The organism is Streptomyces sp. NPDC057900, assembly GCF_042887885.1.
Classification (GTDB): Bacteria; Actinomycetota; Actinomycetes; order Streptomycetales; family Streptomycetaceae; genus Streptomyces.
Map to the genome: position 1 here is coordinate 166,275 of NZ_JBHVOI010000005.1, position 56,540 is coordinate 222,814.

General features: G+C 70.6%; 53 protein-coding genes and 1 pseudogene (2 of these 54 cut by a window edge). 24 read left to right on the plus strand and 30 right to left on the minus strand.

What is annotated here, in order from left to right; translation table 11 throughout:
- Positions 1-677: the 3' portion of an endonuclease/exonuclease/phosphatase family protein gene (locus tag ACFVQ0_RS20995; RefSeq protein WP_390090103.1), read on the plus strand. It extends 355 nt beyond the left edge of the window; the window shows 677 of its 1,032 coding nt (coding positions 356-1,032); its start codon lies off the left edge, out of view; its stop codon occupies positions 675-677.
- Between the two features lie 137 nt (positions 678-814).
- A complete protein-coding gene (locus ACFVQ0_RS21000; protein WP_390090105.1) occupies positions 815-2,074 on the plus strand; it encodes an MFS transporter in 1,260 nt (419 codons plus the stop codon).
- A 9-nt stretch (positions 2,075-2,083) separates the two neighbouring features.
- Here ACFVQ0_RS21000 and ACFVQ0_RS21005 read toward each other — a convergent pair whose 3' ends face one another.
- The 6 genes from ACFVQ0_RS21005 to ACFVQ0_RS21030 all read right to left on the minus strand — a co-directional run bounded on the left by ACFVQ0_RS21005 (position 2,084) and on the right by ACFVQ0_RS21030 (position 8,073).
- On the minus strand, positions 2,084-3,838 hold the full coding sequence (locus tag ACFVQ0_RS21005; protein ID WP_390090107.1) for an NAD+ synthase: 1,755 nt from the start codon (positions 3,836-3,838) through the stop codon (positions 2,084-2,086).
- A 91-nt stretch (positions 3,839-3,929) separates the two neighbouring features.
- Entirely contained in the window at positions 3,930-5,507 is a 1,578-nt protein-coding gene (locus ACFVQ0_RS21010; RefSeq protein WP_390090109.1) for a multicopper oxidase family protein, read from the minus strand.
- Between the two features lie 60 nt (positions 5,508-5,567).
- The gene (locus tag ACFVQ0_RS21015; RefSeq protein ID WP_390090111.1) at positions 5,568-6,008 is read right to left on the minus strand and encodes a DUF6153 family protein; all 441 of its coding nucleotides are present in this window, start codon (positions 6,006-6,008) and stop codon (positions 5,568-5,570) included.
- Between the two features lie 87 nt (positions 6,009-6,095).
- A complete protein-coding gene (locus ACFVQ0_RS21020; RefSeq protein ID WP_390090113.1) occupies positions 6,096-6,521 on the minus strand; it encodes a CBS domain-containing protein in 426 nt (141 codons plus the stop codon).
- A gap of 137 nt (positions 6,522-6,658) precedes the next feature.
- Positions 6,659-7,390, minus strand: a complete 732-nt coding sequence (locus tag ACFVQ0_RS21025) for a DUF305 domain-containing protein (protein ID WP_390090115.1) — start codon at positions 7,388-7,390, stop codon at positions 6,659-6,661.
- A complete protein-coding gene (locus tag ACFVQ0_RS21030; protein WP_390090117.1) occupies positions 7,387-8,073 on the minus strand; it encodes a DUF3105 domain-containing protein in 687 nt (228 codons plus the stop codon). The genes ACFVQ0_RS21025 and ACFVQ0_RS21030 overlap by 4 nt, the downstream gene beginning before the upstream one ends.
- A 244-nt stretch (positions 8,074-8,317) precedes the next feature.
- Between ACFVQ0_RS21030 and glnA the strand changes: the two genes are divergently transcribed.
- Positions 8,318-9,679: a type I glutamate--ammonia ligase gene (gene glnA / locus ACFVQ0_RS21035; protein ID WP_073735717.1), complete on the plus strand. Its 1,362-nt coding sequence runs from the start codon at positions 8,318-8,320 to the stop codon at positions 9,677-9,679.
- A gap of 77 nt (positions 9,680-9,756) precedes the next feature.
- Here glnA and ACFVQ0_RS21040 read toward each other — a convergent pair whose 3' ends face one another.
- The 13 genes from ACFVQ0_RS21040 to ACFVQ0_RS21100 all read right to left on the minus strand — a co-directional run bounded on the left by ACFVQ0_RS21040 (position 9,757) and on the right by ACFVQ0_RS21100 (position 17,901).
- Positions 9,757-11,022 (minus strand): tyrosine-type recombinase/integrase, encoded by a 1,266-nt coding sequence (locus tag ACFVQ0_RS21040; RefSeq protein WP_390090119.1) that lies wholly within the window; start codon positions 11,020-11,022, stop codon positions 9,757-9,759.
- Entirely contained in the window at positions 11,022-11,216 is a 195-nt protein-coding gene (locus ACFVQ0_RS21045; RefSeq protein ID WP_390090121.1) for a helix-turn-helix transcriptional regulator, read from the minus strand. Before ACFVQ0_RS21045 ends, ACFVQ0_RS21040 begins: the two co-directional genes overlap by 1 nt.
- On the minus strand, positions 11,213-12,622 hold the full coding sequence (gene repSA / locus ACFVQ0_RS21050) for a replication initiator protein RepSA (RefSeq protein WP_390090123.1): 1,410 nt from the start codon (positions 12,620-12,622) through the stop codon (positions 11,213-11,215). Before repSA ends, ACFVQ0_RS21045 begins: the two co-directional genes overlap by 4 nt.
- Positions 12,619-13,284, minus strand: coding sequence for an SAM-dependent methyltransferase (locus tag ACFVQ0_RS21055; protein WP_390090125.1), 666 nt, complete (start codon positions 13,282-13,284; stop codon positions 12,619-12,621). Before ACFVQ0_RS21055 ends, repSA begins: the two co-directional genes overlap by 4 nt.
- A complete protein-coding gene (locus ACFVQ0_RS21060; protein WP_390090127.1) occupies positions 13,281-13,481 on the minus strand; it encodes a hypothetical protein in 201 nt (66 codons plus the stop codon). The genes ACFVQ0_RS21055 and ACFVQ0_RS21060 overlap by 4 nt, the downstream gene beginning before the upstream one ends.
- Positions 13,482-13,486: 5 nt before the next feature.
- A complete protein-coding gene (locus ACFVQ0_RS21065) occupies positions 13,487-13,666 on the minus strand; it encodes a hypothetical protein (RefSeq protein WP_390090129.1) in 180 nt (59 codons plus the stop codon).
- A 90-nt stretch (positions 13,667-13,756) separates the two neighbouring features.
- Complete coding sequence (locus ACFVQ0_RS21070; RefSeq protein WP_390090131.1) at positions 13,757-14,041, minus strand: hypothetical protein; 285 nt, start codon at positions 14,039-14,041, stop codon at positions 13,757-13,759.
- A 14-nt stretch (positions 14,042-14,055) separates the two neighbouring features.
- Positions 14,056-14,244 carry a mobile element transfer protein gene (locus ACFVQ0_RS21075; RefSeq protein WP_327336842.1) on the minus strand — a complete coding sequence of 63 codons (189 nt, stop codon included), beginning with the start codon at positions 14,242-14,244 and terminating at the stop codon, positions 14,056-14,058.
- A gap of 20 nt (positions 14,245-14,264) precedes the next feature.
- Positions 14,265-14,945, minus strand: a complete 681-nt coding sequence (locus ACFVQ0_RS21080) for a DUF2637 domain-containing protein (protein WP_390090133.1) — start codon at positions 14,943-14,945, stop codon at positions 14,265-14,267.
- Positions 14,946-15,025: 80 nt separating this feature from the next.
- Positions 15,026-15,220, minus strand: coding sequence for a hypothetical protein (locus ACFVQ0_RS21085; protein WP_390090135.1), 195 nt, complete (start codon positions 15,218-15,220; stop codon positions 15,026-15,028).
- 81 nt (positions 15,221-15,301) lie between these two features.
- Positions 15,302-16,654 carry an FtsK/SpoIIIE domain-containing protein gene (locus ACFVQ0_RS21090; RefSeq protein WP_390090137.1) on the minus strand — a complete coding sequence of 451 codons (1,353 nt, stop codon included), beginning with the start codon at positions 16,652-16,654 and terminating at the stop codon, positions 15,302-15,304.
- Between the two features lie 2 nt (positions 16,655-16,656).
- Positions 16,657-16,986, minus strand: a complete 330-nt coding sequence (locus tag ACFVQ0_RS21095) for a hypothetical protein (RefSeq protein WP_327336846.1) — start codon at positions 16,984-16,986, stop codon at positions 16,657-16,659.
- Between the two features lie 135 nt (positions 16,987-17,121).
- Complete coding sequence (locus ACFVQ0_RS21100; RefSeq protein WP_390090140.1) at positions 17,122-17,901, minus strand: GntR family transcriptional regulator; 780 nt, start codon at positions 17,899-17,901, stop codon at positions 17,122-17,124.
- Positions 17,902-17,919: 18 nt separating this feature from the next.
- On the opposite strand from ACFVQ0_RS21100, the gene ACFVQ0_RS21105 reads away from it, so the two are divergent.
- On the plus strand, positions 17,920-18,384 hold the full coding sequence (locus ACFVQ0_RS21105; RefSeq protein ID WP_390090741.1) for an NUDIX domain-containing protein: 465 nt from the start codon (positions 17,920-17,922) through the stop codon (positions 18,382-18,384).
- A gap of 9 nt (positions 18,385-18,393) precedes the next feature.
- Here ACFVQ0_RS21105 and ACFVQ0_RS21110 read toward each other — a convergent pair whose 3' ends face one another.
- On the minus strand, positions 18,394-19,233 hold the full coding sequence (locus ACFVQ0_RS21110) for a nuclease-related domain-containing protein (RefSeq protein WP_390090142.1): 840 nt from the start codon (positions 19,231-19,233) through the stop codon (positions 18,394-18,396).
- Between the two features lie 673 nt (positions 19,234-19,906).
- On the opposite strand from ACFVQ0_RS21110, the gene ACFVQ0_RS21115 reads away from it, so the two are divergent.
- From ACFVQ0_RS21115 to ACFVQ0_RS21130, 4 genes and pseudogenes are all read left to right on the plus strand, one after another.
- Positions 19,907-20,146, plus strand: a complete 240-nt coding sequence (locus ACFVQ0_RS21115; protein WP_390090143.1) for a hypothetical protein — start codon at positions 19,907-19,909, stop codon at positions 20,144-20,146.
- 133 nt (positions 20,147-20,279) lie between these two features.
- Positions 20,280-20,366: pseudogene (locus ACFVQ0_RS21120) on the plus strand (glutamine synthetase); the annotation flags it as partial.
- A gap of 203 nt (positions 20,367-20,569) precedes the next feature.
- Complete coding sequence (locus ACFVQ0_RS21125) at positions 20,570-21,034, plus strand: hypothetical protein (RefSeq protein ID WP_390090145.1); 465 nt, start codon at positions 20,570-20,572, stop codon at positions 21,032-21,034.
- Between the two features lie 100 nt (positions 21,035-21,134).
- Positions 21,135-22,004, plus strand: coding sequence for an alpha/beta fold hydrolase (locus ACFVQ0_RS21130; RefSeq protein WP_390090146.1), 870 nt, complete (start codon positions 21,135-21,137; stop codon positions 22,002-22,004).
- Between the two features lie 28 nt (positions 22,005-22,032).
- Here the strand turns inward: ACFVQ0_RS21130 and ACFVQ0_RS21135 are convergent, their stop codons facing one another.
- On the minus strand, positions 22,033-22,971 hold the full coding sequence (locus ACFVQ0_RS21135) for a LysR family transcriptional regulator (protein WP_390090148.1): 939 nt from the start codon (positions 22,969-22,971) through the stop codon (positions 22,033-22,035).
- 103 nt (positions 22,972-23,074) lie between these two features.
- Here ACFVQ0_RS21135 and ACFVQ0_RS21140 point away from each other — a divergent pair, with 103 nt between their 5' ends.
- The 4 genes from ACFVQ0_RS21140 (at position 23,075) to ACFVQ0_RS21155 (ending at position 25,967) form a co-directional block, all read left to right on the plus strand.
- Entirely contained in the window at positions 23,075-23,299 is a 225-nt protein-coding gene (locus tag ACFVQ0_RS21140; protein ID WP_390090150.1) for a cold-shock protein, read from the plus strand.
- A 119-nt stretch (positions 23,300-23,418) separates the two neighbouring features.
- A complete protein-coding gene (locus ACFVQ0_RS21145) occupies positions 23,419-24,642 on the plus strand; it encodes an NADH:flavin oxidoreductase (protein ID WP_390090152.1) in 1,224 nt (407 codons plus the stop codon).
- A gap of 34 nt (positions 24,643-24,676) precedes the next feature.
- Positions 24,677-24,904, plus strand: a complete 228-nt coding sequence (locus ACFVQ0_RS21150; RefSeq protein WP_390090154.1) for a hypothetical protein — start codon at positions 24,677-24,679, stop codon at positions 24,902-24,904.
- Positions 24,905-25,169: 265 nt separating this feature from the next.
- Positions 25,170-25,967 carry a putative protein N(5)-glutamine methyltransferase gene (locus ACFVQ0_RS21155; RefSeq protein WP_390090156.1) on the plus strand — a complete coding sequence of 266 codons (798 nt, stop codon included), beginning with the start codon at positions 25,170-25,172 and terminating at the stop codon, positions 25,965-25,967.
- A 17-nt stretch (positions 25,968-25,984) separates the two neighbouring features.
- Here the strand turns inward: ACFVQ0_RS21155 and ACFVQ0_RS21160 are convergent, their stop codons facing one another.
- On the minus strand, positions 25,985-26,500 hold the full coding sequence (locus tag ACFVQ0_RS21160; protein WP_390090158.1) for a pyridoxamine 5'-phosphate oxidase family protein: 516 nt from the start codon (positions 26,498-26,500) through the stop codon (positions 25,985-25,987).
- A gap of 136 nt (positions 26,501-26,636) precedes the next feature.
- Between ACFVQ0_RS21160 and ACFVQ0_RS21165 the strand changes: the two genes are divergently transcribed.
- Positions 26,637-29,633, plus strand: a complete 2,997-nt coding sequence (locus tag ACFVQ0_RS21165) for a bifunctional [glutamine synthetase] adenylyltransferase/[glutamine synthetase]-adenylyl-L-tyrosine phosphorylase (protein ID WP_390090160.1) — start codon at positions 26,637-26,639, stop codon at positions 29,631-29,633.
- Between the two features lie 68 nt (positions 29,634-29,701).
- Here the strand turns inward: ACFVQ0_RS21165 and ACFVQ0_RS21170 are convergent, their stop codons facing one another.
- Together ACFVQ0_RS21170 and ACFVQ0_RS21175 are read right to left on the minus strand one after the other, a co-directional pair.
- Entirely contained in the window at positions 29,702-30,598 is an 897-nt protein-coding gene (locus ACFVQ0_RS21170; RefSeq protein ID WP_390090743.1) for a phosphatase PAP2 family protein, read from the minus strand.
- 135 nt (positions 30,599-30,733) lie between these two features.
- Complete coding sequence (locus ACFVQ0_RS21175) at positions 30,734-31,801, minus strand: LacI family DNA-binding transcriptional regulator (protein WP_024489926.1); 1,068 nt, start codon at positions 31,799-31,801, stop codon at positions 30,734-30,736.
- 393 nt (positions 31,802-32,194) lie between these two features.
- Between ACFVQ0_RS21175 and ACFVQ0_RS21180 the strand changes: the two genes are divergently transcribed.
- The 5 genes from ACFVQ0_RS21180 to ACFVQ0_RS21200 all read left to right on the plus strand — a co-directional run bounded on the left by ACFVQ0_RS21180 (position 32,195) and on the right by ACFVQ0_RS21200 (position 38,219).
- Positions 32,195-33,472, plus strand: a complete 1,278-nt coding sequence (locus ACFVQ0_RS21180) for an extracellular solute-binding protein (RefSeq protein WP_390090163.1) — start codon at positions 32,195-32,197, stop codon at positions 33,470-33,472.
- 21 nt (positions 33,473-33,493) lie between these two features.
- Positions 33,494-34,513: a carbohydrate ABC transporter permease gene (locus ACFVQ0_RS21185; protein ID WP_390090165.1), complete on the plus strand. Its 1,020-nt coding sequence runs from the start codon at positions 33,494-33,496 to the stop codon at positions 34,511-34,513.
- Positions 34,510-35,388 (plus strand): sugar ABC transporter permease, encoded by an 879-nt coding sequence (locus tag ACFVQ0_RS21190; RefSeq protein ID WP_390090167.1) that lies wholly within the window; start codon positions 34,510-34,512, stop codon positions 35,386-35,388. The genes ACFVQ0_RS21185 and ACFVQ0_RS21190 overlap by 4 nt, the downstream gene beginning before the upstream one ends.
- 99 nt (positions 35,389-35,487) lie before the next feature.
- Positions 35,488-37,164, plus strand: a complete 1,677-nt coding sequence (locus ACFVQ0_RS21195; RefSeq protein ID WP_390090169.1) for a glycoside hydrolase family 13 protein — start codon at positions 35,488-35,490, stop codon at positions 37,162-37,164.
- Complete coding sequence (locus ACFVQ0_RS21200; protein ID WP_390090171.1) at positions 37,149-38,219, plus strand: LacI family DNA-binding transcriptional regulator; 1,071 nt, start codon at positions 37,149-37,151, stop codon at positions 38,217-38,219. The genes ACFVQ0_RS21195 and ACFVQ0_RS21200 overlap by 16 nt, the downstream gene beginning before the upstream one ends.
- Positions 38,220-38,254: 35 nt before the next feature.
- Here the strand turns inward: ACFVQ0_RS21200 and ACFVQ0_RS21205 are convergent, their stop codons facing one another.
- Together ACFVQ0_RS21205 and ACFVQ0_RS21210 are read right to left on the minus strand one after the other, a co-directional pair.
- Positions 38,255-39,073, minus strand: a complete 819-nt coding sequence (locus tag ACFVQ0_RS21205) for a hypothetical protein (protein ID WP_390090745.1) — start codon at positions 39,071-39,073, stop codon at positions 38,255-38,257.
- A 175-nt stretch (positions 39,074-39,248) separates the two neighbouring features.
- Complete coding sequence (locus ACFVQ0_RS21210; protein WP_390090173.1) at positions 39,249-39,845, minus strand: NAD(P)H-dependent oxidoreductase; 597 nt, start codon at positions 39,843-39,845, stop codon at positions 39,249-39,251.
- Positions 39,846-40,353: 508 nt separating this feature from the next.
- On the opposite strand from ACFVQ0_RS21210, the gene ACFVQ0_RS21215 reads away from it, so the two are divergent.
- From ACFVQ0_RS21215 to ACFVQ0_RS21240, 6 genes are all read left to right on the plus strand, one after another.
- Positions 40,354-42,078 carry a carbohydrate-binding module family 20 domain-containing protein gene (locus tag ACFVQ0_RS21215; RefSeq protein WP_390090175.1) on the plus strand — a complete coding sequence of 575 codons (1,725 nt, stop codon included), beginning with the start codon at positions 40,354-40,356 and terminating at the stop codon, positions 42,076-42,078.
- 92 nt (positions 42,079-42,170) lie between these two features.
- Positions 42,171-47,483 carry a pullulanase-type alpha-1,6-glucosidase gene (gene pulA, locus ACFVQ0_RS21220; RefSeq protein WP_390090177.1) on the plus strand — a complete coding sequence of 1,771 codons (5,313 nt, stop codon included), beginning with the start codon at positions 42,171-42,173 and terminating at the stop codon, positions 47,481-47,483.
- Between the two features lie 195 nt (positions 47,484-47,678).
- Positions 47,679-49,715 (plus strand): ATP-binding protein, encoded by a 2,037-nt coding sequence (locus tag ACFVQ0_RS21225; RefSeq protein WP_390090179.1) that lies wholly within the window; start codon positions 47,679-47,681, stop codon positions 49,713-49,715.
- A gap of 78 nt (positions 49,716-49,793) precedes the next feature.
- Positions 49,794-50,867, plus strand: coding sequence for a trypsin-like serine peptidase (locus ACFVQ0_RS21230; RefSeq protein WP_390090181.1), 1,074 nt, complete (start codon positions 49,794-49,796; stop codon positions 50,865-50,867).
- Between the two features lie 210 nt (positions 50,868-51,077).
- Complete coding sequence (locus tag ACFVQ0_RS21235; protein ID WP_390090183.1) at positions 51,078-52,244, plus strand: alpha/beta hydrolase; 1,167 nt, start codon at positions 51,078-51,080, stop codon at positions 52,242-52,244.
- Between the two features lie 142 nt (positions 52,245-52,386).
- On the plus strand, positions 52,387-52,737 hold the full coding sequence (locus tag ACFVQ0_RS21240; RefSeq protein ID WP_390090185.1) for a 5-carboxymethyl-2-hydroxymuconate Delta-isomerase: 351 nt from the start codon (positions 52,387-52,389) through the stop codon (positions 52,735-52,737).
- 1 nt (position 52,738) lies between these two features.
- On the opposite strand, the gene ACFVQ0_RS21245 is transcribed toward ACFVQ0_RS21240, so the two are convergent.
- The 4 genes from ACFVQ0_RS21245 to ACFVQ0_RS21260 form a co-directional block, all read right to left on the minus strand.
- Entirely contained in the window at positions 52,739-53,461 is a 723-nt protein-coding gene (locus ACFVQ0_RS21245; protein ID WP_390090187.1) for a TetR/AcrR family transcriptional regulator, read from the minus strand.
- A gap of 37 nt (positions 53,462-53,498) precedes the next feature.
- On the minus strand, positions 53,499-54,587 hold the full coding sequence (locus ACFVQ0_RS21250; protein ID WP_390090189.1) for a PDR/VanB family oxidoreductase: 1,089 nt from the start codon (positions 54,585-54,587) through the stop codon (positions 53,499-53,501).
- Positions 54,588-54,589: 2 nt separating this feature from the next.
- On the minus strand, positions 54,590-55,495 hold the full coding sequence (locus ACFVQ0_RS21255) for a metal-dependent hydrolase (protein ID WP_390090190.1): 906 nt from the start codon (positions 55,493-55,495) through the stop codon (positions 54,590-54,592).
- A gap of 76 nt (positions 55,496-55,571) precedes the next feature.
- A protein-coding gene (locus ACFVQ0_RS21260) for a hypothetical protein (RefSeq protein WP_390090192.1) crosses the window boundary here: on the minus strand, positions 55,572-56,540 show its end. Its footprint extends 984 nt past the window's final position; the window shows 969 of its 1,953 coding nt (coding positions 985-1,953); its start codon lies off the right edge, out of view; the stop codon is at positions 55,572-55,574.

Sequence of the window (56,540 nt, forward strand, 5' to 3'; positions counted from 1 at the left end):
TCACCGACAAGTCGGGCGGCGGCGGCGACCTCACCGTCGCCACCCACAACGTCAACGCGGACAACGCCGACCCCGCGGGCACCGCCCAACAGGTGGCAGGCTCCGGGGCCGACGTCATCGCCCTCCAGGAACTGCCCGCCGGCAAGGTGAAGACCTACGAGTCGGCGCTCGCCGGGCGCTTCCCGTACCACTCGGTACAGGGGACCGTCGGCCTCTGGAGCAAGTACCCGATCAGCGACACCCACCCGGTGGACATCAAGATGGGCTGGGTCCGGGCCATGCGGACCACCGTCGCCACGCCCAAGGGCGACGTCGGCTTCGTCGTCGCGCACCTGCCCTCGGTCCGGGTCAAGCTGCACGCCGGATTCACCGCGAACCAGCGCGACCAGAGCGCGGACGCGCTCGGCGAGGCCATCGCGGACGAACGGCTCGACCGGGTCGTCCTGCTCGGAGACCTCAACGGCACCATGAACGACCGCTCGCTCAACGCGGTCACCTCCCAGATGCGCTCCACCCAGGGCGCGGCCGGTGACGGCTTCGGATTCAGCTGGCCCGCGTCGTTCCCGATGGCCCGGATCGACCAGATCATGGTGAAGGGCGTCGACCCGGTGTCGTCCTGGACGCTGCCCGCGACGGACAGCGACCACCTCCCGATCGCCGCCCGCGTCAAGCTCTGACGTCACGGTCCGTTTACCTCCCGGCATAAACCATCTGAGAGTATTTGTTCCGATCCGCTGGACAGGCTCCGAGCCGACCGGCGATGGAGCCGGCCCGCCGCCGCGTGCTCCGCCCCCCTTCGGAAAGGTCTCTCCTCATGCCCCTGGCTCTGCTCGCCCTCGCGGTGAGCGCCTTCGGCATCGGTACCACGGAGTTCGTGATGATGGGCCTGCTGCCCGATGTCGCGGACGACCTCGGCACCTCCGTCCCCACGGCGGGCTACCTCGTGTCCGCCTACGCGATCGGTGTGGTGCTCGGCGCCCCGCTGCTCACCGCCCTCGGCTCCCGCGTCCCGCGCAAGCGGATGCTCCTGCTGCTGATGGCGCTCTTCACCGTCGGCAACCTCGCCTCCGCGTTCGCCCCCGGCTTCGGCTGGCTGATCGCGGGCCGGATCCTGGCCGGGCTGCCGCACGGCGCCTTCTTCGGCGTCGGCGCGGTCGTCGCCGCGCGGCTGGTGGCCGACGGGCGCCGAGCGCGGGCCGTCGCGACGATGTTCCTCGGCCTGACCGTCGCCAACATCGTCGGAGTGCCCGCCGCCACGCTGCTCGGCCAGCACCTCGGCTGGCGCGCCACGTTCCTGGTGGTCGCGCTGATCGGGCTGGGCGCGATGGCCGCGCTCGCCCGGCTCGTCCCGCAGATCCCGGTCGAGGCCCACCAGGACGTCCGCCGCGAGCTGCGCGCCCTGGGCAACCGGCAGGTGCTGCTCGGACTGCTCACCGCCGTCTTCGGCTTCGCCGGGGTCTTCGCCGTGTACTCCTACCTCTCGGCGATGACGACGGAGGCGATGGGCTTCGGGGAGTCCTCCGTGACGCTGGTGCTGGCGCTCTTCGGCATCGGCATGACCCTGGGCGCGCTCGCCGCCGGACCGCTCACGGACCGGGCGCTGCGTCCCACGCTGTACGGATCGCTGGGCGCGCTCGCGGTCGTCCTGGTCGTCTTCCCGTTCGCCGCCCATGTGCGGTGGGCCGCGCTGGTGATGGTGGTGCTGCTGGGCGGGGTCGGCTTCATGACGACGACGCCGTTGCAGATGCTCGTCATGAACAAGGCCAAGGACGCCCCGACCCTGGCGTCCGCCTCCAACCACTCCGCGTTCAACCTGGCCAACGCGGGTGGCGCCTGGCTGGGCGGCGTGGCCATCGCGGCAGGCTGGGGCTGGACGTCCCCGGCCCTGGTCGGCGCGGTCCTCGCCGTGGCCGGCCTCGCGGTGGCGGTCACCGCGGGCGTACTGGACCGAGACCGGACCCCGTCGACAGTGGTGGCCAGGGCCAGGAACGCGCCGACGGCCGACGGGCAGAATCAAGCCCGTCCGGCGATTGAGGACGAACCCTCGGCCGGACGGGCCAGAAGCCGCGCGTAACCCCCGGCGTCAGCCGGACTCGCGCCACCGGTTCGTGATCGGCAGCCGCCGGTCCTTGCCGAAGCCCTTGGGCGAGATCTTCGTGCCCGGCGGATACTGCCGCCGCTTGTACTCCGCCGTGTCCACCATCCGCAGCGTCTTCGCGACCAGCGCCGCGTCGAACCCGGCCGCGACGATCGCGTCGAGCCCCTGGTCCCGGTCGACGTACAGCTCCAGGATCCGGTCCAGCACGTCGTAGTCAGGCAGCGAGTCCGTGTCGACCTGACCGGGCCGCAGCTCCGCGCTGGGCGGCTTGGTGATGGAGGCCTCCGGGATCGGCGGGGTCTGCCCGCGCTCCTCCGCGGCCCGGTTGCGCCACTTCGCCAGCCGGAAGATCGCCGTCTTGTAGACGTCCTTGATCGGCCCGTACGCGCCGACGGAGTCCCCGTACAGCGTCGAGTAGCCGACCGCCAGCTCCGACTTGTTGCCCGGAGCCAGGACGATCTGGCCCTCCTGGTTGGAGACGGCCATCAGCATCGTGCCGCGCAGCCGCGACTGGAGGTTCTCCTCCGCGAGACCGGTGAGCCCCAGCGAACCCATGTACGCGTCGAACATCGGCTCGATCGGCACGGTGCGGAAGTTCAGCCCGGTGCGCCGCGCCAGCTCGGCCGCGTCGCCCTTGGAGTGGTCGGAGGAGTACTTCGACGGCATCGAGATGCCGTAGACGTTCTCCGCCCCCAGCGCGTCGCAGGCGATCGCCGCGACCAGCGCCGAGTCGATCCCGCCGGAGAGCCCGATGAGCACGCTGCGGAAGCCGTTCTTCGCGGCGTAGGCGCGCAGGCCCACGACGAGCGCGGAGTACAGCTCCTCGTCGTCGTCGAGCCGGTCCGCGTAGCCTCCGGCCAGCTCCGTCTCGTACGGCGGCAGCGGCTTCTCGGAGAGGACCACGTGGTCGATGCGCAGCCCGTCGTTCACCACGCCGGAAGGCGCGTCGGCGGCGGCGGCCGGCAGATCGAGGTCGATGATCACGCTGCCCTCGGCGAACTGCGGCGCACGGGCGATGACCTCGCCCCGCTTGTCGACGACGATTGAGTCGCCGTCGAAGACCAGCTCGTCCTGGCCGCCGATCATCGCCAGGTAGGCCGTCGTGCAGTCGGCCTCCTGGGCCCGCTTGCGGACCAGTTCGAGCCGGGTGTCGTCCTTGTCCCGCTCGTAGGGCGAGGCGTTGATCGAGAGCAGCAGCCCGGCCCCGGCGGCCCGCGCGGCCGGCACCCGGCCGCCGTCCTGCCAGAGGTCCTCGCAGATGGCGAGCGCGACGTCGATCCCGTGCACCCGCACGACGGGCATCGAGTCGCCCGGCACGAAGTACCGGAACTCGTCGAAGACGCCGTAGTTGGGCAGGTGGTGCTTGGCGAAGTTCAGCGCGATCCCGCCGCGGTGCAGTACGGCGGCGGCGTTGCGCGGGGACCCGGCGGGCTGGCCGTAGCGCGGCGCGGCGAACTCGGAGCGGTCGAGGTATCCGACGACGACCGGCAGCTCCCCGAAGCCCTCCTCGTCGAGGCGGGCGGCGAGCGCGCGCAGCGCGTCCCGCGACGCCTCGACGAAGGAGGACCGCAGGGCCAGGTCCTCGACGGGGTAACCGGTCAGCACCATCTCGGGGAACGCCACCAGGTGGGCGCCCTGCTCGGCGGCGTGCCGGGTCCAGTGGAGGATCGCCTCGGCGTTGCCGGCGAGGTCACCGACGGTCGAGTCGATCTGATTCAGTGCGAGGCGTAGTTGAGGCACGCCGCCCAGTGTAATCGTCTGACTGACGCGATGTCCTGGCGGGCCGCGCGAAAGGCTGTGCGGCCCGCCGGGTGTCCCGCCTGGCGGCCGGTCAGCTCCGGTAGCCGACGACCGTCATCATGCCCGCCTCCGCGTGGTACAGGTTGTGGCAGTGGAGCATCCACAGCCCCGGGTTGTCCGCGTCGAGGTCGACCGTGAGCGTCTGCCGGGGGAGCACGATCGCGGTGTCCTTACGGGCCCCGGAGGCGTTCCCGGCCAGCGCGAAGGTGTGCCCGTGCAGATGGACGGGGTGCCACATCGAGGTCGCGTTGCGGAACTCCAGCCGGACCCGCTCCCCGGCCTTCACCGGATGCCGCTGGTCCGCGCTGTACGGCTTCCCGTCGAACGCCCAGTCGTACGCGGCCATGGAACCGGTCAGCCTGATCCGCGCCGTCCGGTCAGGCTCCTTGGCGGGCAGCGCCACGGACGCGTCCGGGACCAGCCGGTCGGCCGTCACCAGCTGGCCGTCCAGCTCCTTCGGCCGCACAGCGGCCGCCGGCGCCGCCCCGCCCCCGGTCCGCAGCAGCGCCATCGCGGAGACCTTCTTGCCCTCGGCCAGCGCGGTCAGCGGGAACACCCCGTCCCCGGCGGTCACCAGCACGTCGTACCGCTCACCCATGCCGAGCAGCAGGGCGTCCGTCGTGGTGTGCCGGACCGGGAAGCCGTCGGTGTGCGTGACCGTCATCCGGTGACCGCCGAGCGCGACGCGGAAGGCGGTGTCACCGCCCGCGTTGATGATCCGCAGCCGGATCCGGTCGCCGGGCCGCGCGCTGAAGGAGGCGGGGTCCTGCGGGGTACGGCCGTTGACCAGGTAGTACGGATAGCCGACATCGCCCGCGTCGCCGCCGAGCAGCTCGCTGGTGGCGCCCATCAGCATGCGCGAGGGCCCGGATCCGGCATCTGCGTCGGCACCGGCCGAGGGCATGTCCTCCATGGCGTGCCCGCCGTGCCCCTTGGTGAGTTCCTGGAGCACCGCGTCGGGGGTGGAGCCGTCCACCCCGTCGAGCCAGTCGTCCAGCACGACGACCCACTCCCTGTCGTACGCGAGCGGCTCCTTCGGGTCCTCGACGATCAGCGGCGCGTACAGCCCTCGGTCCAGCTGGACACCGGAGTGCGGGTGGAACCAGTACGTGCCGGGGTCCGGCACCGCGAACCGGTACGTGAAGTCCTTGCCCGGCTCGATCGCCCGCTGGGTCAGCCCGGGGACCCCGTCCATGTCGTTGCGCAGGGCGAGCCCGTGCCAGTGCAGGGAGGTCGGCCGCGGAAGGTGGTTGGCGAGGGTGAGGGCGAGCGTGTCGCCCGCGGTGACCCGCACCTCCTTGCCGGGCAGCCGGTCCCCGTAGGCCCAGGTGCTGACGGTGTGCCCGCCGCCCAGGTCGAGCCGGGACGGGGTGGCGGTGAGCGAGACCTCGCGTACGGGGCCGGAACCCCGGCGCTTCTCGGCCGCCGCGACCTCGGGGCCGTCGGGGGTCACGTAACCCTCGGGGGCGGCGGTGCCGGACGGGCCGCCGTGACGCATACCGGAGTGGTCCGGCGTACCGCCGCCGTCGGAGCAGGCGGCGAGAACTCCGGTACCTGCGAGGGCGATCGATGCGCCGAGCACGGCGCGTCGGGTGTGCTGAGCGGGCATGACTGAGTGCACCTCAATGATGTTGTCGGTGTGGTGAAGGGCGGACGGGGCGCGGTGCGCCTATATCCGCAGTACCGACAGATCGGTGAGGAGGGCCTTGCGCGGCCGTGGCGGGGGAGGGGGCCGCGGCGAGCGCGCCGAACGGGCCGCGCTGTTCCGCGGCAGGGAGCCCGCGGGCCGCCGGGCCACCACCAGCAGGGCGGTGAGCAGGGCGAGACCCCAGACGGACAGCACGGCGAGGCAGACGGCCATCGGGTCCATGCCCCGCATCGGCGCGGGACGGTCCGGGTGCCGGGCCTGAGCGTTCACCGCCCGGGTGTCCGCGTCGGCGGACACCGCACCGGCCATGGACATCGAGTGCGACGCGTGCGGGGACGCCGGGCCCGCACCCTGCCCGCCGTGCTCCGCCGGGTGACCGACGGTGTGCATGGTGAAGATCCCGAAGAGCAGCGCGGCGAACAGCAGCAGCTGCCCGTACCTCGCACTCCTCGTCCCGGACATGGCGGCCACCCTACCCCTACCGGGTATATAAACGACGGTGGCCCGCCACCCCGCGCGGCGGGGGACGGGCGCGCCGGGCCGGCCGGGTCAGTTGCGGGAGTAGACCTTCTCGGCCCAGCCGGCGATCTGGTCGTCGGAGAGGTGCTGCGCCAGATCGGCCTCGCTGATCATGCCGATCAGCCTCTTGTTCTCGACCACGGGGAGCCGCCGGATCCGGTGGTCCTGCATCTCGTGCAGCACGTCCTCCACCTCCGCGCCCGCGTCGATCCAGCGCGGCGTGCCCTGCGCGAGGTCGCCCGCGGTCACCTTCGACGGGTCCTTGCCCATCGCCACGCAGTCCACCACGATGTCGCGGTCCGTCAGGATGCCGATCATCCGGTCCTGATCGCCCTCGGCCGAGATGGGCAGCGCGCCGACCTTGTGCTCACGCATCAGCTGGGCGGCGCGGTCGAGGGTCTCGTGCGCCGGGATCCAGGTGATGCCGGTGTGCATGATTTCCTTGGCGGTGGTCATGGGGGTTCCTCCTGCGTGCCGGTGGGCACTGCTCTACGACCCCGAGCGAACCCATCGTGGGGGGCCCGTTCGGGGTACGCGAGCGCTGTCACCCATTCGGGTGCACTTGAGGCGCGAGGGAACCTTCACCGTGCCGGTCAGGCGCGGGGTGCGGCCCCGCGCGCGGCCAGCATCTGTGCCATCGCGTCCAGCTCGGACCGCTGGGCGTCGACCATGCCCTGGGCGAGCCGCTTCTCCGCCTTCACGGTGCACAGCTCCGCGCAGCCGCGCGCCATGTCGATCCCGCCCTTGTGGTGGTCCGTCATGAGCTGGAGGTAGAGGACCTCGGCATGTCTGCCACTGGCCTCGCGGAGCCGGCCGAGCTCGGTGCGGGTGGCCATGCCGGGCATCAGGGACCCGTCGTGGGCCTGGTAACCACCCCCGTGCCCCGACATCCCCTCCATCCCTTCCATGTCACCCATGCCGTGCCCCGCGTGCTGCCCGTCCATCCAGGCCATCGGCTCCTGCCCGGCGGACACCTTGGGCAGCTCCCACAGGTCGAGCCAGCCGAGCAGCATGCCCCGCTGGTTGGCCTGCGTGTTGGCGATGTCGTACGCGAACCGGCGCACGTCCTCGTCCCGCGTACGGTCCCGGACGATGAAGGACATCTCCACGGCCTGCTGGTGGTGGACCGCCATATCGCGGGCGAACCCGGCGTCCGCCGAATCCGTCGCGGGCGTGCGCGGGGCGGACCCGGCGGCGCTCGTGTGCTCGCCCGCCCCGTCGTCCCGTGCCGAGGCCACCGTCGCGGCGCCCGCGAACAGCACCGCGAGCGCCACGGCGGAACCGGCCACCCAACGGGTGCGCCGGGTGCGTCCCGTATCCGTCACGGGGCCTCCAGTCCGCCGGTGCACGACGCGCCCGGCTCGGGCATCTGCGGCCCCTGCACGTACGCGGAGAAGAACCGCGCCACCCGGGGGTCGTCGGCGCCGTCCACCGTGAGCTGTTTGCCCCAGGCACTCAGCATGATCGGGGCGGCCTGGTCCTCGTACGGGCTCATCAGGGAGTACGGGGTCTTCCCGACCCGCTCGGCGAGCTCGGCCACGTCCGAGGCCGGCGCCTTGTCCGTGTACGTCACCCACACCGAACCGTGCTCCAGCGAGTGCACGGCGTTCATGTCGGGGATCGCCTTCTTGTATACCTCCCCGTCGCAGTTCATCCAGACGGGGTTGTGGTCACCGCCGACCGGGGGCTTCATCGGGTACGTGACGGGCTTGGTGACGTGGTTGCGGGTCAGCTTCTTCGCGTCCCAGCTCTTCTCGCCCTCGATGCCGCTGCCGGCCGCGTCCTTCCCGTCCGCCCCGGGCCGCTCCGACGCCTTCGCGTCCGCGGACTTCTGGTCCGCGGACGCCTCGGACCTGTCCAGCAGCGTGTAGCTGCCGAAAGCGACGAGACCTGCGACGACGACGGCGCTGAGGCCTATGGCCACCACACGGTTGCGGCGGTCCCGCGTGCGGTCGGCGTTGCGCATCTGCTCTATGCGCGTCCTGCGGTCGTGGCTCTCGTGGCTCATGTCGTGGGTCCTTCTGCGAAGGGGCGATGAGGGTCTGGAACGGGTCGGGAATCCGGTGTGCGCAGGGCGGTTGCCGGACTGCCGCGTCCCGTGCACACCATGGCCGACGATCGTAGTGGGTGGCCGAGTGCTCCATCTCACGTCGTGTGCGTAATCTGGGTGAAATCCCGGGTCGTGATACTGGCAGTGTCTCCCCTACCCCGGGCGGTGGTGCACGGACCGTCTGAACTGCAAGGATGTGGCTATGGACAAGCAGCAGGAATTCGTCCTCAGGACACTTGAGGAGCGGGACATCCGGTTCGTCCGGCTGTGGTTCACCGACGTGCTCGGTTATCTCAAGTCCGTGGCCGTGGCCCCTGCCGAGCTTGAGCAGGCGTTCGACGAGGGGATCGGCTTCGACGGCTCGGCCATCGAGGGCTTCGCCCGGGTCTACGAGTCGGACATGATCGCCAAGCCGGACCCGGGCACGTTCCAGATCCTGCCCTGGCGCGCGGAGGCCCCCGGCACCGCCCGCATGTTCTGCGACATCCTGATGCCGGACGGCTCGCCGTCCTTCGCGGACCCGCGCTACGTGCTCAAGCGCATCCTGGCCAAGACCTCGGACCTGGGCTTCACCTTCTACACCCACCCGGAGATCGAGTTCTTCCTGCTGAAGGACAAGCCGGTGGACGGCAGCCGCCCCACCCCGGCGGACAGTTCCGGCTACTTCGACCACACCCCGCAGAACGTCGGGATGGATTTCCGCCGCCAGGCGATCACGATGCTCGAATCGATGGGCATCTCGGTCGAGTTCAGCCACCACGAGGGCGCTCCGGGCCAGCAGGAGATCGACCTCCGCTACGCGGACGCGCTGTCCACCGCCGACAACATCATGACGTTCCGTCTGGTCATGAAGCAGGTCGCACTGGAGCAGGGCGTGCAGGCGACGTTCATGCCGAAGCCGTTCTCCGAGTACCCCGGTTCCGGCATGCACACCCATCTCTCCCTCTTCGAGGGGGACCGCAACGCGTTCTACGAGTCCGGCGCCGAGTACCAGCTCTCCAAGGTCGGCCGCTCCTTCATCGCGGGCCTGCTCACCCACGCCGCGGAGATCTCCGCCGTGACCAACCAGTGGGTCAACTCCTACAAGCGCATCTGGGGCGGCTCCTCCCGCGCCGCGGGTGCCGGCGGCGAGGCCCCCTCGTACATCTGCTGGGGCCACAACAACCGCTCCGCCCTCATCCGCGTCCCGATGTACAAGCCCGGCAAGACGGGCTCGGCCCGCGTGGAGGTCCGCTCCATCGACTCCGGCGCCAACCCGTACCTGACGTACGCGGTCCTGCTGGCCGCCGGCCTCAAGGGCATCGAGGAGGGCTACGAACTCCCGGCGGGCGCCGACGACGACGTCTGGGCCCTGTCCGACGCCGAACGCCGCGCGATGGGAATCGAGCCGCTCCCGCAGAACCTGGGCGAGGCGATCTCGCTGATGGAGAAGAGCGAACTGGTCGCGGAGACGCTCGGCGAGCACGTCTTCGACTTCTTCCTCCGCAACAAGAAGCAGGAGTGGGAGGAGTACCGCAGCGAGGTCACCGCCTTCGAGCTGAAGAACCTGCTGCCGGTGCTGTAGGCGCAGGTCAGGCGCTCAGAGACCAGAAAGCGGGCGGGCCACCCGGTTCAACCGAGGTGACCCGCCCGCAGTCATGATCAGCCCTGGGCCGTCTGTGGGCCGTCAAGCCCGAACGGGCGGCCCAAGTACACCTTGTCCATGGCGATGCGGGCCCGTCCCTCGCTGCTCGGAAGCAGGTGGGTGTAGGTCCGCAGGGTGAACCCGGGATCGGTGTGTCCGAGGTACGTACTCAGCGCCTTGATGTTCTCTCCAGCGTCCAGGAGCACGGAGGCGTAGAAGTGCCTCAGTGCGTGCATCCCGTGCTCTCGTGCGGCCGTATGGCGCTTGCCCGGTTCGGCCGGCGGGATGACGTCGGCCGCGACCAGAGCGGACTTCCACAGCCGAGTGTTGAAGTCGGTACGCCGTACCGCGCCCTTCCCGTCCGGCCGGATGAAGAGAAGACGCTTCGTGACCGGCTTCCCGTCCGGGCGTGCCCACGGAAGGGTCACGGCCACGGGAGGGAAGTCTGCCAGGTGCTTCCTCAGCGCGTCGGCCACCTGAGGCGACAGGGGTACGTCCCGCACCTTCTGGCGCTTGGGCAAGGCGAACACCAACTCGCCGTTGATAAGCTTGACTTGGCGCCCGACGTGGACCCAGCCTGCGCCGAATCGGATCTCATCTTCCGCCAAGCCGAAGATCTCACCTTGGCGAAGCCCGCAACCCGCACCGAGATCGACCATGGCGCGGTACTGCTCAGGCAACGCGGCCTGCACGGCGAAGACTCGGTTCGCAGCCCAGGGCACGACCTGGTGCGGGTTCCGCGCCGGGGCCCGCACAGTGCTGGCGCTGCATGGGTTCTTGCGCATGTACTCGTCGTCCACGGCGGCGTTGAGGATCGCTGAGACGCTGGAGAAGATGACGCGCCGGTACGAGGTTGCCGGGATGGCACGCTCCAGCTCAGCCAGCCAATCGCGGATGTGCTCGGGCTTGAAGGAGCCGAGAGGCCGCGACCCGAGGTAGGGCAGCGCGTGCAACCGGATCTGCGAGTTCACCGACTCCCGAGACGCCGGGTCCGAGGTCTGTGCCTTGAGCCAGCGTTCGGCGTACTCCCGGAACGTGGTCTGCGCCAACTTCGGATCGACGTACTGCCCACTCTCCATGTCAGCAGCGGTCTTGATCAACCACGCTTCCGCCTTGCGCTTCTGCTTGTCGGGGAAGCTCTTGGACTTCTCGGTGCCGTCCGGGCCGATGTAGCGGGCGCGGTAGCGCAGGCCGATGCCGTGGCGGTCGGTCTTGACGCGTACGGGCTTGCCGGTCGGTCCGGGTTCGGTCTTGTACCAGCGGTCTTGGATGTGTCCGGCCATCAGGCAGCCCCTTCCAGGAGGGAAGCGACCCAGGCGCGGACATCCTCGGGGTCGTAGCGCAGGTGCCGGCCGACGCGGAAGCCGCGGGGCCCGGTCTCCTTGCGTCGCCACTGGTAGACCGTCTCGACCGGGACGCCCAGGAGGTCAGCCAGATCGACCGGCGTCAGATAGCGATCGGGGAGCACCCGCCTCATGCCCACACCTCCGATCCGTCGAGCGCTTCGAGTTCGGCGCGTGCTTCGCGGGCGGTGTCGCGGTTGTGTTGGATGTCGCGGTGGATGTTGGCGGCGAGCCAGGATTCGCCGGGGGTGTGGCCGTGGCCGGCGTAGGTCCAGTGCGCGAGGGTGAGCGTGGTCGCCTCGGGGTGGTCGTCCGGGTTCGGGAGGCCGAGGGCGGTGCGTTGTTGGGCGGCGCGGTAGTCGGCGCGGACCTGTCGGAGGGCTCCGAGCGTCGTGGAGTACTTGCGCGACTTGGTGGAGAAGTGACCCCGGAAGCCGAGCATGTGGGCCCAGTCGCGGAGCTTGCGATCGGGGTAGGCGTGGTGGAGGTCGAGGCATGCTTCGATCAGCCGGCGGGGGTGGTCCGGGATGCCGAGGAGGATCAGGGATTCCTTGTTGCCGATGCGGTGGTCCACGGTGCCGGTCGTCTCGGCCGCTTTCGTGGCGTACTTGGCGACGTAGGACGCCACGGCTTGTTCGGTGAGGTCTTCGCCGTTGCCGAACGCGCCGATGGGCTGGACGTCGAGCTGGGTGCCCCAGCGCAGCACCCACTCAGCGGGGAAGCCGGCTTCCTCGTTCGCGGGAACAGTGACCTCGACCCTGGCGGCGGCCGCGCGGATCGCGTCGTCGAGCAGGCCGAGGGTGGCCCAGGGCGGGGGCGGGGAGTCCGGGCCGTCTGGTCCGTCGAAGCGGATCACGGCGTGGAAGTGGACTGCGCCGCGCTTTTGGTACTCCGCGACCTTTCCGAAGGACAGCCGGGACTGTTCGCGGGCTGCTTTCTGGGTGAGTCCGGCGCGGCGGGCGATTTCGCGGCGGAGGTAGATCGTGAAGTAGCGCCACAGGTCGGAGGCGTGGTTGTTCCACAGCACCGCCCCGGCGTAGTCGTAGCGTGCCGGGTCGAGCGGTGTGCCGAGTTCGGGGGCGGTTTCCGGGTGGTGGGTGTCGCAGCGGCAGGGACGGTTTCCGGGCCGGTTGTGGACCGGGCCGAAGGACGGGGCGGTGAGGGTGGCGAAGACGCGGGGGTGGTCGCGGATGGTGTGGGGGGTGCCTTTGTCGGGGTTTCCGGTGAGTCCGGCGCGGATGAGGTGGTAGGTGTCGCCGGCGTAGGTCCAGGCGCAGGCGGGGCAGCGGGAGGCGCGGCGGTTGCCGCAGGCGATGCGTAACAGTCCGCCGGGCTCGGTGTCGGTCGTGTAGTGGTGCAGCAGGGTGCCGGTTGCCCGGTCGGTGGTCTTGGTGGCGCCGGTGAGGTGGATGGGCTGTGCGCATCCTCCGGTGCGGCGGATCTGTTCGTTCCAGCGGTCGAAGCCGGTGGATCCGGCCACCCTCAGCACGTCGGTGAGGGTGGCCGGGTCCAGGCCCGCCGCGGTGGCGGTGTCACTCACGCAGCCACCCCCAGCCGGGAGACCAGGAGGGCGGCGGCGATGTGCTGGGTGTAGGCCGGGGGGATGCATTCGCGGATGCCGTCCCGGTTCATCCAGCCGACGTCCATGTCGGTGCGGGCTTCCTGGACGCCGGAGAAGTTGCCGACGTAGTGCGCGAAGTGCCCGGCGGCGCGGGGGCGGCCCATCTTGGTCAGCGGTGCCCAGTGCGCGGGGTGCAGGGGCGGGGTGAAGGTGAAGCCGCCGCCGGTCTCGAAGAGGCGGTGGCGGTAGGTCCGCATCCCGAACGCAGCCGCGCACAAGGTCACCGGGTCACGCAGCTCCGAGGCCGCTTCTTCTACGTTCTCGATGGCCCAGGGGCGGCCGGTTGCTTCGAGGGCGGCGCGGGTGGGGGCGATGAGGTCGGGGTGTTCGCGGTGCTGGATCTTCTGGGCGCGGCTGTAGCGCTGACAGGGCGGGGAGGCGTGGATGAAGTCGAACTCGGCTCCGTGCTCGCGGACGTAGTCGAGCGCGTTGGCCTGGATGAAGCGGAAGGGGTAGCGGGGCTGCGGGGCGAGGTCGATGCCGGTGATGTCGAATCCGGCGCGGTGGTAGCCCATACCGGCTCCGCCCTGGCAGCAGAACAGGTCCAGCACGCGCAGTGTGCGGAGCGGGGTGGTGTTCATCGGTTGCCGCCGTTCTTGTTGTGGGCGGGGCCGTGGTTGGCGGTGTAGCCCTCGACCAGGGCGCGTACCTGGGCGTCACCCTTGGCGGTGGCCGAGGCGCCGCAGTGGCACACGGCAGATCCGGTGGCGGGGGCGTTCGGGGACGGCTTGCTGACGTGGAGCCCGGGGCGGTCCGGGGTGGGGGTCAGGTCAGTCACCGGGCTCACGCTCCGATCCGGGCGTGGGTGCGGGGGGTGGTGTGGCCGGTGCCGTTGCAGGGGTGGCAGGTCGCGGTGACCGTCTCGCGGTGGCCGGTGGGGGTGGTCTGGCCGGTGGTGATGGCGACGGTGGGGAAGCCGTCGCAGTGGGTGCAGATGGGCCGGGGCGGGGTGTGCTGGTGCATGATGGTGTTTCCCTTTCGGGTCTGCGTGATCTGGAAGGTGTTGAGGCGCCCGGGGCGGCGGAAACTTGGCGGTTGAGGCCGCCCCGGGGGCTACTTGCTGTGGTGCGAGGAGCGCTTGAGCGTGAGGCCGAGGCCACCGCTGGCGGAGAGAACCGCAACGGTCGCGGCGGCGAACACGTGGATCGTCACGGCGATCATCAAAATGATCAGAGCGATGCCGCCGGTCGTCGTGAGAGCGAGCAGGATGGGTCCGGTGTAGTTGCGGGGTGCGGTCCGGACGATGACGATCTGTTTCGGGTCGGTGCCGGCCGGGAGCTGTCCGAGCAGGTCCGCCGGGATGTGACCGGCGTTGAACTGGTCTTCGGGGTAGCGCACGAGGTCACCTCCGGTCAGGGGTTGCATCGGTGGGTACGGGCGGCGAGTTCGGCGGCGGCCCGGCCGTGGTAGTCGGCGGAGAAGTTGCAGCCGGGGGCGGTGCAGGCGGCGGTGTGCTTGGTGCGGCCCCGGCCGTCGTAGTGGGTGCCGACCTGGACGGGGCCGATACGGATCACGTCGGTGAAGCGGTTCGGACGCGCCATGGCGTGAACTTCCTTTCTTGTTAGGCGAGTTGGGCGGTAATGGCGTCGGCCAGCGGTGCGGGGACACCGAGGCGAGCACGCAGGGTCTCCGTGTCGATGTGGTTGCCGGTCGTGGCGTGGTGGGTGTGGGCGACCTTCCGGGCGTGATCGAGCAGTGCCGGCGGAACAGCCACCGCCGGACCAGACACCGCAACCGAAGCCGGGGCAGAGTCCGGAGCCGGTGCGGGGGTGAGTTCGGGGGCCGGTTCGGGGATGCGTTCCACCGTGACGTCCGGGACTGTTTCGGGCTCGGGAGCGGGCAGCGGTGCAGCCGTGGCCGGTTCGGGCTCGGCCGGGGTGGGTGCGGGGGTGTGGGCGAGGAGTGTTCCGCCGAGGAAGGCGAGGGCGGGCCAGCCGGCGACGAGGATGCGGAGCCAGGCCGGTGTGTTGCCGAGGTTGAGCATTCCGGCGGTCGCGATGTTCGCGCCGAGGGATGCGGTCAGGGCGATGACGAACCAGACCCAGGCCGGGCGGTTGCCTGCTGTGGCACGCATCCGGCGCCAGGCAGCGACCAGCAGCAGGTCCACGCTGATCGGGTAGGCCCACGCCTTCCAGCCGTCCTGTCCGGCCGCTTCGGCAAGGTCATGCAGGTGCGAGAACGACAGCGCGCCCGCGATGACGGCCTGGACCAGCACGGCGTCCATGCGGATGGTTCGGGACATCGGGGTTCACCTCCAATCTGGGGTGGTGCGGGGCCGGGCGGGATTCGGTGGTCACCGCCCAGCACCCGGAGCAGCCGGGGTCAGGCGTCCGGGTCGGTTCCGGAGCCGAGGCAGTTGAGGCAGAGCCCGTCCTGCTGTCCGACCGGGCGGCGCTTGCGACCGACACGGACCGTGGTGGGGACGTTTCCGGTCCCGCCACACGGCTTGCAGTCACCGGGCTCGACGGGGGCGGGGTTCGTCAGGAGGGGCTTGGTGGTCCGTTGGGTGGTGGCCATGGCGGTGGTTCCTTTCGGTTCCGGGCATGGGCGGGGTAGGGACCTGGCGCGAGAGGTCACGCCAACCGGGGGTGCGAGGTGTTACTCGGTGACCGGGACCGTGCTGACCAGCGGCGCAGCCGGGGCCGGGGTGGCACGGACGACCGGGCGGAACGGGGCCAGCGCCTCAATGTCCGGGGTCAGGTGCGCGTACTCGCGGCAGATCGCGACCGCGTCGGCGGCGGTCATCTCCGGGGTGCGGATACGGGACCAGCCCCCGGAGGAGTCGCCTGCTACCGCCACACCGGGGCGGTCCGGGGCGATCGTGGTCACGGCGACGACCGCGTCGGGGGCGATGTCGCCCAGGCCCATATCGGCGGTCTGTTTGTCGTTCACGCGGTGCACCACACGGCCGGTGAGCTGGGCGCGGAGCATGGTTGCGCCCTTGCCGAGTTCGGAGCCGAACCGCTGGCCGCAGATCTCCAGATAGATCCCGATCGCACGGGCCATCTGGGCCAGCCGGACCAGGCGCATCACCATCTGATCGCGCCGTTCCTCATCCTTCTTCGCTGCCGTCAGGAACAGTTCGGCCACTTCATCGACCAGGACCACCAGCGGCACCGGCCGCACCTTGGCGGGCAGATCCCACAGGTCCGAGACCCCGTGAGCGCTCAGAGTGTCGAAGCGGGCTTCCATCTCCCGCACGAGAACCTCAAGCAGGTTCGAGGCTTCGTCCGGGGTGGTGGCCAGGGCGGTGAGCCGAGGTGCGTAACCCCGTTGCTCCACACCGCGCTTGCAGTCGATCCCGATCAGGCCGACCGGGAGTTTCGCCAGTCCCGTGATCAGGTTGCGCTGATACATCGACTTGCCCGACTGATTCGCGCCCAGGGTCAGGCCGTGCGGGATCTTCTTGTAGTCCCGGACGAACGCCGTACCGTCCTCCCGCAACGCGACGGGCACCACCAACGGGCCCGAGGCGACCTTGCGGGGCAGGCGGCGCGGCATCTTCACCCGCCGCAGCACGTCGTACCCGGTCATCCGCAGTTCGACGAACCCGGGCTTCACCTCGACCACGTGGACGGAGTGGACACCCCAGGCGTGCCGCAGCCGCTCCGAAGCCGTCGCCACATCCGCAGGCTCCAGGCCGGCCGGAAGACGGAGAGTTGCCCGCATCCCGGTCGAGGAACCACGGACCCGGCGCACCTTCGGCGGAACCGGCTGCACATCCTGGCGACGGGCCACGTTACGGACCATGAACGCCCGCAGCCGGGACGGCTGAACCGTCAGCCCGCACACATCCATCGTCGAGCGGTACGTAGCCGCGAACCGGACCCGAGCCACCGGCAGACCCACCAGCGACCAGAACACCCGAGGCGCATGCCCCTTCGCGAATCCGAGGCCACCGACAGCCGATAAGGCCCCCGCCACCTCGATCACTCCGGAAAGGTTCGACATGATCAGGCACTCGCCGTGATCGCTACCGCGCGGAAGCTGATCCCGTGCCGGGTCTGACCGTTGAACGTGTTCTCCCAGTCCCGCGCCTTCAGCCCGATCACCGTGACCGGCGTCCCCGGAACCAGGCTCTCCGGGACACCCGTGCTCGGCACCGTCACCTGGTACAGGTTGCCCTCCCCTTCATCCGAGATCAGCAGACCCACCGTGGCGAGCGGGGCACCGGTCTCCCGGTCCATCGCCACCTCACCGGTCTGCTTACTCACGAGCTTCGGAGTCGGAGGCGTCGCGACGAACACGACAGCGGTCGAAACATCGATCTTGAACGACGGCATAGCAGTCTCCTGTAGAAGAGAGTGTCTCCTTCACTCATGTATATGAGTGATAGCTAGAAGAGTGCAGCACTCCTGTACATGAGTCAACCCGCCACGAGAAAGAATCTTGTGGCGGGCCAGCACGCTGACGGCTCGTCAGTCCCCTGCGGGGAAGCGGTAGTCCAATACGAACTGGTCAGCCGCCATGACCGTGTCGCACACCTCAACAACGCGTCCGGACTTTGTTGCCGCGTTTCGTACGAGATGGATCACGGGGGACCCAGGACTCAGGGCCAGCGCGGACACCTCAGCCTTGGTCGCCAGCCGTGCGCGTACGGTCTCGGTGAACTCCGCGAGGATGTGTCCGCGATCTTCGAGCCGCGCATAGATCCCGCCCCCGCCCGGGTTCTCGGCGAACATCTCCGGAATGTCCTTCACGACATTCCATGGGAGATACGAGGTGGCCTCCTCGGTGGGGACGCCGTCCCGGAAGTACCGGCGCTTTCGCGCGAGGACCTGAGTGCCGGCCGCGACGTCCAGCCGTTCCGCGATCTCCTGCGGTGCCTCAACCGGGCCGATGAAGAGGACGTTCACGGACGGCTTGCCGCCGGACTGCTCGGCTTCCGCGAGGTAGGCGGCCTTGCCTGCCTTCCGGTGAGACCGGCGGAAGCGGTCGGAAGATTTGCGCTGCACCGGAGGTCGGGACCGGACGAACGAGCCCCGTCCGTGATGCGTTTCGATCAACTGAGTCGTACGCAGCTCAGCGACTGCCTTGCGTACGGTCCCCGATGCCACGCCGTAGCGGCTCATGAGTTCCGTCTCGCTTGGCACAGCAGCCCCAGCAGCCAGAGCCCCCGACCGGATCTGAGCCGCAAGGTCATCCGCGATCTGGAGATACTTCGCCTTGGCCGAAGAGGCCACTTCACTACTCGCCATAGTCCTTCTCAGTCTCCTATTCTCATGTACATGAGTAACAGTCGCCACGAGACCCCGTCAACGCCGCTCCACTCCGTGTCCGTAGCTGGGGTGGTGGTCCGCGAGGACGGACGGGTGCTCACGATCAAGCGAGCCGACAATGGGACGTGGGAGCCGCCGGGGGGTGTGCTCGAACTGTCCGAGGCGCCGGAAGACGGCGTACGCCGCGAGGTCTACGAAGAGACCGGCATCAAGGTGCAGGTGGACCGCCTGACCGGGGTCTACAAGAACACAGCTCGGGGCATCGTTGCCCTGGTCTTCAGGTGTCGCGCCGAGGGCGGCCAGGAGCAGCTATCGGAGGAGTCCACAGCGGTCGAGTGGTTGACTCCGGACGAGGTGACCAACCGCATGGCCGAGGTCTATGCAGTCCGAGTAACCGATGCCCTGCTGAACGATGCTCCTCACGTGCGAGCCCACGATGGTCGGAAGCTCGCTAGCCGCTGAGAGTTCCACTCAGAACGCACCTGCCCAGGAACGTTGGTCCCGCGCCACGGCATAGACCGCTTCCACTTGCTCAGGCCGTAGGGCCCCAACCAGGGGTGCCAAGGCGGCGAGGGCTCGATCGTCAAGTGCCCGCACGTCGTGTAGCGAAGGCACCACAGTAAGGCCGGCCGGGCGGACGAAGACGAGCACTGGGTTCACCTCAACGGGGAAGCCGCATCCTCGTTCGAGCACGCCTTTCACGATCGCAGCTTCGCGCCGGCTGTTCCGGAGATATGGGCGCCCTTCTCCATGGTTGATCCGGACGGCATGGTCACCGACCCAAACTGACTTGTCTCGATGGTTCTTCGTGTTGATCGCGAAGACACCGCCGAGCCCTATGAGCAGGTGGTCGACATCCCAGGTCGGGGAGAGCGGTACAGAGTGCAGAGAGCGCCAGTTGTGCCGTGACAGGCGTGCCAGTTCACGACTGACGATGCGTTCGCCGCGTAGTCCGGCTTTCCAGGAATCAGCCTCAGTGGGGCGGCGCAGCATCCGCGCGAGACAGCGCTTCAGCAGGCCCGGTGAGACTTCTTCAATCTTCTCTCTTAGTGCGTCACCAGGGCGCCGTAAAGCCAAGTCGTGTTCGGGGGGAGGGGGAAGTCGCGTCGTCCCGACCCCGACGAGTGAAGGTGGTGAAGGGGGAATGTGCGGAGCCAGGACACGCAAGATCGACTGACGTAACTTCTCGTCCTTGACTTCGAGATGCCCAGTGTTCCGGTCGAACCATGCCACGGTCACACCATCAGACGTGTTCACGTAGAGCCGGTCCAGCCCATGGCGCTTCCACTTCGACACTCGCAACTCAGTCATGGCCGCCCCCAGCGTTCCCCTGCACCCGGTATCACCATGGGACCAGGAGCGAACTCACCTCACAAGGCCGCCTCATGCCCATGGTCCAGCGAGCTGTTACAGGTTTCTCTACCTCATCAAGTGCCCGCGCAAGGCGCGGGCTGGCCCCTTGTGCCCGGCCCTCTGTGCCTTCGGCACCCAGGCCGGGCCCATGGGGCCGCAGCGAACTACGGCCCCTGAGTCGAGAACCAAGCCCGCGGCTTCACAACGATGCCTCCGGCGGGGGCGCTCAGACTCCGGGATGGGAGGGGCGCCGTTCGCGAGTGCCGGCCGCAGCGTGGCGAGCGTTGTGGGCTCCCATCCCGTCCACCTTCGACCCAGGCAGAGCCGAGCAGTCGCGGCCCAGGGCGTCAAGGTCGTTCGTACAGTGGCGCGCTCCACCTTGACGCCCTGAACCACGACCGCTCCACGGTGTGTGGGTCGAAGGCGGACGGGATGGGAGCTGGGGCGAGTTGTGGGTTGAGGTCGGAACAGTCGCCGTTCTCGGCCTCGTGACCGCAGAGGAACAGATAGCCAGTCTCAGGGAGTTGGTGGCGGTCGTGTACGATCGCGGGTTAGGTAGGAAACGCCCGTAGCGCTTGCGAGACAACCTGGCAGGGCGTCGCAAGCGCTGAAGGACTAACCAGGAGTAGCCATGACGACGAACCGTCACCACCACGATCCCGATCCTGTATTACTAAGCAATACGTTTGAAGGTATCAAGGTGCCTACCCCAAGCACAACTATTGAGCCTTGGCAGACCGCTCAAGGCGCAGAAACTGAGCCTCAGGTGCGCAGGCGTGCCTGGGAGTTGGGCGCGTCTTTCATCCAAGCGGTAGCAGCTCTGATCGCCGCCCTGACCGGACTGTTGGCGCTGATCTCGACCATGCGCTGACGACTCCACGGGCCGTCTGTGGGCCGTCGAAGGGTGCTCGGCGTTGAACAACGTTGACAGCCATCGACGGCTCGGCCGCAGGTCAGGGGAGGTCCGAACAGTCTCACTGCACGTCAGGGAGCCATCGCCCCACTTCCTCCGCAACAAGAAGCAGGAGTGGGAGGAGTACCGCAGCGAGGTCACCGCCTTCGAGCTGAAGAACCTGCTGCCGGTGCTGTAGGCGTGGGCAGGCGGCGCCGCGGCGCCGCCACGTGACTTCGGGGCCGACGGTGCGACACCGTCGGCCCCGAAGCCGCTCCACGAGCCATGGGCCGTCGCCGGCGAGCTCGCCTGCCGCTGCGACCGGCCGCTTCCTGCCCTGCCGCGGCGGAGGCGTGGCTGTCTCCGGGGCTGGGCATCATCCATAGCGATGAGAGGGGTGCCGTGAGCGGGTACACGAGCGAGCGCGAGAAGACGATCGCGATCATCGGTCTTCGGATGGAAGAGTACGCATCCTTACGGTCCGAGGTGGTCCAGAGAATCGGAGCCCGACAGCAATTGGCCGGATACGCCGCTGCGGCCACCGTCATCGCGGCGACGCTCGGCAGTGGCCTCGGGCCCTGGCGCATCCTTGTGGTCGGGCTCGTGTTCCTGGTCGCCTACCTGTACCTGCGGGACAGCAATGACGGCATCCAGAGGCTCGGGACGCATCTGCGGGTCATTGAGAACGACGTGAACGACCTGGCTCGCAGCGTGTACGGGCGGGAGATTCTCACCTGGGAGTCCTGCAGGCAGACCGAGCGGAACGGCGAGAACAGGTTCTGGAGGGCCCTCGGGCGCCTCGGCGGCTGGCGCCTTGAGGCACCGCGCGCGACGGTACCCGAACCACGTGGAGAATCCGAAGGGTAGAACGACCCTCGAACTTCCCCTCTACGCAGGGGTTTTGCGTGTTCTCCTCTGCCCGGAGGAGTGCCCCGCCTGCTCGACGGCCGTGCCTATCATGCTGTTCATGAGCCAGTTGCTGAGCATCGAGGCCCCGGCCCACGCGCGCCCGGTGCGTCTTCGAACGGAGCGGGGTGTCTTCGCCGCCCTGGACGTCCCGCCTGCGGGGCACGCCCCTGTGCGGGGGACGGCCGTGCTCGTACCTGGCTTCATGGGCAGCAAGGAGGACTTCCTCCCCATGCTGCCGGCGCTCAGCGCCGACGGTGTACGTGTGCTGGCCGTGGACTACCGAGGTCAGTACGAGACCGGCGACGCCTCACCGGCGCCCTCGTACTCCCGGGACGACATGGCCGGCGATCTGGTTGCCGTCACCCGTTCCCTGGATACGGGCCCCGTGCATCTGCTGGGCCACTCCTACGGGGGGAGTCTCGTCCGCGCGGCGGTCATCGCGACTCAGGGAGATCCCTCACTCTGGGCGTCGGTCACTCTGATGAACTTCGGCCCCGGCGGCGTCTCTTCCTGGCAGCGGGAGCGCCTGAACATGCTGCTCTCCGTCATCGAATCGATGCCCTTGGCCAAGATCTGGCCGTTCGTGCGAAGCAAGGGCGAGTCCGTGCCCGAGGAGGTCGAACGCTTTCTGGAGCAGCGGTGGGTGAGCAACAGCCCGCGCCAGTTGGCGGCTGTCGCGCAGCACATGCTGGACGAGACGGACACAACGGCCGACCTCGCTCGGACGGCCGTTCCCGTGTCGGTGGTCTCCGGCACTCCCGACGAGACCTGGGACCCCGACGGCGTGGAGCGGATGGCCCGTCAGCTGGGGGCCACGTTCGTCCGGATCGAGGGCGGCGGGCATTCCCCCAATGTGCACAAGCCGGTCGAAGTGGCTTCCGCTCTCCTCGGTTTCTGGCTCACCCGGCACGACGTGGTAGCCGTCTGACGTCGGCGGGTTCCGGCGCCCCGCCGGTTCACCCCTGCGGCGTCGTTGCCCAGGCCGGGCGCCAGACCGGCCCCGGGAGCCCCGGCAGGCTGTCCAGGTGGGCGATGATTCCGCGGAGGCCGGGGTGGCGGTTCGTCGCGGGGACGATGAGCGACAGCGGGTACGCGAGGGCCGGGCCCACGACCGGGATGCGCCGCAGGTCGTACGCCGCCGGCCAGGTGTACCGGTCACGCGCCCCTACGAGGGTGGCCACCTGGGCGGATTCCGCGAGGGTGTCCAGCAGCACTTCGTCGCCGAAGTGCGGCCCGGCCGCGTCGATGCGCAGGCCGAAGTCGGTGGCGAGCTGGTCGTAGAAGTCCGACCACTCGCTCAGCGGCGCGATGCCCGGCACCCAGATCCGGTGGTCGCGCAACTGCGCCGGCGTCAGGCTGCGCGCGGCGGCGAGCGGGTGCTCCGGGCCGACGAGGAGTTCCAGCGGGGAGTCGAACGCGTGGATCATCCGCACGCCGGGCGGCAGTGCGCCCGGGTCCGTGACGGTACGGAAGGTGGCGTCGATATCGCCTGCCGCGACGGCGGCGGCCGCCACGCGCGGGTCGTTGACCCGGAGGGTCACCACGTCGAGGTCGGTACCGGGACGCGACCGCCAGTACTCGTGCAGCACGACGGCCTGCGCGCTCCGCAGGCCGAGGACGTCGATCCGCAGAGCCCGGGAGCCCGGCCTGACCGCGGCGACGGCGCGCTCGACAGCGGCCACGACACTCCGGGCGTGGGGGAGGAACGCCTGACCGTCGAGGGTCGGCTCCACCCCTCTGGGGGTGCGGGTGAACAGCCGGACCCCCAGCTCGCGCTCCAGGGCGGCGATCCGCTTGGAGACGGCCTGCTGGGTCACGCCCAGCTCGTCGGCCGCGTGCCGCAGTCGTCCCAGCTCGGCCGCCCTGACGAACGTGCGCAATGCCTCGGTGTCCACCGGTCCAGTCTAGGTCCGCACAACTGATGGTTGTGGCTGGTGAGAGCCCGGTTGTGGGAGTCCCGTACGGGCCCGCGCGGGCGGTGCCCATAGGATCCGGCCCATGGTGACCGCGACGGTTCGGGAGTGGCGCGACGAGGAAGGGTGGGGCGTGCTCGATTCGCCCGAGACCCCCGGCGGCTGCTTCGGCCACTACGCCGATATACAGCAGTCCGGATTCCGCACCCTGACGCCCGGACAACGGGTCGACCTCGTCTGGGAAGCGCCCGGTTTCAAGCAGGACGGATACGACTACCGCGCGGTGAGCATCGTGCCGAGGCCCGGCTGACGTCCACAGCCGTCAGCCGTCAGGCGCTGCATGGCCATCGGTGTCCACCGCGGGCGCGTGCGGGATCCGCTGCCGCAGCACTGCTGACTATTCGTCAGTTCTCTGCGATGCTGCGCGCCATGCCGGACGAATCGGGAGCAGCTAGGGTCGCGTCGGGCCGTGCGCCGGACGTGCTGGCACCGGCCAGGCTGGGGCCGCTGCGGCTGCGCAACCGGGTGATCAAGGCCGCGACCTTCGAGGGTGCCACCCCCGAGGCGCTGGTCACCGACGCGCTCATCGACTACCACCTGCGCCCCGCGGCGGGCGGCGTCGCCATGACGACCGTGGCCTACTGCGCGGTGTCCCCGGAGGGCCGCACCGAGCGCCGTCAGCTGTGGATGCGGCCCGAGGCGCTGCCGGGGCTGCGCAGGCTGACGGAGGCCGTGCACGGTACCGGGGCCGCGGTCAGCGCGCAGCTGGGCCACGCCGGTCCGGTGGCGGACGGGCGCTCCAACGGGCTGCCCAGCCTCGCCCCGATGGCCGGCTTCAACCCGCTCAGCATGCGGCGTAACAGGGCGGCCACCGCCGACGACATCGCCCGTGTCGTCGCCGCCCACGCCGAGGCGGCCCTGCTCGCGGCCGAGGCCGGGTTCGACGCCGTGGAGATCCACCTCGGCCACAACTACCTGGCCAGCGCCTTCCTCAGCCCCCGGCTCAACCGCCGTACCGATGCCTTCGGCGGCTCCTTGCGTGCCCGCGCGGCCGTGGCGCTGGGCATCACCCGGGCGGTACGCGACGCGCTGGGCGACCGTCTCGCCATCACCGCCAAGCTCAACATGAAGGACGGCGCGCCCGGCGGGCTCACCGTGGACGACAGCCTCCAGGTCGCCCGCTGGCTGGAGGAGGACGGCTCGGTGGACGCACTCGAACTGACGGCGGGCAGCTCCCTGTTGAACCCGATGTACCTCTTCCGGGGCGACGCCCCCGTCACCGAGTTCGCGGCGAACTTCCCGCTCCCGCAGCGCCTCGCGATCCGGGCGCTGGGCCGCGGCTTCTTCCGTACCTACCCGTACCGGTCGCTGTATCTGTTCGACGCCGCCCGGCAGTTCCGGGCCGGACTCCGGCTGCCGCTGATCCTGCTCGGCGGGGTCACCGACCGGCAGGGCATGGACCGCGCCATGGCGGAGGGCTTCGACTTCGTCGCTATGGCTCGCGCCCTGCTCCGCGAACCCGACCTGCTGCACCGCATCGGGCGCGACCCCGCGACCCGCTCCGAGTGCATTCACTGCAACCGCTGCATGCCCACGATCTACACCGGGACCCACTGTCCGCTCATCGGTGGACGGCACGCGCCCGATCACTGACAATGGCAGCGGAGCCGCAGTGGACGGGGGAGCCATGGCTGAGGTTGTCGCAGTGCTCGGCGTGCTGTTCGCCGTGGTCGTCTTCCTGATCGTGAAACTGACGCTGCGAAGCAGGCGCGGCCAGACGGACAACTTCGACGGGCAGCAGATCGAGCGGGAGCACAGCGCGGAGGCGCGGAACATCCGGGCGGCCAACACGTCGGTCGCCGTGCACAACCGGTTCATCGACGGCGGCAACGACTGGCGCCCCCGAAAGCGCTGACCCCGAAAGCGCTGACCCCGGACCCGCGGCGGGACGGCACGCGCCGGACCCCGCTGGGGTAGGGTGACGTTCCCCCGCACGGGGACGTACGCAGGATTTCCCCGCAAGGGGCGTACCGCAGGATCCCCGCACGGGGACGGACCGGAGGAGGTGGGACCCATCACCGCTGTATCAGGCTGGGTGCTCGCCCCTCGTCAACGCGTGGTCGACCGGACGTAACCGACCGCGGAGCACCCATCGGCGTTTTCCCGAAAGGCTCCGCTCCATGCCGGTCCCGCTGTCCCCGCTTGCCCGTTCCTCCCTGGTCACCACACTCCGCACGGCCGGCTGCGTCTTCGCGGAGGACGAGGCGGAGCTGATCGCCTCCACCGCCGCCGACCCCGCCGCACTCAACGCCATGGTGGAGCGGCGCGTCGCCGGTCTTCCGCTGGAACACGTCCTGGGCTGGGCCGAGTTCAGCGGGCTGCGGATCGCCGTGGACCCGGGGGTCTTCGTCCCACGCCGCCGCACCGAGTTCCTGATCCGGCAGGCCGTGGCGCTCGCCCCGCGACCCGCCGTGGCCGTCGACCTCTGCTGCGGCACGGGCGCGCTCGGCGCCGCGCTCGCCGCGGCGCTGGAGGGGATCGAGCTGCACGCCTCCGATGTCGAACCCGCCGCCGTGCGCTGCGCCCGGCGCAACGTCGGTGAGCTGGGCCGGGTCTACCAGGGTGATCTCTTCGCCCCGCTGCCCGAGTCGCTGCGCGGGCGCGTCGACGTACTGCTCGCCAACGTGCCGTACGTACCGACCGGCGATGTCGCACTGCTTCCCGCGGAGGCGCGGGTGCACGAGCCACTGGTGGCGCTGGACGGCGGCGGCGACGGTCTCGACGTCATGCGCCGGGTGGCCGCGGAGGCACCCCGGTGGCTCGCGCCGGGCGGCAGCCTGCTGGTCGAGACGAGCGAACGGCAGGCCGCCCTCGCGGAGGAGACCGTCGGCGGCAGCGGACTGATCCCGCGCGTGGTGACCTGCGACGAGCTGTACGCCACCGTCGTGATCGGGACCATGCCCGCCCGGCCCCGGTAGCCGAGCCCCCCGACGGCTCAGGCGAAACGCCACCGGGTCTGGCTGAACCGCTCGCCCTTGCCGAAGCCGAAGACCGTGCGCGGGGAGACCGCGAACACCTCGGCCCGGTTGCCCTGGGAGCCCACGAACATGCCGTCCGCGACGTCGAAGTGCCAGAACTCCCCGTACTTCGCCTCCCAGGCCTGGGCGAGAGCGGTCAGCAGGGCCGCGTCCGTCACCCGGTCCGCCCGGCCCTCCACCACCACGTCGAAGCCCTCGGTCCAGGCGTTGTTGCCGGTCGTGAGGACCACTTCGGGGTTGGCCGCCAGATTGCGGCCCTTGCGTTCCTCGGCGCCGGTGGAGAAGTACAGCGCCCCCTGCCACCAGACCCCGATCAACGGGGTGACGTGCGGGCGGCCGTCGGGACGGACCGTCGTCAGCCAGTACAGCTCGGCCCCGGACAGCAGTTCCCGCGCGTCGGCCCAGTGGGCGGGCTCTGCGCCGGAACTGCTGTAGCGGGGGTCCAGCTCGGCTTGCGGTTCGGCTGCGGACATGACCGGGCCTCCAGGAGAGTGCTGAACGGGACATGCTGGTGAAGTACAGACTGTGCGACCCCTCCGTATTCATCGGTGCGGGACTAGGCTCGTAAGACTGGAACGTGATCGGGCGGCGAGCAGGAGAGAGCACGGAATGACGACGTTGCCGGGGCGCAGGAGCAGTACGTTCACCCGATTGCTGCGGCACGGATTCACCGACCCGTCCGGCGCGGAGCGGCTGCTCGACCTGCCGGACCTGACCTCCGTACGCTCCGACCCCGTTCTCCTCGAAGCGCTCGGGGCCACCGCCGACCCCGATCTCGCGCTGCGCGGCGTCGTACGGCTCGTGGAGGCGGAGGAGGCGGACGAGCGGCAGATCCTGCTGGACACCCTCGTCACCGCCAAACCGCTGCGGGACCGGCTGCTCGGGGTGCTGGGGGCGTCGGAGGCGCTCGGCGACCACCTGGCCCGGCACCCGCGCGACTGGCAGGCCCTCGTCACGTACGAGGCCACCGACCTGCATCCCGGAGTGGCCGAGTTCGAGCACGAGCTGGCCGGCGCCGACGACCAGGACGCCCTGCGCGTCGCCTACCGCCGGTGCCTGCTGTCGATAGCGGCCAGGGACGTGTGCGGCACCACGGATGTCGCGGAGACCGCCGCCGAGCTCGCGGACCTGGCCACCGCGACCCTGCGGGCCGCCCTCGCGATCGCCCGTACGGCCGCGCCGGAGGACGCCGCGCAGTGCCGCCTCGCCGTCATCGCGATGGGCAAGTGCGGGGGCCACGAACTGAACTACGTCTCCGACGTGGACGTCATCTTCGTGGCGGAACCCGCCGACGGCGCGGAGGAGAGCGCCGCCATCCCGGCCGCCACCCGGCTGGCCGCGCACATGATGCGGATCTGCTCCGACACCACCGTCGAGGGCACCATCTGGCCGGTGGACGCCAACCTGCGCCCGGAGGGCCGTAACGGGCCCCTGGTGCGCACCCTGTCCTCGCACCTCGCCTACTACCAGCGCTGGGCCAAGACCTGGGAGTTCCAGGCGCTCCTCAAGGCCCGGCCGGTGGCCGGGGACCCCGCGCTGGGCGCCGAGTACGTCGACGCCGTCTCGCCGCTCGTCTGGCAGGCCGCCGACCGGGAGAACTTCGTCCCCGACGTGCAGAAGATGCGCCGCCGGGTCATCGACACGATCCCCGTCGACCGGGTCGACCGCGAGATCAAGCTCGGGCCGGGCGGACTGCGGGACGTCGAGTTCGCCGTACAGCTGCTCCAGCTCGTCCACGGCCGCAACGACACCACGCTGCGCAGCGGCTCCACCCTGGAGGCCCTGGGCGCGCTCGCCCGGGGCGGTTACGTCGGCCGGGTGGACGCCGCGCAGCTGGACGACGCCTACCGCTTCCTGCGCACGATGGAGCACCGCATCCAGCTCTACCGGCTGCGCCGCACCCACCTGGTCCCGGAGGACGAACCGGACCTGCGGCGCCTCGCCCGCTCGCTGGGCATGCGCGTGGACCCCGTCACCGAGCTCAACCAGGCCTGGAAGCGGCACGCCTCCGTGGTGCGCCGGCTGCACGAGAAGCTGTTCTACCGGCCGCTGCTCGACGCGGTCGCCCAGCTCGCCCCCGGTGAGTCCCGGCTCAGCACGAAGGCCGCCGCGCACCGGCTCGAAGCCCTCGGCTACGAGGACCCGGCGGCCGCGCTGCGCCACCTGGAGGCGCTGTCGTCCGGCGTCTCGCGCAAGGCCGCCATCCAGCGCACCCTGCTGCCCGTGCTGCTCGGCTGGTTCGCGGACTCCGCCGACCCGGACGCCGGACTGCTCGGCTTCCGCAAGGTGTCCGACGCGCTGGGCAAGACCCCGTGGTACCTGCGCCTCCTGCGCGACGAGGGCGCGGCGGCGGAGAACCTCGCCCGGGTCCTCTCGGCCGGCCGGCTCGCCCCCGACCTGCTGCTCCGCGCCCCGGAGGCGGTGACCATCCTCGGCGACCCGCAGGGGCTGAAGCCGCGCGGCCGGGACGCCCTGGAGCAGGAGGTGCTGGCAGCGGTGGGCCGTTCGGACGGCGCGGAATCCGCGGTGGCGGTGGTGCGCGGGGTGCGGCGCCGCGAACTGTTCCGGACCACCTCCGCGGACCTCATCAGCTCCTACGGCACCGAGGACAGCCCCGCGGAACAGGACCCGGGCGCGCTCGTCGACCGCGTCGGCACCGCCGTCACCGACCTCAACGCCGTCACCATCGCCGGGGCCCTGCGCGCCGCCGTACGCGCCGAATGGGGCGACACGCTCCCCACCCGGTTCGCCGTGATCGGCATGGGCCGCTTCGGCGGACAGGAGCTGGGCTACGGCTCCGACGCGGACGTCCTGTTCGTCCACGCGCCGCGCGAGGGCGTCGACGAGCAGGAGGCGTCCAGGGCCGCGAACCGGGTGGTGGCCGAGATGCGCAGGCTGCTCCAGCTGCCCACCGCGGACCCGCCGCTGATCATCGACGCCGATCTGCGCCCCGAGGGCAAGAGCGGACCGCTGGTCCGCACCCTGAAGTCGTACGAGGCGTACTACCGGCGCTGGTCGCTGGTCTGGGAGAGCCAGGCGCTGCTGCGGGCCCAGCCGATGGCAGGCGACGCGGATCTGGGCCGCGACTTCATCGAGCTCATCGATCCGCTGCGCTACCCGGCGGAGGGGCTGGGGGAGGACGCGGTCCGCGAGATCCGGCGGCTCAAGGCCCGGATGGAGTCCGAGCGGCTGCCGCGCGGGGCGGACCCGACGCTCCACACCAAGCTGGGCCGGGGCGGGCTGAGCGATGTCGAGTGGACGGTCCAGCTGCTGCAGATGCAGCACGGCTGGGCCGAGCCGGGGCTGCGGACCACCCGGACCCGTGAGGCGCTGGCCGCGGCCGGCGCGGCGGAGCTGCTCTCCGCGGAGGACGCGCAGACCCTGGACGAGGCGTGGGTGCTGGCGACCCGGGTCCGCAACGCGGTGATGCTGGTACGGGGCAGGCCGGGCGACACGTTCCCGTCCAACCCCCGGGAGCTGACCGCGGTGGGGCGTTACCTGGGGTACGAGCCCGGCCACGTCGGCGACATGCTGGAGGACTACCGGCGGATCACCCGGCGGGCGCGGGCGGTGGTGGACGAGCGGTTCTACGGGGCGGCGGTGTGACGCGGTGCGCCGTGGGTTCCGGGGCGGAGCCCGGAAACCCGGGCGCGCCCGCACCTGTCCCACGGCCCTCAGTTCCGGCCCACCGCGGCCTTCGCCCGGTGGACCGACAGCGCGGACAGCCGGGCGCGCCCGGCGTCCCTCGGCGGAATCCGCCTCGGCAGATGGTGCGGAAGCGCTCCGTACCAGGCGTACGACACCGCGTAGCCGAAGGCCAGGCAGGCCATGCCGCCCACCGCGTCCAGCCAGAAGTGGTTCGCGGTCGACACGATCACCATCAGGGTGACCATCGGGTAGAGCAGGCCGAGGATCCTCGCCCAGGGCGCGGAGGCCAGGGCGAACACGGTCAGCCCGCACCACAGCGACCAGCCGATGTGCATCGACGGCATCGCCGCGTACTGGTTCGACATGTTCTTGAAGTTGCCCGAAGCCATCGAGCCCCAGGTCTGGTGGACCATGACCGTGTCGATGAACGTGCTGCCGTTCATCAGGCGGGGCGGCGCCAACGGGTACAGGTAGTAGCCGGCCAGCGCGGCGGCCGTGGTCGCGAACAGGGCCAGTCGGGCTGCCGCGTAGCGGCCCGGGTGGCGGCGGAACAGCCAGATGAGCACACCGATGGTGACGATGAAGTGCAGTGTCGCGTAGTAGTAGTTCATCGACACGATCAGCCATGTCACCGAGTTGACCGCGTGGTTGACCGACCGCTCCACGGCGATGCCCATGAACCGCTCGACCGACCAGATCCAGTCGGCGTTGGCCAGGGCCGCCGCCTTCTGCTCGGGGACGGCGTTGCGCACCAGCGAGTACAGCCAGTAACTGACCGCGATGAGCAGGATTTCGAACCAGAGACGTGGCCTCCGCGGGGACCGCGGACCACGCAGCCCGGCCAGGGTGCGATCGCGCAGTCTTCGCATCCGGTTCACGTCGCCGGGTTGCTTCGTGTTCGCCTCGGGAGCCGCCTCGTTCACGATGGGTGACGGGGTGGCCTCCGTACGGCCTTCCTGTCGTTTCACGCTCAATTCACCCATAGGCACAGAGTCTGCCAGATTCGCCCCCTCCGCCTGATGATCCTCCGGTCGGGAGCGGCCCGCACGTCCTGCGGACTACGGGTGTGCGTGGGATCCTTGGACGGGCGGGGCGGGCGATGCCGCGTCGGGACCGGGGCCGGCGGCCGTCGAGCCGCGCACGACCAGCTCGGGCATGAAGACGAACTCGCTGTGCGGGGCGGGTGTGCCGCCGATCTCCTCAAGGAGCGTACGGACCGCGGCCTGACCCATCGCCGTCACCGGCTGCCGGATCGTGGTCAGCGGCGGATCGGTGAACGCTATGAGCGGGGAGTCGTCGTAACCGACCACGGACAGATCGCGCGGCACGTCCCTGGAAAGCCTGCGAGCTGCGCGGATGGCGCCCAGCGCCATCATGTCGCTCGCGCACACCACCGCCGTGCAGCCCCGCTCCATCAGCGCGGAGGCGGCTGCCTGACCGCCCTCCAGGGTGTAAAGGGAGTGCTGGATCAGCCCCTCCACCTCGTCCGGAGTGAGGTTCAACTGCTCCCGCATCGTGGCGTGGAAGCCCTCGATCTTGCGGACCACCGGGACGAACCGCTTGGGCCCGACGGCCAGTCCGATCCGGGTGTGGCCCAGCGACACCAGGTGCGTCACCGCCAGCCGCATCGCGGCCCGGTCGTCCGGTGAGATGAACGGCGCCTGCACCTTGGGCGAGAAACCGTTAACCAGTACGAAGGGGACTCCCTGGGCGCGCAGTTGCTCGTAGCGCTGCATATCGGCCGAGGTGTCGGCGTGCAGCCCGGAGACGAAGATGATTCCCGAGACGCCGCGGTCGACCAGCATTTCGGTCAGCTCGTCCTCGGTGGAGCCGCCGGGGGTCTGGGTCGCCAGCACCGGGGTGTAGCCCTGCCGGGTCAGCGCCTGCCCGATGACCTGGGCGAGCGCCGGGAAGATGGGGTTCTCCAGCTCCGGCGTGATCAGGCCGACCAGACCCGCGCTGCGCCTGCGCAGCCGTACGGGCCGTTCGTAGCCCAGGACGTCGAGCGCGGCGAGGACGGATTCGCGGGTGGCAGCGGCAACCCCGGGCTTGCCGTTCAGTACACGGCTGACCGTCGCTTCGCTGACCCCCGCCTGAGTTGCGATATCGGCAAGCCGTGCGGTCATGGAACTGGACTGTACCGGGAGCGGGTCGGATTGCCCACCATGCACAGGAATCGGACGCCGACGCCCGCGGAAGCGGCCCGCGCCCCCGCCCCCGGCTGCTCGCGCAGCTCCTTCGGTCGGCCCCCTCGGCAATATCTTGCAAAGTCTTGCGGGGCCGGACTGCGGGCTGCGGTCAGATCGTCGCACTGCGGAATCATGGGTGGTGGCCTGCCCCTGTCAGGGCTCGGTGCTCCGCGTCAAGGGGCTTGACGGCAACCGTGAGGACACGCGAATGTAACGATCGCCGAAGCTTGCAGAAATCTTCCGCAAACTCTTTCGGCCTTCTTTCATCCTTGTTACGTTCACGTCGACCCGGCGCCGCGACGGAGCGGTACGGCAGTTGAAGGAGTTCAGATGCGACGTGGCATAACGGCCACCGCCCTGGTCGCGGCCCTGGCGCTCGCGGCGACCGCCTGCGGCAGCGACGACGACAGTTCCAACGGCACCTCCAAGAGCTCGGGCGAGCTCTCCGGCACCGTCACGTGGTGGGACACCTCCACCGCGGGCAGCGAGGACAAGGTCTTCAAGAAGATCGCGGAGGGCTTCGAGAAGGAGCACCCCAAGGTCGACGTCAAGTACGTCAACGTCCCCTTCGGTGACGCGCAGAACAAGTTCAAGAACGCCGCGCAGTCCGGCTCCGGCGCCCCCGACGTGATCCGCTCCGAGGTCGCGTGGACGCCCGAGTTCGCCGACCTCGGCTACCTCGCTCCGCTGGACGGCACCCCCGCGCTCCAGAAGGCGGACGACTTCCTGAAGCAGGCCGCCGCGTCCACCAAGTACAAGGACAAGACGTACGCGGTGCCGCAGGTCATCGACTCCATGGGCATCTTCTACAACAAGAAGATCTTCAAGGAGGCCGGCGTCCAGGTCCCCAAGACCGTCGACGAGCTGAAGACCGCGTCGAAGAAGATCAAGGACAAGACCGGCAAGACCGGCCTCTACCTGCGCGGCGACGACGCGTACTGGTTCCTGTCCTTCCTGTACGGCGAGGGCGGCGACATGGTCGACGCCTCCAACAAGTCCGTCACCATCGACAACCCGGCCGGCGTCAAGGCGATGAAGGTCGTCAAGGACCTCGTCGACTCCGGCGCCGCCAAGACCGACGCGACGGACGGCTGGGAGAACATGCAGTCGTCCTTCAAGGACGGCAAGGTCGCGATGATGATCAACGGCCCGTGGGCCGTCGCCGACACCTACACCGGCAAGGAGTTCGCGGACAAGGCCAACCTGGGCGTCGCCCCGGTCCCGGCCGGCTCCGCCGCGCAGGGCGCCCCGCAGGGCGGTCACAACCTCGCCGTCTACGCCGGTTCCAAGAACCTCGACGCCTCCTACGCCTTCGTCGACTACATGACCTCCGTCAAGACCCAGGCCCAGGTCACCAAGGAGCTCAACCTGCTGCCGACCCGCACCTCCGCCTACGCGCAGGAGAGCGTCGTCGACAACGAGATCGTCGGCTTCTTCAAGCCCGTCGTGGAGAGCGCCGTCGAGCGCCCCTGGATCCCGGAGACCGGCAGCCTCTTCGCGCCGCTGGTCACCGAGTACACGAAGGTCCTCACCGGACAGACCTCCCCGGAGAAGGCCGTCAAGACGACCGGCGACTCCTACCGCAAGCTCCTCAAGGGCTGGAAGTAACCCAGGAAGGCAGGCCGGCTGATGGCTGTCCACACCAGCCAGTCGGTGGCGAAGGCCGCGGGCGACGACATCGTCGCCCGCGGCCGGAGCCGCGGTACTGGCAACCCCACGCCCCCGGGCCGGATCCGGCGGGCGCTGTCGACCCACTGGTACGCCTGGACCATGGTCGCCCCGGTCGTCATCGTCATCGGCGTGATCATCGGGTATCCGCTGGTCCGTGGCATCTACCTGTCGATGACCGACGCCAACGAGCGCAACGTCGAGCGGTCCATCGGTGTCAACCACATCCCCGCGACGTACGAGTTCGTGGGCCTGGACAACTACACCGACGTACTGAAGGGCAGCGAGTTCCTCGGCACGCTCGGCTGGACCCTGGTGTGGACGGTCTCCTGTGTGGCCATCACCTTCGCCCTCGGCATGGGGCTCGCCAACATCCTCAACCGCCGGATCGCCGGGCGCTCCGCGTACCGGATGGCGCTCATCCTGCCCTGGGCCATCCCCGGCTTCGTCTCCGTCTTCGCCTGGCGCTTCCTCTACAACGAGGACCGCGGGCTGCTCAACAGGATCCTCTCCGGGAGCGGCTTCGACGGCATCCCGTGGCTCAACGACCCCACCTGGGCGAAACTCTCCGTCATCGCCGTCAACGTGTGGCTCGGCGTGCCCTTCATGATGGTCGCCCTCCTCGGCGGGCTCCAGTCCATCCCCAGCGAGCACTACGAGGCCGCCGAGATGGACGGCGCCACCGCCTGGCAGCGCTTCCGCCACATCACCCTGCCCGGACTGCGGCCGGTCTCCACCACCGTGATCCTGCTCTCCACCATCTGGACCTTCAACATGTTCCCGGTGATCTTCCTGCTGACCAGCGGCGGACCCGGTGACGCCACCCAGATCCTGGTGACGCAGGCGTACAAGTTCTCCTTCGAGATCAGCCCGCGCGACTTCGCGCTCTCCTCCACGTGGGGCGTGCTGATCCTCGTACTCCTGATGCTCTTCGCCGCTGTGTACCGGCGAGTCCTCCGCACCCAGGGAGATGACTGGTGACCACGGCACCCACCCCCGCCGCGCGGCACTCCGCGCCCAAGGTCCGGCTGCGCGGCGAGCGTTCGCCGCTGGCCTCCACCGCGCTGCACCTGACGCTGATCGTCGCGTCCGTGATCGCCGTCTTCCCCGTGCTGTGGGTCCTGCTCACCTCGCTGAAGCCCGCGCAGTTCGCGACGACCACGAGCTTCTTCAAAGACACGACGTTCGAGAACTACACGCACCTGCTCAAGGACACGAAGTTCCTGACCTGGTTCGGCAACTCGGTGGTCGTCGCGGGGCTCACCACACTCGTCGGCGTGATCGTCTCCGCCTCCACCGGCTACGCCGTCAGCCGGTTCCGCTTCCCCGGGAAGCGCGGACTGATGTGGACGCTGCTGATCACCCAGATGTTCCCGGTCGCCGTCCTCATCGTGCCGATCTACAACATCATGGCGACCATGGGCCTGCTCAACAAGCCCGCCGGTCTCGTCATCACCTACCTCACCATCTCGGTGCCGTTCTGCGCCTGGATGATGAAGGGCTTCTTCGACACCATCCCGCGCGAGATCGACGAGTCGGGGCAGGTCGACGGCCTCACCCCGTTCGGCACGTTCTGGCGGCTCATCCTCCCGCTGGCCAAGCCCGGACTCGCCGTCACCGCGTTCTACTCCTTCATCACAGCCTGGGGCGAAGTGGCGTACGCCTCCGCCTTCATGGTCGGGGAGGACAACCTCACCCTCGCGGGCGGACTCCAGCTGTTCGTCAACCGCTACGGGGCGCAGTGGGGCCCGATGACCGCAGCCTCCGTGCTCATCGCGATACCCGCGGCCCTGGTCTTCCTGTTCGCGCAGAAGCACCTCGTCACCGGCATGTCCGCCGGAGCCGTCAAGGGCTGAGGCAGCACGGCCGTACGACCCGCACGCACCAGTCACGGTGGCGCCGGCATCCCGACCCGGTCCCGGCGCCACTCCCCACCCAGACACCCCAGGGACGACATGACCCAGCACCTCGCTGCCCCCTCCACCGGCACGTCCGCCGACGCCCCGGGCCACCGCACCGGCTGGTGGCAGGACGCGGTGATCTACCAGGTCTATCCGCGCAGCTTCGCCGACGGCAACGGCGACGGAATGGGCGATCTCGCAGGCGTCACCGCCCGGCTCCCGTACCTCAGGGACCTCGGCGTCGACGCGGTGTGGCTCAGCCCCTTCTACGCCTCCCCGCAGGCCGACGCCGGGTACGACGTCGCCGACTACCGGGCCATCGACCCGATGTTCGGCACCCTGCTGGACGCCGACGCGCTGATCCGGGACGCCCATGACCTGGGCCTGCGGATCATCGTCGACCTGGTGCCCAACCACTCCTCCGACCGGCACGAGTGGTTCAGGCGCGCGCTCGCGGAGGGCCCCGGATCCGCCCTGCGCGACCGTTACCACTTCCGCCCCGGCAAGGGCGCGGACGGCGAACTCCCGCCCAACGACTGGGAGTCCATCTTCGGCGGACCGGCCTGGACCCGGACCACGGACCCGGACGGCACGCCCGGCGACTGGTACCTCCACCTCTTCGCGCCGGAGCAGCCCGACTTCAACTGGGAGCACCCGGCCGTCGCGGACGAGTTCCGCTCGATCCTGCGCTTCTGGCTCGACATGGGCGTCGACGGCTTCAGGGTCGACGTGGCGCACGGCCTCGTCAAGGCCGAGGGCCTGCCCGACCTGGGCACCCACGACCAGCTGAAGCTGCTGGGCAACGATGTCATGCCGTTCTTCGACCAGGACGGCGTGCACGAGGTCTACCGCAGCTGGCGCACCATCCTCGACGAGTACCCCGGCGACAGGATCGCCGTGGCCGAGGCCTGGACCCCCACCGTCGAGCGCACCGCCAACTACGTCCGCCCCGACGAGATGCACCAGGCCTTCAACTTCCAGTACCTCGCGACCGCGTGGGACGCCGCGGAGCTGCGCGCCGTCATCGACACCTCGCTGAACGCGATGCGCCCGGTCGGCGCCCCCACCACCTGGGTGCTCTCCAACCACGACGTCACCCGGCACGCCACCCGGTTCGCCAACCCGCCCGGCCTCGGCACCCAGATCCGTACCGCGGGCGACCGCGAACTGGGCCTGCGCCGGGCCCGCGCGGCCAGCCTGCTGATGCTGGCGCTGCCCGGCTCCGCCTACGTCTACCAGGGCGAGGAGCTCGGCCTGCCCGACGTCACGGACCTGCCGGACGAGGCCCGCCAGGACCCGTCGTTCTTCCGGGCCGAGGGCCAGGACGGCTTCCGCGACGGGTGCCGGGTGCCGATCCCGTGGACCCGCGAGGGCACCTCGTACGGCTTCGGCGCGGGCGGCAGCTGGCTGCCGCAGCCCGCGGGCTGGGGCGAGCTGAGCATCGAGGCCCAGACCGGCGAGGCCGGCTCCACCCTGGAGCTGTACCGGGCCGCGATCGCCGCCCGCCGGGCGCACCCCGGGCTCGGCGCGGGCACCGCGGTGGAGTGGCTGGACGCCCCCGAGGGGCTGCTGATCTTCGCCCGCCCCGGCTTCGTCTGCACCGTCAACACCACGGACACCGCCGTCCGCATCCCCGTACGCGGCACCGTCCTGCTGTCCAGCGCCCCGGTCACCACCGACGGCGCCGAGATCGAGCTGCCGGCCGACACCACGGTGTGGTGGACGGTGTGACCGTCCCCCCGCCCAGGGCCGGCAGCCCGCTGAGGCTCTCCGACATCGCCGGACAGGCCTCGGTCAGCGAGGCGACCGTCAGCCGGGTGCTCAACGGCAAGCCGGGCGTCGCGGACACCACGCGTCAGCGGGTGCTCGCGGCGCTCGACATCCTCGGCTACGAGCGCCCGGTACGGCTGCGGCAGCGCAGCGCCGGACTGATCGGACTGGTGACACCCGAACTCACCAACCCGATCTTCCCGGCGTTCGCGCAGTCCGTCGAACAGGTCCTGGCGGGCCACGGCTACACGCCGGTGCTCTGCACCCAGCTGCCCGGCGGCGCCACGGAGGACGAACTCGTCGAGCAGCTCGTCGAACGCGGTGTCGGCGGCATCGTCTTCCTGTCCGGACTGCACGCCGACACCTCGGCCGACCCGGCGCGCTACGCCGCGCTGACCGACCGGGGCGTCCCGTTCGTCCTGATCAACGGCTACAACGAACGGATCAGCGCCCCGTTCGTCTCGCCCGACGACACCGCCGCCGTCCGCATGGCCGTCGGCCACCTCGCCGAACTGGGCCACCGCAAGGTCGGCCTGGCGATCGGCCCGCAGCGCTACGTGCCCTCCCGCCGCAAACGCGACGGCTTCGTGGACGCGGCGGTCTCCCTCCTGGGCATGGACCGCTCGGAGGCCGAACGCCTGGTGTGCTCCACCCTGTTCAGCGTGGAGGGCGGCCAGGTGGCGGCCGGCGCCCTGCTCGACCGGGGCTGCACGGGCATCGTCTGCGGCAGCGACCTGATGGCACTCGGCGTGGTCCGCGCCGCCCGCGACCGCGGCCTCGCGGTGCCGCGCGACGTGTCCGTGGTCGGCTTCGACGACTCCCAGCTCATCGCGTTCACCGACCCGCCACTCACCACGGTCCGCCAGCCCGTCCAGGCAATGGCGGCGGCAGCGGTGGGCGCCCTCCTGGAGGAGATAGCCGGCAGCCCCGTCCAGCGCACGGAGTACGTGTTCCAGCCGGAGCTGGTGGTGCGGGGATCGACCGCGGCGGTGGTGTCGGGGGTGCGGGCGGGCTGACATCGGCGCCCGGCGCGGCCCCGGCCCCCCGCCCCTCAGCCCTCGCCGTCGCCCTTCTTGAAGAGCCGGACGGTGCTGAGGATCTTGCGGATGGTGGTGTCGGGGACCTCGTCGGGGACGCCGTGGGCGCCGACGTAGGTCCATGACACGAAGGCGCCCTTCGCGTTCTTGAAGGCGAAGGTCACCGCCTTGCCGTCGCCGTCGCACTTGCCCTTCGCGGGGGTGCCGGACGAGGTGACGGTCACGAGGCTGCCCTCGATGCCCGTCTTCGTGCGGTAGGACTCGGGCTCACCGATGGTCAGGCGGGTCCGGTCGGGCTGGGTGTAGGCGCCGTAGACCCAGTTGGTCGCGGTGTCCTTCGCGGCCTCCTCGGCGCTCTTCGAGCCCTTCTCCCCGGTGGTTCCCGTCGAGGCGAGCGGGGTGTCCTCCTCGGTGCCGCTCCTGTCGTCGTCGGACGTGCACCACTTCTCCTTGAGCACCGCCGGGGCCATCATCCCGACCAGCGGCTTCTCCTCGGGGTCGTCGTCCTTCGCGACGTAGCTGACCCAGCTCGCGGCCTTCCGGGCCCAGGAGGACGGCACGTCGAACGTGATGCCGCGCTGGGCGTTCACCACGGTGTTCCAGCCGGGGACGAGGGGGCCGTTGCCGCCGGTCGCCGTCCGGTCGGTGCTGCCGGGGCTCGCCGAGGCCGGTACCGCGGTTTTCGGGTCGGCCTTGTCGCTCCCGTCGCCTCCGCCGTCGCGGAGCACCAGGAAGCCGGTCACCGCGCATGCCGCGACGACCACGGCGGCCGCGGTCACGACGGCGACGGTGGTCCGGTTCCGGGAGTGGCGGGGCGGTTCGGGCGCGCTCATGCCGAGCGTGGGCGCGGCGTGCCAGTCGGGGTTCGGGCGGCCGGACTGCGTGGGACCCGAACCGCTGTACACGTTCGGTGAGTTCGGCTGATCGGGGGGCGACTGCTGTCCTGGCCACATGGGGGCCGAGTCTAAGGGGTGCCCCGCCCCGAGGCCGTGACGCCCGCCCCGCACGTCAGACCAGCAGCGCACGGGCGTGCTCGCGGGCCTCGCGCAGCCAGGACGAGCGGTCCTCGTCGGAGGAGTCGGTGACCGTCCGGAAGACGACCCGGCGCACGTCGGTAACTCCCACGTAGGGCAGGACACATGCCGACCAGATCCTGTCCAGCGGATCACCGAACTCGTCCGCCTCGCGCTCGGCGGGAGTGTCGGAGGTGTTCAGGACGAGGGCCCGGCCTGCCTTCAGCAGTGCCTGCGGCTCCCCGTCAGAGGTGCCCAGCTTGTAGGCGACGCCGGGCACCAGCACGCGCTGCACCCACCCGGTGAGAACGGCGGGCGGCATGCCCCACCAGTTGGGGTGGACGAACACCATGGCGTCGAGGGTGGCCACCTCCGCCCGGTGCGAGGCCAGTTGTGCGTCCGGGGTGTCCGCGGCGGACCGGACCGTCTCCGTCTCGTCGGCGGTCAGGCCGACCGCGAACCCCTCCGCGCAGAGATCGTGCGCCAGCACCTCGCTGCCCCGGTCGCGGAGCTCCCGCACCACGGCGTCGAACACCGCGTGGTTGAAGCTTCCCGGCCGTGGATGGGCGAGGTAGACCCCGGTACGTGACATGCCGTTTCCCCCAAGACGTCCTGCGTGGTCATCAGCCGCGGGAAGCGGAGCAGCCCCCCGCTCGGTGCCCATCATGACGGGTGAGGTGCCGCCGGGGGACAGGGGTCCGTCACGCACACGAGGGGCACCGGGAGTCGACCCGGGCGGGTCGGCGGGGAGTGTGACCCCCGGGTGCCCCTCGTACGTGACCGGTCCGGCCGGACGGGCGCGTGGGGCCCGGGGTAACGGGACCCCCGGCCGGCCGGACCGGAGTCGGGAGAAACGTAACAGGGCTGCAATGTTTTGCGTAAGACCTTGCAGGAAGAAATCTGCGGTATTTCGTGGATGTGAGCAGGGTGTGAGCGGGGTGTGTCCAAAGGGTTGACCGGGTCCCGGTGGGCTCGTACGGTCTCCCCGCGGCAAGGTTTGCATTCTTGCAGCAAGAACCTTCACGAGCCTTGAGGGCAGGGTGCGTTGCCGGACGAGGCTGAACCGTCACCCGCGTTTCCCCCACCGCAGGAGGAAAGACATGGCATGTAGACCCCTGTTGTCTGCAGCGCTCGCGCTGATCGCGGGCGCCGCCGCCCTCGTGGTCCCCGCCACGAACGCGCAGGCTTCCGCCCCGGGTTCCAAGGACGTCACCGCCGTTCTCTTCGAGTGGAAGTTCGACTCGGTCGCCAAGGCCTGTACGGACTCCCTCGGGCCGGCCGGCTACGGCTTCGTACAGGTCTCCCCGCCCCAGGAGCACATCCAGGGCGGGCAGTGGTGGACCTCGTACCAGCCGGTCAGCTACAAGATCGCCGGACGGCTCGGCGACCGCGCCTCCTTCGCCAACATGGTCGCCGCCTGCCACAGCGCGGGCGTCAAGGTGGTGGCCGACTCGGTCATCAACCACATGTCGGCCGGTTCCGGCACGGGTACCGGCGGGTCCTCGTACAGCAAGTACGACTATCCCGGCCTGTACTCGGTCAACGACATGAACGACTGCCAGTCCCAGATCAGCAACTACGGCGACCGCGCCAACGTCCAGAACTGCGAACTCGTCGGCCTGGCCGACCTGGACACCGGTGAGGAGTACGTACGCGGCAGGATCGCCGGATACCTCAACGACCTGCTCTCGCTCGGCGTCGACGGCTTCCGCATAGACGCCGCCAAGCACATCCCCGCCGGGGATCTCGCCAACATCAAATCCCGGCTGACCAACTCCGGCGTCTACTGGAAGCAGGAGGCGATATTCGGGGCCGGTGAGGCCGTCTCGCCCGACGAGTACGCCGGCACCGGGGACGTCCAGGAATTCCGGTACGCCCGCAGCCTCAAGCAGGTCTTCAACAACGAGAACCTCGCCAACCTCAAGAACTTCGGCGAGGGCTGGGGCTTCATGTCCTCGTCCAAGGCCGCGGTGTTCGTCGACAACCACGACACCGAGCGCAACGGCGAGACGCTGAACTACAAGGACGGTGCCAACTACACCCTCGCCAGCGTGTTCATGCTGGCCTGGCCCTACGGTTCGCCCGACGTCCACTCCGGCTACGAGTGGTCGGACAAGGACGCCGGTCCGCCCAACGGCGGCACGGTGAACGCCTGTTACAGCGACGGGTGGAAGTGCCAGCACGCCTGGCGCGAGATCGCCTCCATGGTCGGCTTCCGCAACACCGCCCGCGGTGAGGCCGTGACGAACTGGTGGGACAACGGCGGCGATCAGATCGCCTTCGGCCGGGGCTCCAAGGCGTACGTCGCGATCAACCACGAGGGCTCCCCGCTGAGCCGTACCTTCCAGAGCTCGCTGCCCGCCGGCGACTACTGCGACATCCAGTCCGGCAAGGGCGTCACGGTCGACGGCTCGGGCCGGTTCACCGCCACGCTCGGCGCCAACACGGCCCTCGCCCTCCAGACCGGCGCCCGCACCTGCTCCGGAGGCGGCACCGGTCCGACGGACCCGACCGACCCCGGTACGGGCACCTCGGGCGCCTCCTTCGGCGTCAACGCCACCACCCACCTCGGCCAGAACATCTACGTCACCGGCGACCAGCCCGCCCTCGGCAACTGGAACCCGGCCGCCGCGCCGAAGCTGGACCCCGCCACGTACCCCGTCTGGAAGCTCGACGTGAGCCTGCCCGCCGGTACGACGTTCGCGTACAAGTACGTCCGCAAGGACGCGAGCGGCAACGTCACCTGGGAGAGCGGCGCCAACCGCACCGCCACCGTGCCGGCCTCCGGAAAGGTCGCGCTGACCGCGGACGTCTGGCGCGGCTGACCTTCTTCCCCCTCCTGTTCGGGTGCCGCGTCCGGATCCGCCGGACGCGGCACCCGCAGCACCCTCGTCCCTCATACAAGGAGACCCCGCCCGTGTTCCGTTCCACCCTGAGACGGGGAGCCGTCGCCGCGTTGTGCACGGCGTTGCTCCCGCTCGTCCCGGCGGCCTCCGCGTCCGCCGCTCCCAGGCCGCCCGCCGCGCCCTCGGACGCGAAGCTGGCCGCCGAGCCGGCCCGGCACGACCTGACCCGCGAGCAGTTCTACTTCGTGATGCCCGACCGGTTCGCCAACGGCGACACCGGCAACGACCGGGGCGGGCTGACCGGTTCACGGCTGGAGACCGGGTACGACCCCACCGACAAGGGGTTCTACCAGGGCGGCGACCTCAAGGGGCTGACGAACAGGCTCGACTACATCAAGGGGCTCGGCACCACCGCCATCTGGCTCGCCCCCATCTTCAAGAACCGCCCCGTCCAGGGCACCGGCAAGGACGCCTCGGCCGGCTACCACGGCTACTGGATCACCGACTTCACCCAGGTCGACCCGCACTTCGGCACCAACGCCGACCTCACGAAGCTGATCGAACAGGCCCACCGCAAGGGCATGAAGGTCTTCTTCGACGTCATCACCAACCACACCGCCGACACCGTCGACTACGCAGAGAAGACCTACGGGTACCGGCCCAAGGGCGCCTATCCGTACCTCGACCGGACCGGCCGGCCCTTCGACGACGCCAAGGGCATGGCGAAGGTGGACGCCGACTCCTTCCCGTACAAGCCGGTCACCTCCGGCGGCAAGACGCCGGCCTGGCTCAACGATCCGACGATGTACCACAACCGGGGCGACTCGACCTACGCCGGCGAGTCCACCACGTACGGCGACTTCTCCGGGCTCGACGACCTGTGGACCGAGCGGCCCGAGGTTGTCGCCGGGATGGAGAAGATCTACGAGAAGTGGGTCCGCGACTTCGATATCGACGGTTTCCGCATCGACACCGTCAAACACGTCGACATGGACTTCTGGACCCAGTGGGCGACCGCGCTCGACACCTACGCGGCCAGGCACGGGCGCAAGGACTTCTTCATGTTCGGGGAGGTCTACTCCGCCGACACCGCGATCACGTCCCCCTACGTCACCCAGGGACGGCTGGACGCGACGCTCGACTTCCCGTTCCAGGAGGCGGCCCGCCAGTACGCCTCGCAGTCCGCCCCGGCCTCGAAGCTCGCCGCCGTCTTCGGTGACGACTACCGGTACACCACCGACAAGGCCAACGCCTACGAGCAGGTGACCTTCCTCGGCAACCACGACATGGGCCGCATCGGCACCTTCCTCAAGCAGGACAACCCGGAGGCCGGGGACGCGGAGCTGGTGAAGCGGGCCCGGCTGGCGAACGAGGTGATGTTCCTCAGCCGGGGCAACCCCGTCGTGTACTACGGCGACGAGCAGGGCTTCACGGGCGCCGGGGGCGACAAGGACGCCCGCCAGACCATGTTCGCCTCGAAGACCGCCGACTACCTCGACGACGACCAGCTGGGCACGGACCGGACGCACGCCTCCGACGCGTACGACACGAAGCACCCGCTCTACCGGTCGATCGCCGCCCTGTCCGAGCTGACCGCGAAGAACCCGGCGCTGCGCGACGGCGTCCAGACCGAGCGGTACGCGGAGGGCTCCGTCTACGCCTTCTCCCGTACGGACCCGGCGCGCGGCGACGAGTACGTCGTGGCCACCAACAACGGCACGGCCGCGAAGACCGTCGAGCTGCCCACCGAGTCCGCCCGGATGGACTTCCGTACCCTGTACGGCGGTTCCGGTACGGTCCGCAGCGGCGCCGACAAGAAGATCACCGTCACCGTCCCGGCCCTCTCCAGCATCGTGCTCCGCGCCGCGAAGCCGCTGGGCGCACCCGCCGCCAGGCCCACGATCTCCCTGAAGGCACCGGCCGCCGGAGCCACCGGCACCGTCGAGCTGACCGCCGACGTGGACGGCGGCTCCCTCGACCGGGTCGTCTTCGCCGCCCAGCAGGGCAACGGGAAGTGGACCACGCTCGGGTCCGCCGACCACGCCCCGTACAAGGTCACCCAGACCATCGGCAGCACGACAGCCGCCGGAACGCCCCTGCGGTACAAGGCCGTCGTCGTCGACCGCGCCGGCCGCACCGCGAGCGCCCTCGCCTCCACCACCGCCGGGCAGGCACCGCCGCCCGCGAAGCCCGTCGCCGTCGAACGCGACTACGCCGTCATCCACTACAAGCGCGCCGACGGCGACTACGACGGCTGGCAGGCCAGGTCCGGCGGGGCCACCGCGGACTTCGCCGGGCGCGACGCCTACGGCGCGTTCGCCTGGATCAAGGTGCCGGAGGGCGCCGACTCCGTCCCGTACACCGTCGAGAAGGCCGGGACCGCCGACGGGGCGGAGCGGACCGTAGAGCTCGCGAAGACCGGGCAGGTCTGGATCGCGCAGGGGGAGGACGGGCAGCGCGACACCGCGCCCGACGGCGCCTATCCCGCCCCGGACACCTCCAAGGCCGTCCTGCACTACTACCGGGCCGACGGCGACTACGACGGCTGGGGGCTGCACACCTGGACCGGAGCCGCGGAGCCCACCGACTGGGCCAAGCCGCTCCAGCCGGTGAAGAAGGACGCCTCGGGCCTCACCTTCGAGGTCCCGCTCACCGACGGCGCCACCTCGCTCAGCTACATCCTGCACCGGGGCGACGAGAAGGATCTGCCCAGCGACCAGTCACTCGACCTGGCCACCTACGGCCACGAGGTCTGGATGCTCGGTGGCGCGGCGGGATACCTGCTGCCGCAGACCGGCGGCGTCCCCGCGCCCGACCTCACCAAGGCCGAGGCGCAGTGGATCGACGCCGACACCGTCGTCTGGAAGGTGAAGGCCACCGAGGCCACCAGCCAGCAGCTCGTCTACGCGAAGGGCGGCGGGATCTCCGTCGTCGACGGCGCGCTCTCCGACGAGGGCCGGTGGCTGCGGCTCAGCCCGTCCGCGCTGAGTGACGCGCAGAAGGCGAAGTACCCGCACCTCAAGGACTACCCGGCGTTCACCGTGGACGCCCGCGACCGGGACCGGGTCCGTGACGCCCTGCGCGGCCAGCTGATCGCCACCCAGCGCGCCGCCAACGGCGCCCTGCTCGCCGCCACCGGGGTACAGAGCGCCGGCGTGCTCGACGACCTCTACGGGAAGCGGGCGAGCGGCGCCGCGCTCGGACCGGTCTTCCGGCACGGCACGCCCACCCTCTCCGTCTGGGCGCCCACCGCCCGTACCGTCTCCCTCGAACTCGACGGGAAGACCGTCCCGATGCGGCGCGACGACCGCACCGGCGTCTGGTCCGTCACCGGAAAGCGCGGCTGGAACGGCAAGCCCTACCGGTACGTCGTGGACGTCTGGGCGCCCACCGTCCAGAAGCAGGTCACCAACAAGGTCACCGACCCCTACTCCACCGCCCTGACCACCGACTCCGCCCGCAGCCTCGTCGTCGACCTCGACGACGCGAAGCTCGCGCCCAAGGGCTGGAGCACCCTGCGCAAGCCCGCCGCCGTGCCGCTGCGCGACGCCCAGATCCAGGAGCTCCAGATCCGCGACTTCTCGATCGCGGACCCCACCTCCAAGCATCCCGGCGAGTACCTCGCCTTCACCGACACCCGCTCCGACGGGATGAAGCACCTCAAGCGGCTCGCCGACTCCGGCACCAGCTACGTCCACCTGCTGCCCGCCTTCGACATCGGCACCATCCCCGAGCGGAAGAAGGACCAGCAGAAGCCGGCCTGCGAGCTGTCCGTCTACGCCCCCGACTCCACCGAACAGCAGGCCTGCGTGGCGAAGGCCGCCGCGAAGGACGGCTTCAACTGGGGCTACGACCCGCTGCACTACACCGTCCCGGAGGGGTCGTACGCCTCGGACCCGGACGGCACCCGGCGCACGGTCGAGTTCCGGCAGATGGTGCAGGGGCTCAACGGCGCCGGTCTGCGGACCGTCATGGACGTCGTCTACAACCACACCGTCGCCTCCGGGCAGGACGCCAAATCCGTCCTCGACCGGATCGTGCCCGGCTACTACCAGCGGCTCCTGGAGGACGGCGCCGTCGCCACCTCCACCTGCTGCGCCAACACCGCGCCCGAGAACACCATGATGGGCAGGCTCGTCGTCGACTCGATCGTCACCTGGGCCAAGGAGTACAAGGTCGACGGCTTCCGCTTCGACCTGATGGGACACCACCCCAAGGCCAACATCCTGGCCGTCCGCAAGGCGCTCGACGCGCTGACCGTGGCCAAGGACGGCGTCGACGGGAAGAAGATCATCCTGTACGGGGAGGGCTGGAACTTCGGTGAGATCGCCGACGACGCCCGCTTCGTCCAGGCCACCCAGAAGAACATGGCCGGCACCGGCATCGCCACCTTCTCCGACCGGGCCCGCGACGCCGTGCGCGGCGGCTCCCCGTTCGACGAGGACCCCGGCGTCCAGGGCTTCGCCACCGGCCTCTACACCGACCCCAACACCTCCACCCACAACGGTACGAAGGCCGAGCAGAAGGCCCGGCTGCTGCACTACCAGGACCTGATCAAGGTCGGGCTCACCGGCAGCCTCGCCGGCTACACCTTCACCGACAGCTCCGGCGCCGCCGTCAAGGGCTCCGACATCGACTACAACGGGGCCCCGGCCGGATACGCCGCCGCCCCCGGTGACGCGCTGGCCTACGCCGACGCCCACGACAACGAGACGCTCTACGACACCCTCGCCTTCAAGCTCCCGGCGGGCACCCCGGCCGCGGACCGGTCCAGGATGCAGGTCCTGGCCATGGCGACGGCCACCCTCTCGCAGGGCCCCTCGCTCTCCCAGGCGGGCACCGACCTGCTGCGCTCCAAGTCCTTGGACCGCAACTCCTTCGACAGCGGCGACTGGTTCAACGCCCTGCACTGGGACTGCCGCGCGGGCAACGGCTTCGGCCGGGGACTGCCGCCCGCAGCCGACAACGAGGCCAAGTGGCCGTACGCCAAGCCGCTGTTGACCAACCCCTCGGTCAGCCCCGGCTGCGCGCAGATCAACGGCGCCTCGGCCGCGTACCGGGACCTGCTCACCATCCGCGCCACCGAGAAGGACTTCGGCCTCTCCACCGCCGGGCAGGTGCAGTCCGCGCTCTCCTTCCCGCTCTCCGGCAGGAACGAGACCCCGGGAGTGATCACCATGCGGCTCGGGAAGCTGGTGGTCGTCCTCAACGCCACCCCCGGCACCACCACCCAGAAGGTGACCGCCCTCGCGGGCCGGAACTACGCCCTGCACCCCATCCAGGCCGCGGGCGCGGACCCTACCGTCAAGAAGGCGACCTACGGGCGGAGTTCGGGAAGTTTCACCGTTCCGGGACGCACAGTGGCGGTGTTCTCGGCACGCTGACCGGAACAGGTCTACCGTGAGGCCAGCCGCCGGGGAGAGTCGCAGCATCACCCTCCCGGGCGTCCCCTCCCCACTCCACCCCGGCCGGTCCCGGCCCCGAACCCGTACGTACCGGCAGTCGCGCCGACGGCCCCGGTGCCGTACCGGGCCCGGGGGCCGGGTACCGGCCTCTCCACCTGTTCAGCGACGGTGACGATGGTGAGCTACATCCCCGAGGAGACCACGAGCTTCGTCGGACGGAAGACGGAGCTGGGCCGGATCGAACACGCCCTCGCCACCCGCCGGCTGACCACGCTCACCGGCTCGGGCGGGGTCGGCAAGACCCGGCTCGCGGTCCGCGCGGCCGGCCGCGCGGAACCCCGATACCGCGATGGCGTCTGGTGGGCCGACCTCGCCCCGCTGCACGACGACGGACTGCTCCTGGCCACCGTCTCCGACGCGGTCGGGCTCAGCGACCACACCCTGCGGATGCCCATGGACGTGCTCTGCGAGTGGCTCGCGGACAAGCGGCTGCTGCTCGTCCTGGACTCCTGCGAACATCTGCGCCACGCCTGCGCCCACCTCCTCGGGGAGATCCTCACCACCTCACCCGGACTCACGGTGCTCGCCACCAGCAGACAGCCCCTCGGCATCAAGGGCGAGCAGCTCGTCGAGGTGGACCCGCTGCCCGTCGACGGCGCGGCGGACGCCCTCGCGCTGTTCAGGGCCCGGGTCGCGGCGATCGCCCCGGCCACCCGGTTCGACGAGCCGGGCACCGCAGAGGCGGCCGCCGAGATCTGCCGACGGCTGGAGGGCATCCCGCTCGCCATCGAACTCGCGGCGGCGGGCACCGGACGGCACACCGTCGAGCAGATCGCGCGGCGGATCGGCTCCCGCCTCGACCTGCTCGCCGACGAATCGGTCCGCCCGCAGCGCCACCGCACCCTGCGCACCACCATCGGCTGGAGCCACGAGCTGTGCACCCCGCTGGAACGGCTGCTCTGGGCACGGGCCACCGTGCTGCGCGGCGACTTCGACGAGGCGACCGCCCGCGAGGTCTGCGCCGGGGGACCGCTCACCGGGGACGGGGTGGCCACGGCGCTGCGCGGCCTGGTGGCCAAATCGGTCGTCGTGCGCGACGGCACCCGCCACCGGATGCTGGACACCATCCGCGAGTACGGCCGGATGTGGCTCGCCGAACTCGGGGAGGAGCGCGCCGCGGCTGACCGGCACGCCGCCTGCTTCCTGCAACTGGCCCGCAGCGCCCACGCGGGCTGGACCGGCGACGACCAGATCAGCTGGTACCACCGCATCGCCGACACCCACGCCGACCTGTGCGCGGCCCTGGACCACCTGCTCACCCACGACACCGCCGCCGCCCAGGAGATGGCCGGCCGGATCGGCTTCTTCTGGTGCTGCTGCGGCCACCTCCCGCAGACCCGCGACTACGCCCAGCGCGCCCTGGACGCCGGCCCGGCACAGGGCCCGCACCGCACCCGGGTCCTGTGGGTGCTCGGCATCTGCGTGATGCTCCAGGGCGACTACCCGGCGGCGGAGCGGATCGGCAAGGAATGCGTACGGGCGGCCGCGAAGGACGGGGCCGACGAGGGCGTCCTCGCCGCCGCGTACCTGCGCGGCCTCACCCACCTGATGGTCGGCCGGCCGGAACTGAGCCTGCGCGAGGTGGACCGGGTGCTGCACAGCACAGAGGCCGGCACCCCGCTCGAATCGACCTACCGGCTGCGCTGCCACCTGATCACCGTCTTCGCCCTCACCGGCCTCGGCAGGCTGGACGAGGCGGCCGAGGCCGCGGTCGTCCTGCGCGCGGCCTGCGAGGCCATGGACGAGTGCTGGACCCGCAGTTACGTCGACTACCAGCTCGCGTTGATCGCCCTGCTCCAGGGCCGGGCGGAGGCGGCCGCCGCGCACGCCCGGTCCATGCTCACCGGCAAGCACCGGCTCCGCGACAGCTTCGGCATCGCGCTCGGCCTGGACATCCTGGCCGCCGCGGTCGCCGCTCAGGGTGAGGGCGCCCACGCCGCCCGGGTGTACGGCACCGGGCAGCTCTACTGGCGGATGGTCGGCCACCCGCAGCGCGGCACCCCGGAGCTGGGCCCGCTGCGCGAGGCCTGCGAGCGCCAGGCCCGCGAGGCCGTCGGTGACGCCGCCTACCAGCGGGCCTTCGACCGGGGCCGGGCGGACAGCGCGGAAGCGGGCCTGGCGCTCGCCCTCCACGGGGAACTGCTCACTTAGAGGGCCCTCCAAGGGCCTGTACGGGCGGGAAACAGGAATCTGACAGCTTGCTGACATCCTCTCCCTACCCTCCACCCCATGCGATTCCTCCCCAGCCCGTTCCCCCGGCCGTCCCTCCGTCCGTCGCGGCGCATCACCGCGGTGGCAGCGGCGGCGGCAACCGTGGGCATGTCCTTGCTGGCCGTGGCCCCCGCTCACGCGGCGGAACACCCCGCGGCAGGCCCGGTGGCCACTCACCGGCAGGCGGTCACCGCGGCACAGCAGCGGTCGGTGCTCCAGTACTGGACGCCCGAGCGCATCGCCGCGCTCACCACGCCGACGTCCGGCAACCCGCCCGCCGGCGGCCCCGACGGCGCGCCCTGGACCACCGGGGGTGCGCTGCCGGGGACCGTCGGGCGGCTCTTCTTCACCGACCACGGCGAGGACAGCAGCTGCACCGCCACCGTGATCCGGAGCGCCAACCGAAGCACCGTGGTGACCGCGGGCCACTGCGTGAACAACACCGACCTGCTGGGCGAGAACAACCAGTGGGCGGCCAACGAGATGTTCGTGCCCGGCTACCACGACGGTCAGGCGCCCTACGGCAAGTTCGTCGGCCGCATGGGCGTCGTCGGCTCCACCTGGCTGGCCAACGACCAGCAGCACGCGCAGACGTACGACTCCTACGACCAGGCGTTCGTCGTGCTGAACACGGACGAGCGGGGGCGGCGGCTCCAGGACGCGGTCGGGACGGCGCAGAGGATCGGCTTCGACCGGCCCGGCGACGTGCCCAGCGACTCCTTCGGATACCCGCGCGCCAGCGCTGACCCGGCGCGCGAGGGCCTGCCCGAGTACACCGGTGAACGTCTCGCGTACTGCTCGGGGACGGCCAGGGAATACCCCGGCACGGTCGAGTTCCCCGAGCCGCCCGGCCTGTTCGGCCCGCCGTGCGTCATGGGCGGCGGCTCCAGCGGCGGACCGCGGATCACCGGCCTCAACCCGGTGACCGGTGTGGGCACCGTGGTCGGAGACAACACGCAGAGCGCGTTCTTCGAGACCGATGGCGCGCCCTGCGCCGATTCCTCCCACGACGGCTGCGTCCGCTACCTCGTCGGTCCGCAGTTCAGTACAGCGATCACCGAGCCGCTGTACGACCGGGCCCAGCGGGCCTGAGCGCCGCGCGGGCAGCCGCCCACCGCTCACAAGCCATCGCAACTACCGATATCTACGATCCGCATGGGTGAGGCCGATATGAAACGTGGACGCAAACGGCGTACGAGGTTCCTGCTTGCCGCGCCCCTGACCGCCTGTGCTGTGTGCTTCACCTCGACACAGGCGTTCGCCGCCGCCGACGGGGCCCGTACTCAGCCTGCGCGGCACGGGGTGAGCGAGGTGCGTTACAACCTGGGCGACAAGGCTTTCCCGCCGCCCGAGTCCTCCGGATACGTGGGCGACAACGAGCTGAACGGGGCCGTTTACTACCCCGACGACATCTCCACCGGCACCCACCCGCTGATCATGATCGAGCACGGATTCTGGGACACCTGCGCCGACGCCGAGGCCTCCAGGTCGCTCACCGCCGCGCAGGCCGCGCTGGCGGAGGACGAGCAGAGCGGTGACACGGCCGACGCGGCGAAGCAGGAGGCGATCATCGAGGCGGCCTCCGAGCGGCTGTCGGCATGGCCGTGCGCACCTGGGGTGCGGCAGATCCCCAGTTATCTCGGATACGACTACCTCGGCCGTGATCTGGCGAGCCGGGGGTTCGTCGTCGTCTCCGTCGGCGCGAACGGCATCAACTCGACGTCCCAAGGCCAGGCCGACACGGTCTATCAGGAGCGCGCGGCACTGATCAACGCCCAGCTGGGCATGTGGCGGAAGCTGTCGTCGACCGGCGAGGGCCCGCTGCGTGGCAGCTTCGTCGACGCCAGGTCCGGACGTCCCTCATCGGTGAACTTCAAGGACCATGTGGACATGCGGAACGTGGGGCTGGTGGGGCACTCCATGGGCGGCGGCGGAGTGATGCAGGAGATCGCCGACAGCAGCCGCGCCGGATGGCCCGAAGGCGTGTCCGTCAAAGCCGCGTTCGCTCTCGCGCCCACCGCCACCTGGGACGTCGAACCCATCACCAAGACGTCGTTCGCGGTGATGTGGGGCACGTGTGACCAGGTGAACACCGGAGAGTTCTTCGACTGGAACAAGGACGACAACAGCGCACCGATAGCCCAGTACACGGTGCGCGGCGGTGTCCACGACTTCTACAACAAGCAGTGGTCGCCCAGCAGCGGTCAGGTCAGCGCACATGACGACGCCGTTCCCGGCAGCAAGCCGGGCACCTGCGAGTCCCAGTTTCCCGGGGCCACCGCCCCCCGAACCGATCAGCAGGAACTCTCGGAGCAGCGGCAGCGCCGGATCACCAAGGAGTACGTGGGCGCCTACTTCGCTGCCCGCCTGCTCGGCCGGACGCGGTACGAGCCCTACCTGACCGGAGAGAAGCCGTTCCCCGGGACGGGCGGTGTCGTCAGCACCCGGTTCGACGGGGGCGTCGACTGAGCGCTTCGCGGACCTGGCCGGTGGCGGGAGGGAGTGAAGTCGGGCCGGCTGCCGTGATTCCCGCTTGTGCGCGTCCCCCGGGGCGGGAAAGGGTGGGGGCGTACCGCCTCTTCCCTCCCCGCCCCGCCCAGGAGCCCCTGTCATGCCGCAGATCACCGTCGACTACTCCGCCGAGCTCGACGACACCTTCGACCGGGCCGGTTTCACCGGCGCACTGCACCCGCTGATCGCCGAGACGGTCAGCACGAAGATCACCGCCTGCAAGACCCGCTTCCGCCGGATCGAGGAGACGGCGGTGGCGGACGCGCCCGAAGGTGACGCGCTCGTGCACATCGAGATCGCGCTGCTGGCCGGCCGCACCCCGGAGACCAAGGCCCGGCTCACCGAATCGGTACTGGAGCTGCTGGCCGCGCGCATCCGGCCGACCGAAGGACTGGCCCTGCACCTCTCGGCCGAGACCCGCGATCTCGACCCCTCCTACCGCAGCGCCTGACTCAGGGGAGCCGCTGCGGAGGCACGGCCGGTACGGCGGGCGCCAGCGCGGAGAGCCGCACCAGCAGGTCTCCGAACGGCCCGTCCGCCGGCTCCTGCGCGAGGACCCGCAGCACGATGCCCGCCATCTCCTCGTTGTACGCGGCGCTCACGGCGGTCAGCGCCGCGAAGTCGTGGACGAGCTGCAACTCCAGCTCGGCGCGCGGGATATGGCGTCCGTCCAGCCAGATCAGGGCCGTCGACTCCGCGAGCGAGACCCAGGACCTGACGGCCAACTCCAGCCGGGCCGGGGGCTCCTCGACCCCCAGATGGGCCAGGATCTGCTCGCAGGCCGCCTGCCGCACCCCGTCGATCATCGCGTTCGCCGTCGACGAGCCCACGGCCGGGCCGCCCCGCATCAGCGCGGCGAAGCCGGGGCCGTGCTCGTCGACGAAGTCGAAGAACCGCCCCATCACCCGCAACAGCCGTGCGCCCAGCGGGCCTTCGTGCGGCTCCAGGAACCGGGTCGCCAGCTCGTCGGCCGCCCGCCGCAGCGCCGCCTCGTACAGGCTCTGCTTGCCCGGGAAGTAGTGGTAGACCAGCGGCCGCGAGATCCCGGCGGCGGCGGCGATCTCGTCGATCGAGACCTCGTCGGGGGAGCGGTGGCTGAACAACTCCAGCGCGACACCGATCAACTGCTGTCTGCGCTCCTCGACGCCCATCCTGCGCCGCACCCCGGTCGTCATGGGGAACAGCGTACCGACCGGCAGGTCCGGCCTCCGCCTACAGGTCCAGTACCAGCCGCTCCCCCCGGCACCGGGACACGCAGAGCAGCATCGAGTCCGCCCGCTCCGCGTCGTCGAGCAGTTCGTCGCGGTGGTCCACCTCGCCCTCCAGGACGGGCTGTTGGCACGTACCGCAGAAGCCCTGCTCGCAGGAGTACGGGACGTGCGGCAGCTCCGCGCGGACGGCGGCCAGCGCCGACTGGCCCGACGCCACCCGGACCGTGCGGCCCGAGCGGCGCAGCTCCACCTCGAACGGGGCGGAGCCGGTGGCGTCCGGGGCGGCCGCGGTGAAGCGTTCCAGGTGCAGGGTGCAGCCGGGCGGGAGCGCGGCGGCGACCGCGTCCATCAGGGGCTGCGGACCGCAGCAGTGCACCGCCGTGTCCGGCGCCGCGTCCGCCAGCGCCGAGGAGACGTCGGGGTGGCCCGCCTCGTCCTGCGGTACGACGGTGACCCGGCCGCCGCCCGCGTCCAGCTCCGCGATCTCCGCCAGGAACGGCATGGTCGCCCGGCTGCGGCCGCCGTACAGCAGCCGCCAGTCGGCCCCGGCGGCTGCGAGCGCGCGGAGCATCGGCAGCACCGGCGTGATCCCGATGCCGCCCGCGACCAGCACGTACGCGGGGGCGTCCGCCAGCGGGAAGCGGTTGCGGGGACCTCTGACCTCGACCTCGTCGCCCTCGTGGAGCCGCTCGTGCACCTCCCTGGAGCCACCCCGGCCGTCCTCGTCGAGCCGGGTCGCGACGGTGTACGTGTCGACGTCGGCCGGGTCGCCGCACAGCGAGTACTGGCGGACCAGACCGGACGGCAGCACCAGGTCCAGATGGGCGCCGGGCTGCCAGCGCGGGAGTCCGGCGCCCTTCAGGCGGAGCAGTACGACCCCGTCCGCGGGAGTGGACCGTTCGACGACCGTCAGCCGCCTGCCGGTGGTCGAACGGCGCTGGGAGTGACCGGATATGGGCTCGTCGAGGGCCGGCAGCGGCCAGAGCGGGGACGTCTCTATGCGGCGGCGCATCGCCCGCTTGGCGAGCAGCGCGGCGGCGGCCACCACGACGACGGTGCGCGGCCGGGGGAGGGGCAGGGACAGGGGCATGGTCAGCCGGCTTCCGTCGTACGGGCCTCGGCCGCGACGGCGGCGGGCGAGCGGTTGAGGTAGTCGACGGCCTGCGCCGTACTGCCTTCCTGCGAGGGGTGGTAGGCGCGGCTCAGGTAGCGCGGTATGGATCGCAGCATCGAGGGTGTGCTGGGCAGGGTGCCGCGCCTGCCGCTGCGGTAGAACTGCCCGAACGACGCCTTGCCGTCCAGCAGGCTCGGGTCGTTCTCCATGAAGAAGCGGGCGCCGCGCTGCCAGAGGAAGGCCAGCGCGGAGAACGCCGTGGCCCAGGTCCGCACCCGCCGCCGGTAACCGCCGTCGACATGCATGAACACGTCGAAGGCGACCGAGCGGTGCTCGACCTCCTCCGCGCCGTGCCAGCGCAGCAGGTCCAGCATGGTGGGGTCGGCGCCGCGCCGGTCCAGCTCCTCCGCGTTCAGGACCCAGTCGCCGAGGAACGCGGTGTAGTGCTCGATGGCCGCTATCGTCGCCACCCGCTCCATCAGCCACCACTTGCGCGCCCGGCCCGGCGGCAGCGTCCGGTCCCCGAGCAGCTTCTCGAAGAGCCAGTCGACCTGGGCGGTGTACGGGGTCGGGTCGAGGCCCAGCTCCCTCAGGTGCGGGAGTACGTCGTCATGGGCCTGGGAGTGCATCGCCTCCTGCCCGATGAACCCGATGACGTCCTCGCGCAGCCGCTCGTCATGTATGTACGGAAGCACCTGGCGGTAGACGTGGATGAACCAGCGTTCCCCGGCCGGGAGCAGCAGATGGAGCACGTTGATGGTGTGCGTGGTGAACGGATCGCCCGGTACCCAGTGCAGGGGCGTCCGGTCCCAGGCGAAGGAGACCCGGCGGGCCTTGAGCGCGATCCGTTCCGACGCGACCGCCGCAGGCTGCGTGTTAGACATGTTGTCAATGTACTGAGCGGTAGGCCGGGGGAACAGGGGCCTGCGGCGAATTCCTGCGCCCGTTGCCGGCCGGTCCTCACCGTAGGGCCCCGACCCGACTGCCGTCTCTCAGCCGCCCGTTCAGCCGTGCCCGGTCACCCGCCCCGGCGGGCACCGCGAGCAGCCGCCCCCGCGCGCTCCCCGTCACCCCGCCCGAGGCACTCAGCGAGGTGAACTGCTCGCTGCCCGCCGCGAGTACGTACCACCGGCCGCCGCGCGACTTCCACAGCACGCCCGCCAGCGCCCTCGGGGTGCGCTTCCCGCACGCGGGCGAGTCCTCCGAGCGCGCCGCGACGGCCCCCGGCGGGCGGCTCCCCGGCGGCCGCGCCGAGGGCGCCTGGAACTGGGCGAGCACCCGGCTCCCGGTGCCCCGCCAGGTCTCCGCCCGGGTGCACAGCCACCGGGCGGAACCGCCCCCCTCGGGCAGCGGCTGCGTGGCGTACGTCCAGGAGTTGACCGAGCGCACACCGTGCGAGCGCACCGACGGGAGCAGACAGGCGGTGCGCGCCCAGCTCTCCAGCTCCGACCGCCCCGCCACGTCGTGCGGCTCCGCGGGCGGTCCCGAGGTCAGCCGGGCCGGGGCGAGTTCGCCGAGATCCGTCACCAGCCGGTCCGCCGTGCCGTCGGACAGCCCGACCGCGTCCCAGGACCGGCAGCCGCCCGTGGGCCCGGTACCGGCCACCGCGTCGGTCACCCCGTCCGGTGTGCGGTGCAGCGGGCGCGGCGCGCGGTCCGGGGCGAGCAGGTCCCGCAGCGACGCCTTCCGCACCCAGGGCGCCGTCAGATAGCGGACCCGGCCCGCCGCGCGGTCGACCACCAGGGCGCCGGCCGACGCCGCGTCCGCCCCGTCGACCCGGGCGAAGTCGAGCGCCGCGCCCTCGGACGGATCGGCGTTACGGGGCTCCGCGTACCGCACGACGCGCAGTCCGTCGTAGAACAGCACCACTGCGGAGGCGCCCACCTCGCCCGCGTACAGCAGCTGCGGGGCTCCCATCGGAGGGCCCAC

Bases quoted from the DNA above. Each gene is read 5' to 3' on its own strand.
- ACFVQ0_RS21000 (WP_390090105.1), top strand. From the start codon at position 815: ATGCCCCTGGCTCTGCTCGCCCTCGCGGTGAGCGCCTTCGGCATCGGT.
- ACFVQ0_RS21010 (WP_390090109.1), bottom strand. From the start codon at position 5,507: ATGCCCGCTCAGCACACCCGACGCGCCGTGCTCGGCGCATCGATCGCC.
- ACFVQ0_RS21015 (WP_390090111.1), bottom strand. From the start codon at position 6,008: ATGTCCGGGACGAGGAGTGCGAGGTACGGGCAGCTGCTGCTGTTCGCC.
- ACFVQ0_RS21020 (WP_390090113.1), bottom strand. From the start codon at position 6,521: ATGACCACCGCCAAGGAAATCATGCACACCGGCATCACCTGGATCCCG.
- ACFVQ0_RS21030 (WP_390090117.1), bottom strand. From the start codon at position 8,073: ATGAGCCACGAGAGCCACGACCGCAGGACGCGCATAGAGCAGATGCGC.
- glnA (WP_073735717.1), top strand. From the start codon at position 8,318: ATGGACAAGCAGCAGGAATTCGTCCTCAGGACACTTGAGGAGCGGGAC.
- ACFVQ0_RS21040 (WP_390090119.1), bottom strand. From the start codon at position 11,022: ATGGCCGGACACATCCAAGACCGCTGGTACAAGACCGAACCCGGACCG.
- ACFVQ0_RS21045 (WP_390090121.1), bottom strand. From the start codon at position 11,216: ATGAGGCGGGTGCTCCCCGATCGCTATCTGACGCCGGTCGATCTGGCT.
- ACFVQ0_RS21055 (WP_390090125.1), bottom strand. From the start codon at position 13,284: ATGAACACCACCCCGCTCCGCACACTGCGCGTGCTGGACCTGTTCTGC.
- ACFVQ0_RS21065 (WP_390090129.1), bottom strand. From the start codon at position 13,666: ATGCACCAGCACACCCCGCCCCGGCCCATCTGCACCCACTGCGACGGC.
- ACFVQ0_RS21075 (WP_327336842.1), bottom strand. From the start codon at position 14,244: ATGGCGCGTCCGAACCGCTTCACCGACGTGATCCGTATCGGCCCCGTC.
- ACFVQ0_RS21080 (WP_390090133.1), bottom strand. From the start codon at position 14,945: ATGTCCCGAACCATCCGCATGGACGCCGTGCTGGTCCAGGCCGTCATC.
- ACFVQ0_RS21085 (WP_390090135.1), bottom strand. From the start codon at position 15,220: ATGGCCACCACCCAACGGACCACCAAGCCCCTCCTGACGAACCCCGCC.
- ACFVQ0_RS21090 (WP_390090137.1), bottom strand. From the start codon at position 16,654: ATGTCGAACCTTTCCGGAGTGATCGAGGTGGCGGGGGCCTTATCGGCT.
- ACFVQ0_RS21095 (WP_327336846.1), bottom strand. From the start codon at position 16,986: ATGCCGTCGTTCAAGATCGATGTTTCGACCGCTGTCGTGTTCGTCGCG.
- ACFVQ0_RS21100 (WP_390090140.1), bottom strand. From the start codon at position 17,901: ATGGCGAGTAGTGAAGTGGCCTCTTCGGCCAAGGCGAAGTATCTCCAG.
- ACFVQ0_RS21110 (WP_390090142.1), bottom strand. From the start codon at position 19,233: ATGACTGAGTTGCGAGTGTCGAAGTGGAAGCGCCATGGGCTGGACCGG.
- ACFVQ0_RS21115 (WP_390090143.1), top strand. From the start codon at position 19,907: ATGACGACGAACCGTCACCACCACGATCCCGATCCTGTATTACTAAGC.
- ACFVQ0_RS21130 (WP_390090146.1), top strand. From the start codon at position 21,135: ATGAGCCAGTTGCTGAGCATCGAGGCCCCGGCCCACGCGCGCCCGGTG.
- ACFVQ0_RS21140 (WP_390090150.1), top strand. From the start codon at position 23,075: ATGGTGACCGCGACGGTTCGGGAGTGGCGCGACGAGGAAGGGTGGGGC.
- ACFVQ0_RS21145 (WP_390090152.1), top strand. From the start codon at position 23,419: ATGCCGGACGAATCGGGAGCAGCTAGGGTCGCGTCGGGCCGTGCGCCG.
- ACFVQ0_RS21150 (WP_390090154.1), top strand. From the start codon at position 24,677: ATGGCTGAGGTTGTCGCAGTGCTCGGCGTGCTGTTCGCCGTGGTCGTC.
- ACFVQ0_RS21155 (WP_390090156.1), top strand. From the start codon at position 25,170: ATGCCGGTCCCGCTGTCCCCGCTTGCCCGTTCCTCCCTGGTCACCACA.
- ACFVQ0_RS21160 (WP_390090158.1), bottom strand. From the start codon at position 26,500: ATGTCCGCAGCCGAACCGCAAGCCGAGCTGGACCCCCGCTACAGCAGT.
- ACFVQ0_RS21165 (WP_390090160.1), top strand. From the start codon at position 26,637: ATGACGACGTTGCCGGGGCGCAGGAGCAGTACGTTCACCCGATTGCTG.
- ACFVQ0_RS21175 (WP_024489926.1), bottom strand. From the start codon at position 31,801: ATGACCGCACGGCTTGCCGATATCGCAACTCAGGCGGGGGTCAGCGAA.
- ACFVQ0_RS21180 (WP_390090163.1), top strand. From the start codon at position 32,195: ATGCGACGTGGCATAACGGCCACCGCCCTGGTCGCGGCCCTGGCGCTC.
- ACFVQ0_RS21185 (WP_390090165.1), top strand. From the start codon at position 33,494: ATGGCTGTCCACACCAGCCAGTCGGTGGCGAAGGCCGCGGGCGACGAC.
- ACFVQ0_RS21195 (WP_390090169.1), top strand. From the start codon at position 35,488: ATGACCCAGCACCTCGCTGCCCCCTCCACCGGCACGTCCGCCGACGCC.
- ACFVQ0_RS21205 (WP_390090745.1), bottom strand. From the start codon at position 39,073: ATGAGCGCGCCCGAACCGCCCCGCCACTCCCGGAACCGGACCACCGTC.
- ACFVQ0_RS21210 (WP_390090173.1), bottom strand. From the start codon at position 39,845: ATGTCACGTACCGGGGTCTACCTCGCCCATCCACGGCCGGGAAGCTTC.
- ACFVQ0_RS21215 (WP_390090175.1), top strand. From the start codon at position 40,354: ATGGCATGTAGACCCCTGTTGTCTGCAGCGCTCGCGCTGATCGCGGGC.
- ACFVQ0_RS21225 (WP_390090179.1), top strand. From the start codon at position 47,679: ATGGTGAGCTACATCCCCGAGGAGACCACGAGCTTCGTCGGACGGAAG.
- ACFVQ0_RS21230 (WP_390090181.1), top strand. From the start codon at position 49,794: ATGCGATTCCTCCCCAGCCCGTTCCCCCGGCCGTCCCTCCGTCCGTCG.
- ACFVQ0_RS21240 (WP_390090185.1), top strand. From the start codon at position 52,387: ATGCCGCAGATCACCGTCGACTACTCCGCCGAGCTCGACGACACCTTC.
- ACFVQ0_RS21245 (WP_390090187.1), bottom strand. From the start codon at position 53,461: ATGACGACCGGGGTGCGGCGCAGGATGGGCGTCGAGGAGCGCAGACAG.
- ACFVQ0_RS21250 (WP_390090189.1), bottom strand. From the start codon at position 54,587: ATGCCCCTGTCCCTGCCCCTCCCCCGGCCGCGCACCGTCGTCGTGGTG.
- ACFVQ0_RS21255 (WP_390090190.1), bottom strand. From the start codon at position 55,495: ATGTCTAACACGCAGCCTGCGGCGGTCGCGTCGGAACGGATCGCGCTC.